We start from the raw sequence: 57,671 nt of genomic DNA on the forward strand, positions 1-57,671 counted from the left end.
GAAGATCTACGTCCAGGATCGCCTGCGCCAACAGGCCGAACGCCTCAAGCAATGGCTGGCCGACGGCGCCTCGATCTACATCTGCGGCAGCCTGCAAGGCATGGCCTCGGGAGTGGATCAGGTGCTCAACGAGGTGCTGGGCGCCGAGGTCGTCGAGCGCCTGATCGAGCAAGGCCGCTATCGCCGCGACGTCTACTGACCCACTGATGCTTCTGTAGGAGCGAGGCTTGCCCGCGATGAACGATAACGCGGTGTTTCAGACACACCGCGTCGCGCCCATCGCGGGCAAGCCTCGCTCCTACAGATGCAGTCGTATCAAACCGGCTGCAACTTGCGCTCGAACACCGCCACCCCGTCCAGGTCCCGCAGGATCACCTTCAACTCCCCGCTCTGCCCTTCGATCTGCACTTCGCCGAAGAACTGGAAGCCGGCGAACGGCGAGGTGTTCTGCGCCGGTGGCGCCTTCTGGAACACCACCTCCGGGCCGAAGGTCTTGTCCAGCGCGTTGGGCCCGAAACTGCCGGCATTCAAAGGCCCGGCGACGAATTCCCAGAACGGCTCGAAATCCTGGAACGCCGCGCGGTCCGGGTGATAGTGGTGCGCCGCGCAGTAATGCACGTCCGCCGTCAGCCACACATGGTTGCGCACCTTGTGCTTGCGCAGGAACGCCAGCAGCTCGGCGATCTCCAGCTCGCGGCCCTGGGCCGGGCCCGGGTCGCCGTTGGCGATTGCCTCCCAGCGCGGCACGCCGGGGCTGACCTCGCCGTCCGGCACGCCGAGGCCGATAGGCATGTCGGCCGCCACCACCTTCCACTGCGCCTTGGAGTGCTTGAGCCCTTGCTTGAGCCAATCCAACTGTTCGCGGCCGAGGAACGGCTTGGCCGCGCCGAGATTGTCGTCGTTGCCGCCGCGATAGCTGCGCATGTCCAGCACGAACACATCCAGCAGCGGCCCGTAGCTCAGCTTGCGATAGATCCGCCCGCCCTGGTCGGCGCTCTGCAAGCGCATCGGCGCGTATTCCAGCCAGGCCTGCCGCGCACGGCCCACCAGGGTGTGGATATCTTTAGTGGTGTAACGCTCATCCAGCACCTTGCTCGGCGACCAGTTGTTGACCACCTCATGGTCGTCCCACTGCCAGATCTGCGGCACCTCGGCGTTGAAGCGCCGCACATTCTCGTCCAGCAGGTTGTAGCGGTAGTTGCCGCGGTATTCGTCGAGGGTCTCGGCGACCTTGCTCTTGGCCTCGGTGGTGATATTGCGCCACACCCGGCCGTTCTCGGTGGTCAGCTGCGCCGGCACCGGGCCATCGGCGTAAATGGTGTCGCCGCTGTGGATAAAAAAGTCCGGCAGGCGCCGGCGCATGGCCTCGTAGATGCGCATGCCGCCGATGTCCGGGTTGATGCCGAAGCCCTGGCCGACGGTGTCGCCGCTCCACACAAAGCGGATATCGCGACGGGTCTGCGGCACGCTGCGCAAATGGCCGAACCAGGGCTTGCTGCGCACGCCGGTCTGGGCGTCCTCGAAATACACCCGATAAAAAATCGCCTGGTCGGTGGGCAGCCCGCCCAACTCGACCCGCGCCGTGAAGTCGGTGCGGGCATCGACCAGGGGTGAGACAAACTTGCGCGGGTTGCTGAACAGGCTGCGGGTATCCCACTCCACCACCATCCGCGCCGGCCGGTCGGTACGGCTCCAGACCATCGCCCGATCGCCGAGCAGATCCCCGGACTGCACGCCATCGACCATCTTCGGCCGGTCCTTGCCCGAGGCAATCACCGCCGGCGCCAACCCCGGCAGCAACAGCCCTGCCCCCGCCACCTGAATCAAACGCCGCCGACCGAGAGTGAAATCGCTCATGGTTGCTCCCTGACCTAATGTCAAAAGCAAACCTTAGCCAGTGTGGATGAACTGCGTATGACAAACCCCACACCCCGCCTCTACTGTAGGAGCGAGCTTGCTCGCGATGGCCGTCAACGATAACGCCACCTGTCTGATGAACTGCGGTGTTACAGCCGAGCATTGCGAGTCATGGAATAACTAAACGATTGAGGATGGCAGCTGGACGCGGGTTAGCAGACCGGGGCTCAGGAGCCCGGCGCACCCGAGGGTGCCCCACGTTCAGCCGCCAGAACAGAATCCGACTAAAGCCAATCACTGAAAAACCAGAGACAAACCCGAGGCTAGACAGCACCTTTCCCAGGCGCAAGTGGCCCAGCGTTTCTCGGAAAGGCCTTACACAAGAAAGTGAAGAGCCGCACTTTCAAACAGCGTCCTACAAGGTCCAACGCGTCATCCGAACGATCTGCTCGCGAGCAAGCTCGCTCCTACAAAAGGCCCCGATATACCCACGGTCCCTGTAGCCGCTGCCGAGCCCGCGAGGCTGCGATAGGACCGAAGGTCCTCCTGCAATCTCAAGATCCCGCGCCCTCTTCAAAATCGATCGCAGCCTGCGGCAGTCATTTTAGATCAAAGACGATTGCCATCGAGCAAGGCATCCACCACACCACGCGCCATCTCCACGGAATGCACCAGCGACCAGATCAGGCCACGCTCGATACCGCTGGCGTGCTCGGTGATCTCGTCGGAAACCTCCTCGGCGGACTTGAGCAGCATGGAAACGTGAAGCAACGCCTCTTCGGCGCTGATGCCGGGGCGGACGGTGAAGGGAGAATCGCCAATGGTAGCGCTGGCTGTTTCTTTAAGCGCTTTAAGCACCGAGCGGTTGGCTTCATCGTATTTGAAATCGCCCAATCGACGAGCGCGAGAAACATGGGGGATGGAACTTGGACTTTTCATGGTGCTCCTCCTAATAAATGGAGTCGCCATGACTCATCAGAACAACTGAAATACCGACTGATGAACACGGGACCGAAATCCCCTGACCCGGGCTGCTAGACCCGATCACCGAAAAAGTCGGTGACGAACCCGAGGCTAGACAGCGCCCTTCCCAGACGCAAGCGGCCCGGAGTTTCTCGGAAAAGCCTTACAAAGGAAAGCGAAGTGCCTCACTTTCAGACAGCGTCTTACACGACAAAACTGTCATCCGCAGAACCTGATACACACGATCCCTGTAGCCGCTGCCGCAGGTTGCGATAGGACCGAAGGTCCTCCAGCGGTCTCAAGATCCTGCGCCCCCTTCGGGGTCGATCGCAGCCTCGCAAGCTCGGCAGCGGCTACAGGGTTTCGCGCCGACCGGCAGGTCGCGCCCAGCTTTGGCTTTTGATCTTGATCTACCCGCCCCATCGGGAGGCCGAGTGGAGGTGTTCATCAGGGGGATGGCGCGCAGCGCCCCTCGACGCAGTCGAGGACATCGAATGGAGGTCGAAGCGAAGCCGACCGGAGTCGATGCCCCCTGATGGACGCCGGAGCGAGGGAACCTGAGCGCAGCGAAGGCCGTACGCAGGGGCAAGCGTTTTTTGGTTACTTTTTGCTGGGCCGGCATTCCGGCGTTTGAAAAAAAGTGACCCGCCGTAAGGGCGGAACCATAAGCGGCCGTGACCGCAGGAATGGATATGTACCCCGTCCAAAAAATGCAGCGCCAGTACGGACGCTATCGCGGGCAAGCCTCGCTCCTACAGGGTCAGCGATCAGCAGAAACAACGATGGCGCCACTGAGGGCGCCATCGAGGTAAACCGCAAACACAAAGGTCAGGCCTTGACCGGCTCCAGCGCCAGCTCGGTCGCCTCCGGCCGCTTCACCACCGCATACACCACCGCCGTCAACAAACTCCCCGCCACAATCGCCAGCAAATACAACAACGCATGGTTGATCGCATTCGGAATCAGCATCACAAACAACCCACCATGGGGCGCCATCAGTTTGCAGCCGAAATACATCGACAGCGCCCCGGTCAGCGCGCCGCCGGCGATGCTCGCCGGGATCACCCGCAACGGGTCCTTGGCGGCGAACGGAATCGCCCCTTCGGAGATAAAGCACAGCCCCAGCACCAGCGCCGCCTTGCCCGCTTCCCGCTCGCTCTGGGCAAATTTGCGCCGGGCGATAAAGGTCGCGATGCCCAGGCCGATCGGCGGCACCATGCCGGCGGCCATGGTCGCCGCCATCGGGGCATAACTCTGCGACGCCAGCAGCCCCACGGAGAAGGCATAGGCCGCCTTGTTGATCGGCCCGCCGAGGTCGACGCACATCATGCCGCCGAGCAACACCCCCAGCAGGATCGCGTTGGTGGTGCCCATGCTGTCGAGGAAATGGGTCAGGCCAGCGAGCATCCCGGCCACCGGCTTGCCCACCACATAAATCATCACCAGGCCGGTGAACAGGCTGGCCAGCAACGGAATGATCAGGATCGGCTTCAAGGCCTCCAGGCTCTGCGGCAAGCGCGCGTATTTGCTGATGGCTTTGGCCGCATAACCGGCGATGAAACCGGCAATGATCCCGCCGATAAACCCTGCCCCCAACGTGCTGGCAAGCATGCCGCCGATCATCCCCGGCGCCAGGCCCGGCCGGTCGGCGATGGAGTAGGCGATATAGCCGGCCAGCAGCGGCACCATCAGCTTGAACGCGGTGTCGCCGCCGATCTGCATCAGCGCGGCGGCCAGGGTGCCTTCCTCCTTGAACGCGGTGATACCGAAGACGAAGGACAAGGCAATCATCAAACCGCCCGCCACCACCATCGGCAGCATGAACGACACACCGGTCAGCAGGTGCTTGTAGACCCCGGTTTTCTCCTGCTTGGCCGGGGCCGCGGCGGCGCCTGCCGCTGCCGACTCCACCTGCCCCTCGGCCAGGGCCTTGTTCAGGGTTGCCTCGGATTGCTTGAGGGCGATGCCGGTGCCGCAGCGGTAGATCTTCTTGCCGGCGAAGCGCTCGGTGGGCACTTCGATGTCCGCCGCCAGCAGCACCACGTCCGCCGCGGCGATGGCCTCGGCGCTCAACGGGTTGCGCGCACCGACCGAGCCCTGGGTTTCCACTTGCAGCTCATACCCCAAGCGTTTGGCGGTCTGCTGCAAGGCTTCGGCCGCCATAAAGGTGTGGGCCACGCCGGTCGGGCACGCGGTGACCGCCACCAGCCGGGGCGCGCTTTTGCTGGCCGGCGCCGGCTCGGCCACGGCTGCGGCCGCGACATACACCTGGGCCTCCTCGGCGCCGCGCCGCAGCACTCCGTCGACGTCCTGCAGGGCCACGGAGGGCGAGCTCTGGAACACCCGCTTGCCGACAAACCGCGACATGTCCAAGGGCCCGGTGCTGACCACCAGCACCCATTCGGCCGCTTCAAGGGTGGCGGACGACAACTGCCGTTCCGGGTGCGCCTCGTCATGCACTTCGACGCTGGTGCTCCAGCCCTGGCGCTGGGCCGCGGCGTCCAGCAACCGGGCGCACAGCACACTGGTGACCATGCCGTTCGGGCAGGCGGTAACAATGGCTAACTTCATGACCAACCCTCTTATTGTTCTATGAGGGGATGAACGCGCACCCCCTGTTCAAGCTGTGCCAACTGCGCGGCATCGGTGATGCCGAAACCGATCTGGGTCACGGCCATGGCGGCGATGGCCGTGGCGGTGCGCAGGGTCTGTTCGAAAGCGTGGGCGCTGAGCAGGCCGTGGAGCATGCCGGCCAGCAACGAGTCGCCGGCACCGACGGTGCTAGCCACGCTGACCTTGGGCGGCAGCGCCTGCAGGGCCGGCGCGGCACTGAACCAGTTCACGCCTTCGGCGCCATGGGAAATCACCACATGCTCGACGCCCTGGGCGTGCAGGCGCCTGGCGGCTTCGGCCTGGGTCGCCAGCGACAGCACCGGGCTGTCCAGGGCCTCGGCCAGCTCCTCGGTATTGGGCTTGACCAGCCAGGGCCCGGCGGCCAGGCCAGCACGCAGGGCTTCGCCGCTGGTGTCCAGCGCCACTTTCAGCCCCAGCGCCTTGAGGCGGGTCAGCAAGGTGTGCAGCCATTGCGGGCTGACGCCGCGCGGCAGGCTGCCGGCCACCACCACCGCGTCATGCCCCGGGGCGATCTGTTCCAGACGTGCGAGCAAGGCCTGTTGCGCCGCTTCGTCGACCTCCGGGCCGGGGCCGTTGAGATCGGTGATGCGCCCGTCCTGCTCGGCCAGCTTGATGTTGCTGCGGGTCTCCCCAGGCACACGGATAAAGGCGTCGACAAAACCGCGGCGGGCGAACAACGCCTCGAACGCCTGGGGATTGTCTTCACCGAGGAAGCCGCTGACGGTCAGTTGATGGCCAAGGTCGGCCAGCACCTGGGCCACGTTCACGCCCTTGCCGGCGGCGTGGGTGTGCATGGCTTCGCTGCGGTTGACCTGCCCCGGTTCCAGGCGCGCCAGCTGGACGGTGAGGTCCAGCGCCGGGTTCAGGGTCAGGGTAAGAATCTTTGCCATTACATGGCCTCCACAAGGGCGCGTACATCGTTCGCGCTGCCGACGGCCAGGGCCTGCTCCGCAAGGGTTTGTGCCTGGGTCAGGCTGAGCTCGCGAATGCGTGCCTTGACCTCGGCGATGCTGCGTCCGGAGACGCTCAGTTCGTCCACACCCAGGCCGACCAGCACCGGCACCGCCAGCGGATCGGCCGCCAGCTCACCGCACACACCGACCCACTTGCCGTGGGCATGGGCCGCTCGCACGGTGATGTCGATCAGTTGCAGCACCGCCGGGTGCAGGCCGTCGGCCTGGGCCGACAGGGTCGGGTGACCACGGTCGATGGCCAGGGTGTATTGGGTCAGGTCGTTGGTGCCGACGCTGAAGAAGTCCACTTCCTTGGCCAGCACCGGCGCCAGCAAGGCGGCGGACGGCACTTCGATCATGATCCCCAGTTGCAGGTCGGCTACCGGGATTTCCTGGCGCAGGCGCTCGGTCATGTCGCGGGCGGCACGCCATTCATCGACGCTGCCGACCATGGGGAACATGATCCGCAGCGGGCGGTTGTCCGCCGAGCGCAGCAAGGCGCGCAGCTGGGCTTCCATGATCTGCGGGCGTTGCAGGGTCAGGCGAATGCCGCGCACGCCGAGGAAGGGGTTTTCTTCCTTGGCGATCGGCCAGTACGGCAGCGGCTTGTCGCCGCCGACATCCAGGGTACGCACCACCAGCGGCCGCCCGGCCAGGCCATCGAGCACGCGGCGGTATTCGGCTTCCTGGGTGGCTTCGTCCGGCGCTTGCGGATGGGCCATGAAAATCAGTTCGGTGCGCAGCAGGCCGATGCCTTCGGCGCCGTTTTCCACGGCGCTGGCCACCCCGGCGCTTTCGCCGATGTTGGCGAAGACTTCGACGTGATGGCCGTCGGTGGTGTGCGCCAGTTGATGGCGTTGTTCGGCGGCGGCCTTGAGCCGTTGTTCGCGGGTGTCGCGCTCTTCGGTGGCCCGTTGCAGGGTGCCGGCATCGGCATCCACATGCAGGCGACCGCGCTGGCCATCGAGCAGCAGCGGCGTGCCCGGCTTGAGCAGTAACACGCCGGCACCGGCACCGACCAGCGCCGGAATCCCCAGGGCGCGGGCGACGATCGCGCTGTGGGCGGTGGCGCCACCACGGGCGGTGAGAATGCCGGCGACCCGCGCCGGATCGAGGCGCGCCACGTCCGACGGGCCGACTTCATCCATCACCAGGATGTAGGGTTCATCTGGCTCAGTCGGAGTTTCAATGCCACACAACTGCGCCAGCACCCGCCGGCCGATGTCCCGCAGGTCGGCGGCGCGCTCGGCCAGCAGCGCGTCGTGCAAGGCTTCCTGCTGCCGGGCGGCGGCTTCGATCACGGTCATCCAGGCCGCTTCGGCGCTTTCGCCCTGCTTGAGGCGGGTGTCGACTTCGTCGGTCAGTTCCGGGTCGTCGAGCATTTCCTGGTGGGTCACGAAGATCTCGCGAATGGCCTTGGCCTTGCTGCGCTGGATCAGGCCGTCGATGTCATGCCGGACCTCGGCCAGGGCTCCTTGCAGGCGCTCGCGCTCGATGGCGGTGGATTCGCCGCGCAGCGGGTAATCGAACGGCTGGATCACCTGGATATGCGCCGGGCCGATGGCGATGCCGGGAGCCGCCGGGATGGCCTGGACCAGGCTGCCGGAAGCCGGTGCGCTGATGGGCACCTCGACTTCTTCCGGCACTTCCTGGGGCGCGCTGGCTTCCGGAACCGGCTCGACTTCTTCCCCCAGCCCTTCGGCGATGGCCGCCAGCAGGGCTGGCAGGGCGTCGGCGGCGATGTTCGGCTCGGCAATCAGCTCCAGGGTCTGGCCACGACGGGCGCCGAGGCTCAGCAACTTGCTCAGGCTCTTCACCGAGACGGCGGAACCCGGCGCGTCGAGGATGCGCACACGGACCTCGCCCTCGAAGCTTTTCGCCAGCTGCGCGAGGATCTTCGCCGGGCGTGCATGCAAGCCGTGGGCGTTGGCCAGGACGATGCGCGCGCTCGGCCAGTCGGCCGGCAGTTCGCCGCCCAGCACTTCCAATACCGCGCGGCTGCTGGTAGCCCGGCCCAGTTCATGGCCGCGGCCTTCGATCAGCAGTGCGCACAGGCGTTCCAGCAGGGCCTGATGGGCCTCGCCCAGGCTGGCCAGGCAGAACAGCCCGGCCAATGGCTGGCCGAGGTAGCGAATCGGTTTGTCCGGGGTGACGAAGGCCAGGCCCGGGCGCTTGACGGTCTGCTCGCTGTGCAGCCACCACAGGCCATCGCCCAGGGGCAGCGCTTCGACCTGTTGCAGCACGGCGGCAAAACCGTTGCTGACGCAGTCGGCCTGGCGCAGCAGACGGGCGCCGCGCCACACCAGTTCTTCGAAATCCTCAGCCGCCACGCCCAGGCCGATCATCTGCGCATCCAGCGCCAGTTCCTGCGGCGCGCCTTGCAGCAGTTTCAGCAGGGCTTCCGGCGAGCTGGCGCGGCGCAGGGCCTGGCCCAGGTCGGTCTCGCCGAGGGCGCGGGTCAAGAGTTGCAGCAGGCGCAGGTGTTCGTCGGATTTGGCGGCGATGCCGATCGCCAGGTAGACGATCTGGCCATCGCCCCAGTCCACGCCCTCGGGGAACTGCAACAGACGCACGCCGGTGGCGAACACCTGGTCGCGGGTTTCCGGGGTGCCGTGGGGGATGGCAATACCTTGACCGAGAAAGGTCGAGCCCTGGGCTTCGCGGGCCTGCAGGCCGGCCAGGTAACCTTCGGCGACCAGGCCGTCGGCCACCAGTTTGTCGGCGAGCAGGTGCAGTGCAGCGGACTTATCCACAGCCGACTGGCCCATGGATATCTGCTCAATAGTGAGCTCGAGCATGCTTTCTCCTATTTAGCGCCGGGGCGCTAGGTATTGTTTTGAGTGAATCAGTCAGGCGGCTTTAATGCCACAAACGGGACCGCCGGCTTGGCAAGGCCCTGTTCCCGTCTGCCCATACCCCTAGAAAATACGCGTGCTGAAACGTTTAATCTAGAATATTGGGCACGTTACTCGATAATCTTCCATCCTTGAAGCCCTACCTGTCGGCTGCATGTTCCGACATTGGTCGCCTGCCTATATCGGTTAGGATTGGCGAAAATGTCGGGGCAAGCTCCAGAAAACAAGGAAAACCCGGGTTGAAACTCAGTGATATCGCCAGACTGGCCGGTGTGTCCGTCACCACCGCCAGCTACGTCATCAACGGCAAGGCCGAACAGCAACGTATCAGCAACGCGACCGTCGAACGGGTCCGGGCGGTGGTCGAGGAACATGGCTTCACGCCCAACCCTCAGGCCGCCGGGCTGCGCAGCCGGCGGACCCGGACCCTGGGTTTCATCCTGCCAGACCTGGAAAACCCCAGTTACGCGCGCATTGCCAAGCTGCTTGAGCAAGGCGCCCGCGCCCGTGGCTACCAGCTGCTGATCGCCAGCTCCGACGATGCCCCGGACAGCGAGCGGCAGCTGCTGCAACTGTTCCGCGCGCGCCGCTGCGACGCGCTGTTCGTCGCCAGCTGCCTGCCGCCCGAGGATGACACCTATCGCCTGTTGCAGGCCCAGGGCCTGCCGATCATCGCCATCGACCGGGTGATGGAGCCGGAGTTTTTCTGCTCGGTGATCAGCGACGATCAACAAGCCAGCCTGCACCTGACCCGCAGCCTGTTGCAGCCCCAGCCGCGGCAGATCGCCCTGATCGGCGCCCGCCCCGAGCTGGGCATCAGCCAGAAACGCGCCGCCGGCTTCAAGCAGGCGCTGGAAGGTTTCGACGGCCAGGTGCTGATCGAACAGGGCGAAGCCTTCAGCCGCGACTGCGGTCGCCAGCTGATGGAAGCGTTGCTGGAGCGCCTGGGCCACCTGCCGGATGCCCTGGTGACCACCTCCTATGTGCTGCTGCAAGGGGTATTCGACGCGCTGCACGACTTCCCGCTCAAGTCGCGCCCGCTGCGCCTGGGCACCTTCGGCGATACCCAGTTGCTGGACTTCCTGCCGCTGCCGGTGAACGCCATGGCCCAGCAGCACCAGCTGATTGCCGACAAGGCCCTGCAACTGGCCCTGGCCGCCATTGAAGAAGCCCATTACCAACCCGGCGTGAACGCCATCGCCCGGACCTTCAAGCAGCGCATTCACGAGGCTTGACCGTGGAGCTGATCGACAGCCACACCCATCTGGATTTTCCGGATTTCGACGCGGATCGCCAGGCGCTGCTGGCGGCCAGCCGCGCCCGCGGCGTGCGGCGGATGGTGGTGCTGGGAGTCTATCAGCGCAATTGGCAGCGACTGTGGGAATTGGTGCAGAGCGATGCCGACCTGCATGCCGCCTTCGGCCTGCACCCAGTCTATCTCGACGAGCACAGCCCGGCCGACCTGCGTGAACTGGGCGACTGGCTGACCCGCCTGGCGGGCCATCCGCAGTTGTGCGCGGTGGGTGAGTTCGGCCTGGATTATTTTCTCGAACAGCTGGATCGCCAGCGCCAGCAGCAGTTGTTCGAAGCGCAACTGCAACTGGCCGCGGACTTCCAGCTACCGGCCTTGCTCCATGTACGGCGCAGCCATGCCGCGGTGATTGCCACCCTCAAGCGCTTCAAGCTCAAGCGCGCCGGCATCATCCACGCCTTCGCCGGCAGCCGCGAAGAAGCCCGCGAATACCTCAAGCTGGGGTTCAAGCTGGGCTTGGGGGGCGCCGCGACCTGGCCCCAGGCGCTGCGCCTGCGCAAGGTCATCGCCGACTTGCCGCTGGACGCGGTGGTGCTGGAAACCGACTCGCCGGACATGGCGCCCGCCATGTACCCCAACCAGCGCAACAGCCCGCAACACCTGCCGGAGATCTGTGCGGCCCTGGCCGAGATCATGGCCGTCAACCCCGAACAGCTGGCGGCGGCCAGTACCGCCAACGCCTGCGCGCTGTTCGGCTGGCCCCACAACGCCTGAATCAGACCCTGAATGCGCTGATCAACTGCTTCAACTGCACCACCTGCGCCGACAGCTGGCGGCTGGCGTTTTCGGTCTGGTACGCGCCTTCGGCGGTGCGCTCGCCGGCGCGGTTGATCTCGACGATGTTCTGATCGATGTCGTGGGCCACCGCGGTCTGCTGCTCTACCGCCGCGGCGATCTGCTGGTTCTGGTCGACGATCATGCCCACCGCGCCGAGGATGTTCTCCAGCGCCTGCTGGACCTTTTCCGATTGCCCGACCGTGCCATTGGCCATCTGATGGCTGATGCCCATGGCCTTGACCGCCGCCCCCACGCCGCCGTGGAGCTTGACGATCATCTGCTCGATTTCCTCGGTCGATTGCTGGGTGCGCTTGGCCAGGGTCCGCACTTCGTCGGCCACCACCGCGAAGCCCCGCCCCTGCTCGCCAGCGCGGGCCGCTTCGATGGCGGCGTTGAGCGCCAGCAGGTTGGTCTGTTCGGCGATGCTCTTGATCACCTCCAGCACCCGGCTGATGGCCTGGCTGTCGCTGGCCAGTTGATTGATCACCAGCACCGACTGGTCGATCTCGCTGGCCAGTTGGGCAATGCTGCCTTGCTGGGATTCCACCAGCCCGCGCCCGCTGATGGTCTCGTCGTTGACGCTGTGGGCGCTGCTGACCGCCGCGGCGGCGCTACGCGCGACTTCCTGGGACGTGGCGGACATCTGGTTCATCGCCGTCGCCACCTGTTCGATCTGGCTGCGCTGCCCGGCGACCGCCTGGTTGCTCTGGGCCGACACGGCTTCCACCTGCCCGGCCTGGCGTTCGACCTCGCCGACGGTCTTGCCCACCAGCTCGATCAGGTCGTGGATCTTCGCCACGGTGCCGTTGAACACCGTGCCCAACTCTCCCAGCTCGTCGCGGCTCTGGGCATTGAAGGTGACGGTCATGTCACCGGCCGCCACCTTGTCCATCATCGCGCCCAGACGCTTGAGGGTGGTGCGGGTCGAGACGTAGAACGCGCCATAGAGATAGAAGATCAGCAGGAACACCGCCGCCAGCGCCACCACCAGCAGCACCATCTGCGTACGGTTCTGCCCCAGCCGCTGCTGCAGCTCCTCGCCGAGAAACTTCAGGGTCGCCTCGTTGAGCTGGTAGGTCTGCGCCATCAGCCCGCTGACCTGGTCATAAAAGCCCTGCCAGGGCGCGTCCAGGGTATCGGCCATCACCACCTGTTCTTCGAACAGCTCGCTGGCTTGCTTGAGGCTGCCTTTGCTGGCGCTGGCCAGGGCGTCCAGCGCGCCTTGGGCGGCCTTGCTCGAGCCCAGCGCATCCTGCAGTTTCAGGCCGTATTCGGCCTGGAGTTTCTCAATCTGCACCAGCAACTCGTCGAAGCGGGTGCTGGCGGATGAGTTGAGAAAGCCCTGGCCCAGGGAATACGCGCCCATCGCCCGCCCTTCGCCAAGAATCTGCGTGACCTGCGGCGTGACGCTGGTCACCAGCTCGCTCAACTGCCGCACATCGCTCTGGGTATCGCGGCTCAGGCCGGACTGGCTGGCGATGATCTGGCTGAAAATCTGCGCACTGCCCAAGAGCTTGCCGATCAGCGCGCTTTTGCTTTGCAGCGAGCTTTCCGCCTGCTGCGCCTTGAAGGCGGCGATCATTTCATCGCGCTTGCCGTCGAACACGCCGATCTGCTCAGGGTCCACGGTGACGGCGGCCAGGCCCTGCAAGCGTTCGAGCACGGACTTTTCCAGGGCGACTATCTTGCTCTCGATATCCCCGGCCTTGCCGGACTGCCCCAGGGTCGCGTTGATCTGCACCAGGTTGTTCAGGGTTTCCAGGTCGCGGCGCAGGGTCAGGCTGCTGCCCAGCAGGTCCAGGCTTTGCAGCTCGACCTGGGTGCCCTGGAATTCACGGTAGGAATCGCGCACCAGATAGAAGTTGGTGACCAGCATCGGCAGAAAAAACAGCACGCTGATCAGGCTGAACTTCATGCCGAAGCTCAGGCGGTTCATCAGGGCAATGGCGGGATAGAGCAAGCTCTTCACAAGAAGTCTCCCTTTTTGCTTTTATTTTTATTGGCAGGTACGCGAAGACGGCAGATAGCCACTATTTGGCGCTGCTTCTGTATAGCTCAAATCGGCAAAAGGGTTTGTAACTTAAGGTTAACCGCGGGGACGGCGGACAGAAGGAAGGCTTTATCTGCGCTGGCAAGACCGGAGAGGCTCGCCAGCGCTCACTCGCGGCTCGCCGTCAGGGCAGCACGGTCCACAGGGCGAAAGCGGCGTACCAGAGCACCGCGGCCCGCAGCAACAACTCCCAGATCCGGTCCAGGCTGAGAATGCCGTCCGGCCCGGTGATCGGTGCGGGGATTTCCGCGGCGACCAGGCCGACCTTTTCCACCAGCTGCGCGGCGCTGATGTTCCAGTTCAGCAGTTCGTGGAGCATCACGCGGCTGACCGCGACGAAGTTGCCCACCAGGGCGAAGCTGGCCGCCAGCAGGCGTACCGGCAACCAGTCGAAGGCATGCCGCAGCTGCCCGGCGCGCTCGGCGACCGCCGGGTTCTTGCTGTGCTCGGCGGCCAGCGCCAGCAGGCGATAACTCAATGCGGCCACCGGGCCCAGCAGGAAGTACCAGAAGATCACCGCGAAAAAGCTCTGGTAGGCCTGCCACAGCAGGTGCCCCTGAACCTGCCCGAGCAACTGCTCGCCACTGTCGGCGCAGATGTCCAGGTCGCGCTTGGCGACGTGCGCCGCGGCTTGCAGGTCCTCGCGGCGCCAGGCATCGCGAAACGGCCCGAGTTCGCCCAGCAGGTCGCCCCGCCCCAGGCTGTAGATCACCACCAGCAGATGCACCGGCAACGCCAGCAGGCCGTAGGCCAGCGGCTCCAGGACCAGCAACAGCAACCCCAGCACCATTGCCGGCAACAGCACCAGCAGGGCCAGCACCCACCAGGGACGCTTGGCCAGACGCGGGCTGGCCTCTTGCCGGAACAGCTGGCGCAACCACGGCTCGTCATGCTGAACGCGCTGGCGCAAGGCCGAGAACTTCTCGATCCAGACCGCCAGCAACAACACCAGAAAACTCATTGTCCTTCCCCTTCGTTCAGGGCCGCGCGATAGCGTACCCAGTCGAATCCGGGCCCCGGATCGGTCTTGCGCCCCGGAGCGATATCGCTGTGCCCACAAATCCGCTGTGGGGTGATGGCCTTGAAGGCCTGCTGCAACTGCCGGGTCAAGGCAATCAGCGCGTCGTACTGGGCATCGGTGAACGGCAACTCGTCGGTACCTTCCAGTTCGATCCCCAGGGAGAAATCATTGCAGCTTTCGCGCCCGTCGAACCACGACACGCCGGCGTGCCAGGCGCGGTCCAGACAGGAGACAAACTGAGTGACGGTTCCGTCACGTTCGATCAGGAAATGCGCGGACACGCGCAGGTCGGCGATCCCGGCAAAATAGGGATGCTCTGTGACATCAAGACGGTTCTGGAAGAATTCCTGCACCTTGCCCGTCGCGAACTGGGCCGGCGGCAGGCTGATGTTATGGATCACCAGCAGGGAGATTTCATCCGCGGGGCGTGCGTTGAAATTGGGTGACGGGCAATGGCGAACGCCGTGACACCAGCCGCTTGCGGGGTCCAACTGCATACCGATTCCTTCAACGAAGCCTGTGACGGCTCAGTATGCCGCGTTCCGCGCCCAGGTTGCGATCACTTGCCGCGATTGAGTCGCTGCAAACTGCCAATCACCGACTCCAGCGCCCGGTCGAACAGCAAGGTGTCGTCCAGCTGACGCACGGCCCCGCGCTGAAACTCCAGGGCCAGGCCGACCCGGGTGCGCTCCAGCACCTTCATGCCGGTGCGGTTGACGAAGATGTACTTGTCGCCGGGTTGCACGATGGCCGCCAGCTTGCAGCGCACGCTGTTGTCCTCGTCCTCGAGGAATTCGACCCAGGCCCCCAGCCGCAGCTGTTCGACCCGTAGCAACCCGGGATCGTTGGGCGCCAGCGCCAGGGGCGCGGCCTCCAGCGGGCCCTCTTCAGCGCTGGGCAGGACGATGTGTTCCTCGACCGCGACCATCGCCGGCTGCTCGTCCGCCACGCCCGGCCGATGCTGCCCGGCGCTCTCGCCGAAGCCCTCGAATACCTGCAAGTGCAGGGCTTCCAGCTGGCTGAAGAACTCGCTGGTGGCGAATGGATCGAACGCCGCGCTGTTCAAGCCATCGCGCAGCGCCTTGAGCAGGTCGGGCACCAGCGCCAGCAACTGCATGGCCGCATCCGGGTCGGTGTGGCGCTGCACGCTCCAGATCAGTTGCTCCATGGTCTGCAACCCCTCGCGCCATTCGCTGGAGTGCTCGCCATGCTTGAGACAGGTCAGCAGCAGGACCTTGCTCCAGGCCTGTTGCACGAACTCGACAACCGTCAGGGGCAGGACCTTGCCCAGCAGCCCCTCGTTCAACGCCTGCTCGACGCGACGCCGCGCCAGTTCGGCCTTGGCCCGCCCCTCTTCGGCGTCACGGGTGCGCTGCTCCAGCAGCTCGCTGCGGCGCCGCTCGTCGCTGGTGAAGGCGAGAAACTCGGCGAGCAGCTCGGAAAAGATCGCTGGGTCGTCGACAAAATCGCTCAACAGCCGCTGCACCACCTGTTCGATGCGCAGGTACAGGCTGTCGCGCTGATAATCGTCGCAGCTGCCCCAGCCCATGGCCGCCGCGGCGATTTCGTTGAGCAGGCGGCGGGCGGGATGGCTGCTGCGGCTGAAGAAACTCTTGTCCAGCACCGCGACCTTGAGCATGGGGATCTGCAAGCGGCCGATCAGGGTCTTCAAGGATTCCGGCAGGTTGCGATCGGCCAGGATGAACTCGAAGAGCATGGCCACCAGGTTGATCACATCCTCGTCGGCCACTCCGACCACCCGCGACTTGCCGCTTTTCACGCTGACCCGGGTCAGCAACTGTTCCAAGTGGTTGCGCAGGTCGAAATCGTCCTGGGTGCCAGCCGGCACGTAGTGCTGCAGGTGAGACAGCAGGCGCAGCAGGTCGCGGGTGGAAATGGGCTGGGTTTCGGCGCTCGCCTCCAGGGTCGGCACCACGCTGCCGCGGACATGCAACAGCAGCTCCTGCAAGGCGGCGAACACTTCCTGAACGCTCTCGTCCATCTGCGCCACGCCGGGCTCGGGCGTGGCCTGGATACTCGCGGCCGCCTGGTCGAGGGCCCGGCGCGCCGGCGCCGGCTTGAGCTCCGGCAACACCCCAGTGGCGGCCAACAGCTGATTGGCTTCGGCGTACAGCTGGTCGGCCTCGCTGAGCACATAACGCTCGAACAGCTTGAGAATGATCAGCTTGACCTTGATCTCCACCCCCAGGCTGCGCCCGGATTCGAGGAAGTACTCGCAGAGCATGGCCGGGCCCAGGGGGTTGCTGCGGTCATCCAGGTGCTTGCCCAGCAGCACGTTCAGGCGCGCGGTGAGCTGGCCAAGGGCAAAACCGTCACGGTTGCCCGCCTTGGCGACCATCGCCTCGAGGGCCACGGTGCGCTCCAGGTCGTCACGGCAGGTATCGGCGGGTGGAACGTAGGCGACGGCCTGGGCGATCGCCGGCGCGGGGTCGTACTGGACCAGTCCGACAAAGGCCTCGAAGAGTTTTTCCAGGAAGCCGCGCTCGATGCTTTTGCGTTTCAGGCGCAGGTCGCGCATGGCTTCGAAAAAGGTGTTCTGGTCGACATTGTTCTGGGCCCGGTCGGCCATTTCGAACAAGGTGTCGTCGGCGTTATCGAACAGTTCCTGCAGGCCATGGCGCAGTTGCTGGGCGGCCTTGTCACGGACCTGAAGCAGAATCACAGGCAGGCGGGCGAGCGGCGAGGCGTTCGCCTGATCCGTAGCGGCCTTGTGCAAAGGCACTACATTCCCGTCGTTGTGCATCCAAGCCTCCTGAAAGGTGTTTCTCTGCCGCGCAATGAAAGGTCGGTCGACGCTCACAGTCGAGTCCCAGCGGGCATCGATACGCACCGCTGCATTTCAAATAGTGGGGAGCCAAACAGACGTCAAAGCTATGACGTCAATTAGAAGTCGGATTATCTGGCAAAAGCCCCTTCTTGTGCCAGCAGACTCTGCGCGGGCTTTGAAATAGCGCTCATATAGCGACCGCCCTTTCCGGCAAACGGCTCATGCCAGGCGACCAAATGCAGCCACGGGAAGGCGCTCGCCTTGGGTTCGCTTGCGCCATGGCCCTATAATCGGGCCACTTTGTTTGTGGAGCCCGTTATGCCGAATCTACGCCTCGCCGACCTGACCGCCGAAATCGAAGCCAACGTGCGCCGTGCGTTGCTGGAAGACATCGGCAGCGGCGATATCACCGCGCAACTGATCCCGGCCGAACGCCTGGCCAAAGCCACCATCATCACCCGCGAAGCGGCGATCATCAGTGGCACGGCCTGGGTCGACGCGGTGTTCCGCCAGCTCGACCCACGGGTCGCCGTGCATTGGCAGGTGCGTGACGGCGAGCGCGTCAGCCCCAACCAGGCCCTGTTCCACCTCGAAGGTCCGGCCCGTTCGCTGCTCAGCGGCGAACGCTGCGCCCTGAACTTCCTGCAGTTGCTGTCCGGCGTGGCCACCCGCGCGCAGTACTACGCCGATTTCGTCGCCGATACCCAGGTCAAGTTGCTGGATACCCGCAAGACCCTGCCAGGCCTGCGCCTGGCGCAGAAGTACGCGGTGACCTGCGGTGGCTGCCACAACCACCGCATCGGCCTGTACGACGCCTTCCTGATCAAGGAAAACCATATTGCCGCGTGCGGCGGCATCGCCCAGGCGATCAGCGCCGCCCACAAGATCGCCCCGGGCAAGCCGGTGGAAGTCGAAGTGGAAAGCCTGGAAGAACTCAAGGAAGCCCTGGCGGCGGGCGCGGACATCATCATGCTCGACGAGTTGAGCCTGGACGACATGCGCGAGGCGGTTCGCCTGAATGCCGGCAAGGCCAAGCTGGAAGCCAGCGGCGGGATCAATGAAAGCACCTTGCGCCCGATCGCCGAGACCGGCGTCGATTACATTTCGATCGGGGCGATGACCAAGGATGTGAAGGCGGTCGATTTGTCGATGCGCTTGAGCCTCTGACTCTTTGCGCGATACCCCAAAGAAAAACGCCAGCCCCTGAAAGGCTGGCGTTTTTGCATCAGTCGTCGATTTCGTTGAGTTCCAGGTAGTCCTTAAGGTCCATGCCCAGGGCCTCGGCCACTTCCTGATGGACCTCCAGGCGCATGGCCTTGAGTTCATCGCGCGACTCGGCCACCAACTCCAGCACAAGCTCCCACGGTTCGATGCCGCGCGACTCCGCTTCATCCTCGAACGCCCACTGGGCCTGCTGCTTCTGCTCTTGCGGGCTCAGGTCGCTGATTTCTTCCTGCAAGGAAGGCGTGGCAGCCAGGTATTTTTCAAGGGCTACGTCAATTCTGGCTTCTTTAGGAATCATCTCGTTCTCTCTGATCATGGGAATGGAAGATGGATCTGGATCGTTGGGATCTCTTTGCCGCAAAAAAGCGCTGTGAAAGCCGATTTATCTGGCCGTGAACCATTCGGGATCATCTGAAAACCATTCAGACAGGCTGCGAATATAGGGCCTTTGTCTGCGGATGCCTACGAATCCTTACAGCGCACCGACAAAAAACCTGTCCGTTCGCTCAAGGCACTTTCATGAAAAATACGTTGTTACATTCCTCCCCCCGAACCGGCTTCTCACTCCAGGAACAAGAAGGCAGGAACGCAGTCATAGCGATGTGCCATATCGGCACTTCACAAGGAAACCCAGTGATGTTCAGCCGCACTCAGCGTTCGTCCGTCTTCCTCGCCACCAGCCTCTCCACCCTGATCCTCAGCAGCCTGTCACTCCCCGCCCAGGCCGTCGAATTCAACTCCAGCAGCGCCTCGTACTCGGACAGGATCTCGGCCCTGCACCAGGAAGTGGACCTCAAGTTCACCGTGCGCCCCAGCGGCTTCACCGTGGACGACCTGCAAAAGCTGCAGGACGGCCTCAAGAGCAGCGCCGCCGAGCTGGAAAAGCTCAAGGACCTGGTCAACAGCCAGGCGCGCCTGATCGAAGAGCTCAAGCGCAACACCGGCAGCAGCTCCAGCGCCAATGCCAGTGAGATGAGCAACCTCAAGAAAACCACCGGCGAGCAAGCCAACCAGCTGAAAAAACTGGAAACCCAGCTTGAAGAGTTCAAGCGCAACAGCGGCTCCAACTCCAGTTCGAGCGCCAGTGAAGTGAACAACCTCAAGCGCGTTACCAGCGACCAGGCCAGCGAACTGGACAAGCTCGGCAAACAGATCGAGGAGCTCAAGCGCGGCAATAGCTCGAGCTCCAATTCGAACTCCAGCGAACTGAGCAACCTCAAGAGTACGGTCGGAAGCCAGGCCGGTGAACTGGACAAGCTCGGCAAGCAGATCGAGGAACTCAAGCGTGGCAACAGCTCTAGCTCTAGCTCCAGTTCGAGCTCCAGCGAGCTGTCCAACCTCAAGAGCACGGTCAGCAGCCAAGCCAGCACCCTGGATAAGCTGGCAAGTCAGATCGATGATCTCAAACGTGGCAACAGCTCTAGCTCCAGTTCGAGCTCCAGCGAACTGTCTAGCCTGAAGAGCACGGTCAGCAGTCAGGCCAGCACCCTGGATAAGCTGGCCAGTCAGATCGATGACCTCAAGCGTGGCAGCAGCTCAAGCTCCAGTTCGAACTCCAGCGAGCTGTCCAGCCTCAAGAGCGAGGTCAGCAATCAGGGCCAGAACCTGGACCAACTCAAACGCAGCCTCGAGGACCTGAGAAGCAAAGTGAAGTGATTCAAGGCCAGTAAGAACGACAAAGCCCGCGCGATGCGGGCTTTGTTGTTTGTACGACTTGAGCTTGCCAATTGGTGCCCGAGACAGGAATCGAACCTGCGACCTTCGCGTTACGAGTGCGCTGCTCTACCGGCTGAGCTACACGGGCGCTGGGCTAAACCTAGCACCGAGGCCGGGGTTTTGCCATATCGCCTGCCCGGCAGGGAGCAAGGTACAAACGGCAGATAGCAAAACGCCCCGAACCAGTCGGGGCGTTTGCTTGTTCAGCTTAGTGCGTCGGGAGTCTTAAACGCCCGAAGCCTTGGCTGCTGCCACGTCTTTGATGGACAGCTTGATACGGCCGCGGTTGTCCACGTCCAGTACCAGCACTTCCACTTCCTGACCTTCTTTCAGGATGTCGGTCACTTTCTCGACGCGAGCATCGCTCAGCATGGAGATGTGAACCAGACCGTCTTTGCCAGGCAGGATGTTGACGAATGCGCCGAAGTCGACGATGCGCTCAACCTTACCAACGTAGATCTTGCCGATCTCGGCTTCCGCGGTGATGCCCAGAACGCGCTGACGCGCGGCTTCTGCGGCTTCCTTGGTTTCGCCGAAGATCTTGATCGAGCCGTCGTCTTCGATGTCGATCGAAGCCTTGGTCTCTTCGCAGATCGCACGGATGGTCGCGCCGCCTTTACCGATGACATCACGGATTTTGTCGGTGTCGATCTTCATCGCGATCATGGTCGGAGCGTTGGCCGACAGCTCGGTACGCGACTGGCCAATGATCTGGTTCATCTGGCCGAGAATGTTCAGGCGAGCTTCCAGGGCCTGGCCCAGGGCGATCTCCATGATTTCTTCGGTGATGCCTTTGATCTTGATGTCCATCTGCAGCGCGGTGACGCCTTTGGCGGTACCGGCTACCTTGAAGTCCATGTCGCCCAGGTGGTCTTCGTCACCCAGGATGTCGGTCAGAACGGCGAATTTCTCGCCTTCTTTAACCAGGCCCATGGCGATACCGGCAACCGGCGCCTTCATCGGCACACCAGCGTCCATCAACGCCAGGGAAGCACCGCAAACGGAAGCCATGGAGCTGGAACCGTTGGACTCGGTGATTTCCGATACTACGCGGATGGTGTAAGGGAACACGTCGGCGGCTGGCAGCATGGCCTGAACCGAACGACGGGCCAGACGGCCGTGACCGATTTCACGACGACCAGCGCCACCCATGCGACCACACTCGCCCACCGAGAACGGAGGGAAGTTGTAGTGCAGCATGAAGGGGTCTTTTTTCTCGCCTTCCAGGGTGTCCAGCAGCTGTGCGTCACGGGCGGTACCCAGGGTCGCGACGACCAGGGCCTGAGTCTCGCCACGGGTGAACAGCGCCGAACCGTGGGTCTTCGGCAGAACGCCGACTTCGATGTTCAGCGGACGTACGGTGCGGGTGTCGCGACCGTCGATACGTGGCTTGCCGTTGACGATGTTTTCGCGAACGGTGCGGTATTCGATTTCACCGAAAGCGGCTTTGACGTCGGCAGCGGAAGGCTGGCCTTCTTCGCCGGACAGCTTGGCGACGACCTGATCTTTCAACTCGCCCAGGCGAGCATAACGGTCGGCCTTGACGGTGATGGTGTAGGCCTGGGAGATCGCTTCGCCGAACTCGGAGCGGATAGCGCCCAGCAGGTCGGTGGCTTCTGGAGCAGGAGCCCAGTCCCAGGTTGGCTTGGCGGCTTCGGCAGCCAGCTCTTTGACGGCCTGGATAACAGCCTGGAATTCGTCGTGGGCGAACAGTACGGCGCCCAGCATCTGGTCTTCGGTCAGCTCTTTGGCTTCCGATTCAACCATCAGTACCGCTTCTTCGGTACCGGCTACGACCATGTCCAGACTAGATGCCTGAAGCTGCTCGTAAGTCGGGTTCAGCAGGTAGCCGGTGCTTTCGTGGAACGCAACGCGGGCAGCGCCGATCGGACCGTCGAAAGGAATGCCGGAGATGGCCAGCGCAGCCGAGGTACCGATCATCGCAGCGATGTCCGGATCGGTCTTCTTGCTGGTGGAAACCACGGTGCAGACAACCTGCACTTCGTTCATGAAGCCTTCTGGGAACAGAGGGCGGATCGGACGGTCGATCAGACGCGAGGTCAGGGTCTCTTTCTCGGAAGGACGGCCTTCACGCTTGAAGAAACCGCCAGGGATCTTACCGGCAGCGTAAGTCTTTTCCTGGTAGTGAACAGACAGAGGGAAGAAACCCTTGCCTGGATCGGCTTGCTTGGCGCCAACCACGGTCACCAATACGCTGACGTCGTCGTCAACGGTGACCAATACTGCGCCGGAGGCCTGACGGGCGATACGGCCAGTCTCGAGGGTAACGGTCGACTGACCGAACTGGAATTTTTTGATTACCGGGTTCACGGTGTCCTACCTTCTTTGTGGCTCTTGGGGGAACTGGTTTCTTGCGAAATTCTTGGGCAATCCCGGGAATCGGCCCGGCCTTTATTGTCCAGGTAAAACTACTGTCCAGATAAAACTTGAGGCTGGGAGCCTGCCATGCGCCTGCGGGAAACCCACTGACGCACGGCAAACAACCAACCTCTAGCGCAATCGCTGATTAGCGACGCAGACCCAGGCGACCGATCAGAGCGCTGTAACGGCTCAGGTCTTTGCCTTTCAGGTAGTCCAGCAGCTTACGACGCTGGTTAACCATGCGGATCAGACCACGACGGGAGTGGTGGTCTTTACCGTTGGCCTTGAAGTGACCTTGCAGTTTGTTGATGTTGGCGGTCAGCAGTGCAACTTGCACTTCTGGCGAACCAGTGTCACCAACAGCTTGCTGGTAGTCGGTTACGATTTGAGCTTTTTCTTCAACGCTGAGTGCCATTTGGCTTTCCTCTCAAAAGGCAACGTTCCAAGGAACGCCACCAACAGGCCAGGGACAAATCCCTGTATCTATAAATGAGCTGTGACCGTGCCTGTTAACAGCCACCCTCTCCAGCCTGCTGTTAAACAGGCTGGTTTCCGGTCATTCCGACCGAATCAGTCGACGCGGCGCGATGCGCCCGTCTTCGCTCACTTCACCGATACCGATAAAGCGACCGTTGTGATCCTGTACCCGCACCATGCCGAACTTCGGTGCATCGGGAGCGCGTACCGGCTGGCCGTTGAGCCAGTAGAACGCGCTGTGCTCGGAGAACTGCAGCAGTGGCCAATCCAACAGGCCGCTGTCCGATGGCATCAGGAAGCGATCCACCGCTTCGTTGCCGCCTTCGGCATGTACCGCCTCAAGCTCTTCCAGCGTGACGGTCTGGGCCAGACTGAAAGGACCGGCCTGGGTGCGACGCAGTTCCGCGACGTAAGCACCACAACCCAGCTTCTCACCGATATCTTCCACCAGGGTCCGGATATAGGTGCCTTTGCTGCAGTCCACCGCTAGCCGCGCAGTATCGCCTTCAAAGGCCAGCAATTCCAAGCGCGCAATAGTAACAGAACGCGCCTCGCGCTCCACCACTTCGCCTGCACGGGCCAGCTTGTAAAGTGGCTGGCCATCACGCTTGAGGGCCGAGTACATCGGCGGTATCTGGCTGATTTGCCCGCGAAATTCCGGCAACACCGCTTCAATATCGGCGCGACCAACGGTCACTTCGCGAGTCTGCAGGACTTCACCCTCGGCATCGGCCGTGGTGGTGGTCTTGCCCAACTGCATCAGGGTTTCGTACCCCTTGTCGGAATCGAGCAGGTATTGCGAGAACTTGGTCGCCTCGCCAAAGCACAACGGCAACACGCCGGTGGCCAGGGGATCGAGGCTGCCGGTGTGCCCGGCCTTTTCGGCATTGAGCAACCAGCGGACTTTCTGCAGCGCCGCGTTGGAGGTGAACCCCAGCGGCTTGTCGAGCAGGATGATACCGCTGACGTTACGACGGATACGCTTGACCTGAGCCACCGCTTACTCCTTGGCGTCTTCGGGTTCAGCGGCGTGCTGGCTGTCTTCGGCCACGGCGCGCTCGATCAGGGCCGACAGATGCGCGCCACGCACGACGCTTTCGTCGTAGTGGAAGTGCAGCTGTGGAACGCTGCGCAACTTCATCTCGCGAGCCAGCTGCATGCGCAGGAAGCCGGCGGCCGAGTTGAGCACCTTGATGCTCTGGGCGATATCGTCAGCGTTGTCCTGGCCCATCACGGTGATGAAGATCTTGGCGTGACCGACGTCACGGCTGACTTCAACGGCGGTGATGGTGACCAGACCGACGCGCGGATCTTTGACTTCACGACGGATCAGCTGAGCGAGCTCACGCTGCATCTGGTCGCCGATACGTTGGGTACGGCTGTATTCTTTTGCCATGTCTTGTTACCTGTTGCTGCCTGGCGGTGAAACCCGCAAGGTCTGAAAGCGGCAAACGCCCGGCCTGACAGAAGCCAGACCGGGCGTTGCGTTTAGAGTCCGGACGATGCGCCGTGCATTTGCATGCGGCTGGCCATCATGGCTCTTGAAGTGCGCGAGTTAGAGGCTGCGAGCAACCTGAACCTTCTCGAAGACTTCGATCTTGTCGCCGACTTTGACGTCGTTGTAGCTCTTCACGCCGATACCGCATTCCATGCCGGCACGTACTTCGGAAGCGTCGTCCTTGAAGCGGCGCAGGGATTCCAGCTCGCCTTCGAAGATAACGATGTCTTCACGCAGTACACGGATTGGACGGTTACGGTGAACGACACCCTCGATCACCATGCAACCGGCGATCGCGCCAAACTTCGGCGAACGGAATACGTCACGAACCTCGGCAACACCCAGGATGTTCTCCCGAACGTCGCTGCCCAACATACCGGTCAGGGCTTTCTTGACGTCTTCGATGATGTCGTAGATCACGTTGTAGTAACGCATATCCAGACCTTCCTGCTCGACGATCTTGCGAGCGCCGGCATCGGCACGCACGTTGAAGCCGAACAGTACAGCGTTGGAAGCCAGGGCCAGGTTGGCGTCGCTTTCGGTAATACCACCGACGCCGCCGCCGACTACGCGCACTTGCACTTCGTCGTTGCCCAGGCCGTTCAGAGCGCCTTGCAGAGCTTCCAGCGAACCACGGACGTCGGATTTGAGGACGATGTTGAGCGTCTTCTTCTCTTCCTGGCCCATGCTTTCGAAGATGTTTTCCAGCTTGCCGGCGTGAGCGCGAGCCAGTTTGACTTCGCGGAACTTGCCTTGACGGAACAGAGCCACTTCACGGGCTTTCTTCTCGTCGGCAACCACGCTCATCTCGTCGCCAGCGTCCGGGGTACCGTCCAGGCCGAGGATCTCGACCGGAATGGCCGGACCTGCTTCCTTGATCGGCTTGCCGTTCTCGTCGAGCATGGCGCGCACGCGGCCATAGTTCGAGCCGACCAGCACCATGTCGCCTTGACGCAGGGTACCGTCCTGAACCAGTACGGTCGCCACCGGGCCACGGCCCTTGTCGAGACGCGATTCAACCACGACGCCACGGCCAGGAGCCGAAGGCGTGGCGGTCAGTTCGAGCACTTCGGCCTGCAGCAGTACGGCTTCGAGCAATTCGTCGACGCCGGTACCCATCTTCGCGGAAACCGGAACGAATGGAGTGTCGCCACCCCAGTCTTCGGAAGTCACGCCGTGAACCGACAGTTCGCTACGGATGCGATCGAGGTCGGCACCCGGCTTGTCGATCTTGTTCACCGCGACTACCAGAGGTACGCCAGCCGCCTGGGCGTGCTGAACGGCTTCAACGGTCTGCGGCATCACGCCGTCGTCCGCTGCAACCACCAGGATCACGATGTCGGTCGCCTTGGCACCACGAGCACGCATGGCGGTAAACGCGGCGTGACCCGGGGTGTCGAGGAAGGTGACCATGCCGCGTTCGGTTTCAACGTGGTACGCACCGATGTGCTGGGTGATGCCGCCGGCTTCGCCAGCTGCGACCTTGGCACGACGGATGTAATCGAGCAGCGAGGTCTTACCGTGGTCAACGTGACCCATTACGGTCACTACCGGCGCACGAGGAACCGCTTCACCTTCGAACTTCAGGGACTCGGCCAGGGAATCTTCCAGGGCGGTGTCGCTGATCAGGGTCACTTTGTGGCCCAGCTCTTCAGCAACCAGCTGGGCAGTTTCCTGGTCCAGTACCTGGTTGATGGTGGCTGGGGTGCCCAACTTGAACATGAACTTGATGATTTCGGCAGCCTTGACCGACATCTGCTGGGCGAGATCGCCAACAGTGATGGTTTCGCCGATCTTCACTTCACGAATGACAGGGCCAGTCGGGCTCTGGAAGCCGTGAGCGTTACGCTTCTTCAGCTTGGCCTTGCCGCGACCACCACGACGGAAGCCATCGCTTTCTTCGTCGGTAGTACGTGGGGCAACGCGTGGAGCCGGAGCCTTTTCCTTGACGGAAGCACGATGCGGAGCGTTTTTACGCTCGCCATCGCCACCACGACGGTTGTCGTCGTTACGGCTCTTGTCCGGACGACGCTGCTCGTCCTTCTTGCGTACTTCAGCGACCGGCGCTGGAGCGACAACAGGGACGTCTTCAACAATCGGCTCGGCAACCACTGCAGGTGCGGCGACCGCTTCAACGGCAGCAGGTTGCGCAGCAGCAGGCTGGCGACGCGCTTCTTCTTCGGCGCGACGCTTGGCTTCTTCTTCAGCCTTCTGACGTGCAGCATTTTCTACTGCGCGACGTTCTTCCAGTTCACGCTGGCGCTCGGCTTCAATTTCTTCCGGGCTGCGTTGTACGAAGACTTTCTTCTTGCGTACTTCAACGCTGATACTTTTGCTGCCGGCAACACGCAGGGTGCTGGTGGTTTTACGCTGCAAAGTGATCTTGCGCGGTTCTTCCACTTTCGCCTTGTGGCTGCTCTTCAAGTGAGTCAGCAACGATTGCTTCTCACTGTCGGTCACATGTTCCTCGGCGGCGGTGTGCGGCAGACCTGCCTCACGCATCTGCTGCAACAGGCGCTCTACCGGTGTTTTGACCTCATCGGCCAGTTGTTTCACCGTGACTTGCGTCATGCACTTCTCTCCTCAGGCCGCGCCTATTACTCGAACCAATGGGCTCGGGCGGCCATGATCAACTTGCCGGCACGATCATCGTCAATGCCGTCGATGTCGAGCAGGTCGTCAATAGACTGCTCGGCCAGGTCTTCGCGGGTAATTACGCCGCGCACCGCCAGTTCCATCGCCAAATCCTTGTCCATACCCTCAAGCGAGAGCAGGTCTTCGGCCGGATGGGCGTCTGCCAGCTTTTCCTCAGTAGCGATGGCTTTAGTCAACAAGCGATCCTTGGCACGAGCGCGAAGCTCGTTGACGATGTCTTCGTCAAAGCCGTCGATGTTGAGCATTTCTTCCAACGGTACGTAGGCAATCTCTTCCAGGCTGGTGAAGCCTTCATCAACCAGCACCTGTGCCAGCTCTTCATCGACTTCCAACTCTTCGATGAAGTTGCGCAGGATGTCGCCGGTTTCAGCTTGCTGCTTAGCCTGGATGTCCGATTCGGTCATCACGTTCAGGGTCCAGCCAGTCAACTGGCTAGCCAGACGCACGTTCTGACCACCGCGACCGATGGCCTGAGCCAGATTGTCTGCGCCAACGGCGATGTCCATGGCATGGGCATCTTCGTCGACGATAATTGCCGCGACTTCGGCCGGCGACATGGCGTTGATCACGAACTGCGCCGGGTTGTCGTCCCACAGGACGATATCCACACGCTCACCGCCCAACTCACCGGAAACGGCCTGGACGCGCGAACCGCGCATACCAATGCACGCACCCTGAGGGTCAATGCGCTTGTCTTTGGAACGGACCGCGATCTTGGCGCGCGAACCCGGATCACGGGAAGCGGCCATGACTTCGATCAGGCCTTCGGCGATTTCCGGCACTTCGATACGGAACAGCTCGATCAGCATTTCCGGCGCGGTACGCGACAGGATCAGCTGCGGGCCGCGGTTCTCGGTGCGGATTTCCTTGAGCAGCGCGCGAAGACGCACGCCAACCCGGAAAGTCTCGCGGGAGATGATGTCTTCACGGGCCAACAGCGCTTCGGCGTTGTTACCCAGGTCGACGATCACGTTGTCGCGGGTCACTTTTTTCACGGTGCCGGAGATGATTTCACCCAGGCGCTCGCGGTAAGCGTCAACGACTTGAGAGCGCTCGGCTTCGCGGACTTTCTGCACGATGACCTGTTTGGCGGTCTGCGCAGCAATGCGGCCGAACTCGATCGATTCGATCTTTTCTTCGACGACATCACCGACTTTGGCGCCCGGATGGGTTTCCTGGACCTTGCTCGGCCAGGTTTCCACGGCCGGATCGTCCAGGTCGGCTTCCTCGACTACCGTCCAGCGACGGAAAGTCTCGTAAGCACCGGTGTGGCGATTGATTTCCACACGCAGATCGACTTCGTCCTCGAAACGCTTTTTGGTAGCAGTGGCCAGAGCCAGCTCCAGCGCTTCAAAAATTACGCTTGCCGGTACACCCTTTTCATTGGATACCGACTCAACAACCAGCAGTACTTCTTTGCTCATCGTACGCCTCGCCTTTCGCAAGCCATTGGATCCGCGGGATCCGCGTCTCAGTCAAAACTGGGAATTATGTGGGCCTTGTCGATCATGTCGATCGGCAACAGAAACTCATGATCTTCCACCTGCACCACGACGTCCTGCTCCTCCACCCCGCGGAGAAGGCCCTGAAAATTACGCCGACCTTCAAAAGGCGAGCGCAGCTTGATCTTCACTTGTTCACCGACATACTTGGCAAACTGTTCAAGGGTGAACAGCGGGCGTTCCATGCCAGGAGAGGAAACTTCAAGGGTGTATTCAACGGAGATCGGATCTTCGACATCCAGAACGCCGCTGATCTGACGGCTGACGATGGCACAGTCGTCCACCAGCACACCGCCTTCTTTATCGATATAAACGCGCAACAGTGAGTGGCGACCTTGAGCCGAAAACTCGATACCCCAGCATTCATAGCCAAGGGCCACGACCACCGGGGCCAACAAGGCCTGCAACTGTTCTAGCTTGCTCGACACCTGAACCCCCTCGTGCATGCTTGTGCAAATAAAAAATGGGCGAAGCGCCCATCCCGGAAACGCCGTTGAATAGCGGCGTTATAAAGTGTCCAGCTAACAAAAAGCCCCTGAAAAGGGGCTCCGCTAAAACTGGTTGCGGGGGCCGGATTTGAACCGACGACCTTCGGGTTATGAGCCCGACGAGCTACCAGACTGCTCCACCCCGCGACAAAGCTGGGGCGGAAGTATACGACCGATCCCTTTTTGGGTCAATGTAACCTTCCACCTACAAGAAAGCCCGCAACAGCGGGCTCTCCTGATAATTGGTACCGAGAAGGGGACTCGAACCCCTACACCCTATGGGCACAACCACCTCAAGGTTGCGTGTCTACCAATTCCACCACCTCGGCATAGACTACGTTACTGCGTGAAACTCTTCTTACTTCTGCTCTTGAGCTGGAGGTACGTCAGTCGCATTGGTTGCCGACTTTTGCTCTTGGAGCACCGGGACATCATCAGAAGCCGGTTTTTGCTTTGGCGCTTCAAGTACCGCTGGATCTGGCAAACCTACTTGAGTCAGCTCGTGAGCTTTCTCTTTAGCAAAGTAACCTAACCCTAAGCTGGTTATGAAAAAACCTGCGGCAAGTATAGCAGTAAACTTACTAAGAAAGGTAGAGGAACCTTGGCTTCCGAACACAGTATTTGAAGCACCTGCTCCGAAAGACGCGCCAGCGTCCGCACCTTTACCCTGCTGCAGCAATACCAGAGCTACTACGCCCAGCGCACCCAGCAGATGAAAAACGACTACGACTGTTTCCAGCATTTTTTCAGTTTCCCGCGGCGCGACAGATCGCACCGAACTCATCTGCATTCAGGGAAGCTCCACCAATGAGCCCCCCATCGATATCCGGCATGCCGAACAGTTCGACCGCATTGGCCGCCTTCACGCTGCCGCCGTATAGAAGCCGCACACCTCGTGCCACTTCAGAATTCTCTGCCGCCAACTGCGCCCGAATGGCTGCGTGCACATCCTGAGCCTGTTGCGGCGAAGCAGTCAGCCCGGTACCAATGGCCCAGACCGGCTCGTAAGCGATAACGGCATTGGCAAACGCACCAACACCCAACTCTTCGATGATGCTGCCCAGTTGACGCCCGACAACCTCAAGAGTCTTCCCGGCCTCGCGCTGCTCGAGGGTCTCCCCTACGCACAAGACCGGTGTCAAACCACAAGCCTGTGCCGCTGCGAATTTGCGATTCAGCGTACCGTCACGCTCACCCATCATCAGGCGACGCTCGGAGTGCCCAACCAGCACCAGGGAACAACCTGCATCCACCAGCTGACTCGGAGCAATTTCTCCTGTCAGCGCACCTTGCATGGGCTCCACCGCAGAGTTCTGCGCGCCGACCGAAATCGACTTGCCTTTCAAGCCATCAATCACTTGATTGATATACAAGCAAGGCGGGAATACCGCGACATCAACACCGCCAGGCAAGGCCAGATGACGCAGGCCATTGATCAGCTCAGCGACGCTGGCGCGGGTACCGTGCATTTTCCAGTTACCAGCTACCATAGGGCGACGCATGCTGTACCTCGTCGGTCAAAGTGGGCGCAGATGTTACCCAACCGCATCAACACTGGCAAGCCGAAATCAGGCAGAAACTTCCGCAACCAGTTTTGCCAGCTCGTCAGCATAGCCACGGACCTGGGCTTCATCGTCGCCCTCAACCATGACGCGAACCAAAGGCTCGGTGCCCGACTTGCGTAGCAACACCCGGCCACGCCCAGCCATCGCGGTAGTGACGCGCGCGCAGGCCTCTTTCACTGCCGGATGCTCGACGGGATTGGTTCCGCCACCAAAACGCACATTGACCAGGATCTGCGGACACTTGCGCAGCGCCTGACGCGACTGCGCCAGCCCTTCATCACGTCGTTTCAGCGCCATCAACACCTGTAGGGCGGCAATGATCGCATCGCCCGTGGTGGTATGTTGGAAGCACACGATATGGCCGGAGTTTTCACCACCTACCAGCCATTGGCGCTCAAGCAGCTCGGCAATGACATAGCGGTCACCAACGTTGGCACGCACGAATGGGATCCCCAGGTCAGCCAAGGCCAGCTCGAGACCCAGATTGCTCATCAAGGTACCGACCACGCCACCCTGCAGCTTGTTACGCGCGTGCAGGTCCCGAGCGATGATAAACAACAGTTCGTCGCCGTCGACGATGGCACCTGTATGGTCGACCATCAGTACCCGGTCGCCATCACCATCAAAGGCGATACCCAGATCGGCGTGCTCGGCCAATACCGCAGCCTGCAATTGCCCCATATGAGTGGAGCCGCAATTGTCGTTGATGTTCAGGCCGTTAGGCTGCGCAGAGAGCACCACCACCTCGGCACCCAATTCACGGAAAACGCTTGGCGCTACCTTGTAGGTTGCGCCATGAGCACAATCGACCACGATCTTCAGCCCAGCAAAGCTGGTACTGGATGGAACGCTGCTCTTACAAAACTCGATATAACGGCCCGAGGCGTCATTGATGCGGGAGACCTTGCCCAGCTTGCTCGAATCCACCACAGCCATCGGCGTGTCCAACAACTCTTCAATCATCAACTCGACTTCATCCGGGAGCTTAGTACCTTCACCCGAAAAGAACTTGATGCCGTTGTCGTCGTGAGGATTATGTGACGCACTGATCACGATCCCTGCCTCGGCATGGAAAGTACGGGTCAGATAGGCGATGGCAGGAGTAGGCATCGGGCCCAACAACATTACATCCGCCCCTGCAGCAGACAGGCCCGCCTCAAGCGCGGACTCAAACATATAGCCGGAAATACGCGTGTCCTTACCCACCAGCACGCGACAGGCACCCATACTGCGGAAGGCCATTCCTGCAGCCCAACCCAGTTTGAGCATGAAATCGGGGGTAATAGGGTACACACCCACACGACCGCGAATGCCGTCGGTGCCAAAGTATTTCTTGCTCATAAGTGCTCCATCATTCTTATTCGGCTGATTCCACAGCTGTAATCATCCGCACGACATCCAGCGTCTCGGCCACATCATGGACCCGCAGGATCTTTGCGCCTTTAGACATTGCCAGAGCGGCAAGAGCCAACCCGCCATACAGGCGTTCTCCGACAGGACGGTTCAATGCCTGACCTATCATGCTCTTTCGTGAAACTCCGACCAGCAGAGGTCGACCAAGGGCATGCAGGGCGTCCATATGCTTGAACAGGCTCAAGTTGTGCTGCAGGGTCTTCGCGAAACCAAAACCTGGATCCAGAATGATCCGTTCCGGCCCAATACCCACTGCAGCGCACTGAACCATACGCTCAGCCAGGAACTCACCCACTTCCTTGGTTACATCCCGATACTGCGGATTGTCCTGCATATCGCCCGGCTCACCGAGCATATGCATGAGGCAAACCGGTAAGCCTGTGGCCGCCGCCGCATCCAGCGCGCCATCCCGTCGCAACGAACGGACATCATTGATCAACCCCGCCCCTAGGCGCGCAGTTTCGCGCATGACCGCAGGCGTGGAGGTATCGACCGAAATAATGACATCCAGTTCACGATGGATGCGCTCGACGATAGGCGCTACGCGCTCCAGCTCTTCAAGCGGCGATACCGCCCGCGCACCAGGACGAGTGGACTCGCCCCCCACATCGATGAGCGTCGCGCCCGCCTGCATCATGCCCTCGGCATGGCGCAAGGCAGCATCCAGCTGGCTGAAGCAGCCACCATCGGAAAAGGAATCGGGAGTTACATTCAGAATGCCCATGACATGCGTATGGGCCAAATCAAGAACCCGGTTGCCGCAAGGCAACCGGGTCGAGGACGACATAGAAGTCATTTCAAACCTTAGTGGTCAGCAGCCGGGCCGCCGATCGGTGTTTCTGGACGTTCATTCTGCACCACCGGAGGTGTGGTACCCGAACCGCCCTCCCAATCGCGAGGCTCGCGAGGGGTACGACCAGCCATGATGTCGTCGATCTGCTCGGCATCGATGGTTTCATACTTCATCAAGGCATCGGCCATCGCATCCAGCTTGTCGCGGTTATCCGTGAGGATCTGCTTAGCAGTGCCATAGCACTGGTCGATGATGCTACGAACTTCGGAGTCGATCAGCTTGGCGGTTTCCGCAGACAGGCTTGCATGCTGGCTGCCAGCACTGCGCCCCAGAAAGACCTCGCCCTCCTCTTCGGCGTACATCAACGGGCCCAGCTTTTCGGACAGTCCCCATTTGGTCACCATGTTCCGTGCAATCTGACTGGCGCGCATGATGTCGTTGGAAGCACCGGTAGTTACACCGTCAAAGCCCAATGTCATTTCTTCAGCGATACGACCGCCGTACAGCGAGCAGATCTGACTGATCAGCGCTCGCTTGGACAGGCTGTAGCGATCCTCTTCCGGCAGGAACATGGTCACGCCCAGAGCCCGACCGCGCGGGATGATCGAAACCTTGTAGACCGGATCGTGCTCAGGCACTACGCGACCGACGATGGCATGGCCAGCTTCGTGATAAGCAGTGTTCTGCTTTTCCTTCTCGGACATGACCATGGACTTGCGCTCCGCGCCCATCATGATCTTGTCTTTTGCCAGCTCGAACTCTTTCATCTCGACGATGCGCTTGCCGCTACGGGCAGCGAAGAGCGACGCCTCGTTCACCAGGTTGGCCAGGTCAGCACCAGAGAAGCCAGGTGTACCACGAGCGATCACCGCCGGGGCGACATCCTCACCCATTGGCACTTTACGCATGTGAACTTTCAGGATCTGCTCACGACCACGAATATCCGGCAGACCGACCACGACCTGACGGTCGAAGCGGCCTGGACGCAGCAACGCCGGGTCCAGTACATCAGGACGGTTGGTGGCGGCAATGACAATGATGCCGTCGTTCATTTCAAAGCCATCCATCTCGACCAGCAACTGGTTGAGAGTCTGTTCGCGCTCGTCATGACCACCACCCATGCCGGCACCACGATGGCGACCGACAGCATCGATTTCGTCGATGAAGATGATGCACGGAGCATGTTTCTTGGCCTGCTCGAACATATCGCGAACGCGGCTGGCACCTACACCAACGAACATTTCGACGAAGTCGGAACCGGAAATGGTGAAGAATGGAACCTTGGCTTCACCAGCAATGGCCTTGGCCAGCAAGGTCTTACCGGTACCCGGCGGGCCAACCATCAGCACGCCACGAGGAATACGGCCACCCAGACGCTGGAACTTGCCTGGATCGCGGAGGAATTCAACCAGCTCGCCCACTTCTTCCTTGGCCTCGTCGCAACCCGCGACATCCGCCAGGGTAGTTTTCACCTGGTCTTCGGACAACAGGCGCGCCTTGCTCTTGCCAAAGCTCATCGGCCCGCCCTTGCCACCGGCACCGCCCTGCATCTGCCGCATGAAGAACATGAAGACGGCGATGATCACCAGAATCGGGAAGCTGGCGACCAGCAATTGGGTCCAGATGCTTTGCTGCTCAGGCTGCTTGCCTTCGACGACCACATGGTTATCCACCAGGTCACCGATCAGGCCGTTGTCCTGAATCGCGGGACGAATAGTCTTGAAGCTATCGCCATCGTTGCGCTTGCCGGTAATCACATAACCATCAACGGCTACGCGCTCGACCTTGCCATCCTTAACTTGCTGGATAAAGTCGGAATAGTTGAGGGTCTGCGGCTCGTTAGGGCTGGAGAAGTTGTTCATCACCGTCACCAGGACAGCCGCGATGATCAACCACAGGATCAGATTCTTTGCCATATCGTTCAATTAACTACCCTCTGAAGCAAGCTCCGCTGCTGGCGCGCGCTTCGCATGATATTCACCGACCTAACTTACTACATTACCTACAGCTCTGGCAGGCGCTGTCTGTAACCCTTTGTGAAACCCAGATTACACAATATTCGCTTAAGCCCCCGGGGCGAAATACGAAAAAACTATCAACCCGGTCAAAACCAACCTTTACTCGATACGCCCGCGAAAGCCACGTCCCAGCAGATATTGCTCGCGAGAACGATCACGGGAAGAACTCGGTTTGCGCATCACTACCTTGTCGAACATCTTGCGAACGTTCTTGTGGTATTCGTCGAAACCTTCTCCCTGGAAAATCTTTATCAGGAAGTCACCACCGGGACGAAGAACCCGCCCCGCCAAATCAAGTGCCAACTCGCACAGAAACATCGCCCGCGGCATATCTACGGCAGGCGTACCACTCATATTGGGGGCCATATCGGAAATCACAAGGTCCACCTGGGAATTTCCGACTGCCTCGAGGATTTGAGCCAACACTGCGTCTTCGGTGAAGTCGCCCTGAATAAAGGTGACATCAGGGATGCTGTCCATTTCCAGGATGTCGGAAGCGATCAGCCTCCCCTGTCCACCGATCAGACGACTGGTCACCTGCGACCAGCCTCCTGGCGCCGCGCCCAGGTCGATTACGCTCATGCCCGGCCGAATCAAACGATCCTTTTCCTGGATTTCCAGCAATTTGTAGCTGGCACGCGAACGGTACCCATCTTTTTGCGCCATTTTGACGAATGGGTCGTTGAAGTGCTCTTTCAGCCAGTTATGGCTTGTTTTGGAACGGGCCACGGGCCACCTCAAAAAATAAAACGGGTCGTGATTAACTGGGCGGTCCCGGACGCGCTCGGGTAAACTGGCCGCCGCTTTTTACAAGATCAGACGCAGGGGTCAGATTATGCCGCTCACTCAAGAGCAGAAGAAACAGTACAAATCCATTGGCCACCATCTGAAACCAGTATTGACTGTGGCTGACAACGGTTTGACCGAAGGTGTGTTGGCCGAACTTGAACGTGCCTTGAGCGATCATGAGCTGATCAAGATCAAGCTCAACATCCTCGAACGCGAGTCCCGCCTGGAAGCCATTGCAGAACTGTGCAAGGCCGGCAAAGCGGATCTGGTGCAGGTCATCGGCAAAATGGCGTTGATTTATCGCAAGAACGCCAAGGTAAACAAGCAACTGTCCAACGTCCATCGCTTCCACTGACGTCGACAGGGGTCAAGGGCGTGCTTCGCGCGCCCTGCCACTCCATCCAGGCACCGGTTGCAATACCAGCACCAGGCCGGAAAAACCCAAGACAAGATAGCTGAACAGTTGCCAGCGCTCGACATCCGACAGCCCGAAGCGCACCACGAAATACATCGTGCACGCACATAGCGCCATCAACAGCAACTGCCCTCGCATATCCCGCCATAGGCTCGCCAGCCCTTCAGCACGTACCAATACCAGCATCTGAAGAACGATGCATACCGCTGAAAAACCAACCAGCAGCGCACTCAGCACATTGCCGATCTCTTCGATCAGCAGCGGCGCCAGGCCAATCTGGCCCAGCACCGGCAATAAGCCGACATGCAATAACCACACACCACCAACCCACAACATCTGGGTCAGTTGCCAAAGCATGGCGCCTGCATTCAGCAGGCGCCCTCGTTCAGATGTGGCGGACTTCGACAATCTCGTACTCGATCACGCCGCTAGGCGTTTTAACGGCAACCACATCACCCTCTTCCTTGGCGATCAAGGCACGGGCAATGGGCGAACCTACAGAGATCTTTCCGAGCTTGATATCAGCCTCATCCTCACCAACGATCTGGTAAGTGACGCTTTCATCGGTTTCGACGTTGGCGATTTCGACGGTAGTGCCGAAAATCACCTTGCCTGTATGGGGAATGCTCGTCACATCGATGACAACCGAGTTTTGCAGGCGGCCTTCAATGTCACGGATCCGCGCCTCAACCATTCCCTGCTCCTCGCGGGCAGCATGGTATTCAGCGTTTTCCTTGAGGTCACCGAGTTCACGAGCCTCACCGATGGCCTGGCTCAAGCGTGGCCGCTCGACCTTGCTGAGGAACGTCAACTCTTCTTCCAGGGCCTTGGAGCCCTGGACGGTCATTGGGTATTTATTCATGCCTTCAATCCTGCATGTAGATCCTGCAAGCGGCGCACGGTCTTTTCCGGGCCGAACTTGAGCGCTTCACAGATGGCCTCGCCCGCAGCAATGGTAGTGGTGCAGTAGATCTTGTGCTGCAAGGCGTTACGACGAATGGAGTAAGAGTCGGCGATCGACTGACGACCTTCGGTGGTGTTGATGATCAGCGTGACTTCGTCATTCTTGATCATGTCGACCACGTGCGGACGACCCTCGGTCACCTTGTTCACGCGACGCACCTTCAGGCCTGCCGCCTCGATCAGCTTGGCAGTACCGGCAGTGGCGACCACTTCGAAGCCCAAGTTGATCAGATCGCGAGCCACGCCTGCAACCAGTGGCTTGTCATCGTCGCGCACGCTGATGAATGCGGTACCGCCGGTCGGCAGCACTTCGCTGGCGCCCATCTGGGCCTTGGCGAAGGCTTCGCCGAAGGTGTCACCGACGCCCATCACTTCGCCGGTCGACTTCATCTCTGGGCCGAGGATCGGGTCGACGCCCGGGAACTTGGCGAACGGGAACACCGCTTCCTTGACGCTGTAGAAGTTAGGAATGATTTCCTTGGTGAAGCCCAGCTCTTTCAGGGTCTTACCCGCCATGACACGCGCGGCGATCATTGCCAGGGAGACACCGATGCACTTGGAAACGAACGGCACGGTACGGGAAGCACGCGGGTTCACCTCGATGACGTAGATCTGCTCGCCCTGCAGGGCCAGCTGTACGTTCATCAGGCCGACCACGCCCAGCTCCAGCGCCATCTTCTTGACCTGCTCACGCATCTCGTCCTGGATGTGCGCCGGCAGCGAGTACGGCGGCAGCGAGCAAGCGGAGTCACCGGAGTGCACGCCAGCCTGCTCGATGTGCTGCATGATCGCGCCGATCACCACATCCTTGCCGTCGCAGACCGCATCCACATCCATCTCGATGGCGCAGTTGAGGAAGTGGTCCAGCAGCACCGGGCTGTCGTTAGACACTTGTACCGCTTCACGCAGGTAGCGCTTGAGCTCTTCTTCTTCGTAAACGATTTCCATCGCCCGGCCGCCCAGTACATAGGACGGACGCACCACCAGCGGGTAGCCGATCTTGGCCGCGGCACGAATCGCTTCGTCTTCGCTACGCACAGTGGCGTTTGGTGGCTGACGCAGGTTCAGGCGCTCGACCATCTGCTGGAAGCGCTCACGGTCTTCGGCACGGTCGATGGCGTCAGGGCTGGTACCGATGATCGGCACGCCGGCCGCTTCCAGGGCACGCGCCAGTTTCAATGGAGTCTGGCCACCGTACTGGACGATCACGCCTTTTGGCTTTTCGACGCGGACGATTTCCAGCACGTCTTCCAGGGTCACCGGCTCGAAGTACAGGCGATCGGAAGTGTCGTAGTCGGTGGAAACGGTTTCCGGGTTGCAGTTGACCATGATGGTTTCATAACCATCGTCACGCAGCGCCAGTGCCGCGTGCACGCAGCAGTAGTCGAACTCGATGCCCTGGCCGATGCGGTTCGGACCGCCGCCCAGGATCATGATCTTGTCGCGCCCCGAAGGCGCTGCCTCGCACTCTTCCTCGTAGGTCGAGTACAGGTAGGCGGTATCGGTGGCGAACTCGGCGGCGCAGGTGTCGACGCGCTTGTAGACCGGGAACACTTCCAGCTTGTGGCGGTGGGTACGCAGGTTCTTCTCGGTCACGCCCAGCAGCTTGGCCAGACGCTGGTCGGAGAAGCCTTTGCGCTTGAGGCGGAACATCAGGTCGCGGTCGATGGCCGACAGGCCCAGAGTCTTGACCTTCTCCTCTTCCTTGATCAGATCTTCGATCTGCACCAGGAACCAAGGGTCGATCATGTTCATGCCGAAGATCTGCTCGACGGTCATGCCGGCACGGAAGGCGTCAGCCACGTACCAGATGCGCTCGGCGCCCGGCACGGTCAGTTCGCGCTTGAGCACGTTCATGCTTTCCGGATTGCTCAGGTCGAGCTTCGGATCCAGACCGCAGACCCCCACTTCCAGGCCGCGCAGTGCTTTCTGCAGGGACTCCTGGAAGGTCCGGCCAATGGCCATTACTTCACCCACCGACTTCATCTGAGTGGTCAGGCGAGCGTCAGCCTTAGCGAACTTCTCGAAGGCGAAGCGTGGCAGCTTGGTCACGACGTAGTCGATGGACGGCTCGAAGGACGCCGGGGTCTTGCCGCCGGTGATGTCGTTCGACAGTTCGTCCAGGGTATAACCCACAGCCAACTTGGCCGCGACCTTGGCAATCGGGAAGCCGGTGGCTTTCGAAGCCAGGGCCGAAGAACGGGATACCCGCGGGTTCATCTCGATCACTACCATGCGGCCAGTGTTCGGGCAGATGCCGAACTGGACGTTGGAGCCGCCGGTTTCCACGCCGATCTCGCGCAGTACCGCCAGGGAGGCGTTACGCAGGATCTGGTATTCCTTGTCGGTCAGGGTCTGTGCTGGAGCCACGGTGATCGAGTCACCGGTGTGCACGCCCATCGGGTCGAAGTTCTCGATCGAGCAAACGATGATGCAGTTGTCCTTTTTATCGCGGACCACCTCCATCTCGTACTCTTTCCAGCCGATCAGCGATTCGTCGATCAGCAGTTCCTTGGTCGGCGACAGGTCCAGGCCGCGGGCGCAGATCTCTTCGAACTCTTCACGGTTGTAGGCGATACCGCCACCGGTGCCGCCCATGGTGAAGGACGGACGGATGATGCACGGGAAGCCCAGCTTTTCGAGAACCGCATTGGCCTCGTCCATGCTGTGGGCGATACCGGAGCGCGGGCACTCCAGGCCGATCGCCTTCATCGCGGTGTCGAAGCGCGAACGGTCTTCAGCCTTGTCGATGGTGTCGGCATTGGCGCCGATCATTTCCACGCCGAACTTCTCCAGAACGCCTTCGCGCTCCAGGTCCAGGGCGCAGTTCAGCGCAGTCTGGCCACCCATGGTCGGCAGCAGAGCGTCCGGACGCTCTTTCTCGATGATCTTGGCAACGGTCTGCCACTTGATCGGCTCGATGTAGGTGGCGTCGGCCATGGCCGGGTCGGTCATGATGGTCGCCGGGTTGGAGTTCACCAGGATGACCCGGTAACCCTCTTCGCGCAGGGCCTTGCAGGCCTGGGCGCCGGAGTAGTCGAATTCGCAGGCCTGGCCGATCACGATCGGGCCAGCGCCGAGAATCAGGATGCTTTTAATGTCTGTACGTTTTGGCATGGGTTGTCACTCAAATCCGCAGGTCAGTCGGCAAGCCGTCTTGATCAAATCTCTGAAGCGCTGAAGGGGCCGCCGAGGCCGGGGCCACCTTCAGGGGCGAGCACTCAGCGTCGCTTGGCCATCTCGTTGATGAAACGATCGAACAGCGGCGCCACATCGTTCGGGCCCGGGCTCGCTTCAGGGTGGCCCTGGAAGCTGAATGCGCTCTTGTCGGTCAGCTCGATGCCTTGCAGGGTGCCGTCGAACAGCGACTTGTGGATCGCCCGCACGTTGCCCGGCAGGGTGGCTTCGTCCACCGCAAAACCGTGGTTCTGGCTGGTGATCATCACCACACCGCTGTCCAGGTCCTGGACCGGGTGGTTGGCGCCGTGGTGGCCGTGGCCCATCTTCACTGTCTTGGCGCCGGCGGCCAGTGCCAGCAGTTGGTGGCCCAGACAGATACCGAAGACCGGAATCTCGGTCTCCAGCACGTCCTTGATCGCCTGGATGGCGTAATCGCAAGGCTCGGGGTCGCCAGGGCCGTTGGACAGGAACACACCGTCAGGCTTGAGCGCCAGCGCTTCGCTGGCCGGGGTTTGCGCAGGCACCACGGTCACGCGGCAACCGCGTTCGACCAGCATGCGCAGGATGTTCAGCTTGACGCCGTAGTCGTAGGCAACCACGTGGTAAGGCAGCTCGGAAGCTTCGATGGTCGGATGACTGTCGGTCTTCAGGTTCCAGACACTGGAGCGCCACTCGTAGCTTTCCTTGGTACTGACGACCTTCGCCAGATCCATGCCTTTCAGGCCCGGGAAGCCGCGTGCAGCGGCAATCGCCGCTTCGTCGGAGATATTGTCGCCGGCCATGATGCAGCCGTTCTGCGCACCTTTCTCGCGCAGGATGCGCGTCAGGCGACGGGTGTCGATACCGGCGATTGCCACGACATTGTTGGCTTTCAGGTAGTCGGACAGGGACAGGGTGTTACGCCAGTTGCTCGCAACCAGAGGCAGGTCGCGAATCACCAGACCGGCCGACCAGACACGATCGGACTCGGCGTCTTCCGGCGTGGTGCCGGTATTGCCGATATGCGGGTAAGTCAGGGTAACGATCTGTTGGGCGTAGGAAGGATCGGTAAGGATTTCCTGATAGCCGGTCATTGCGGTGTTAAACACCACCTCACCAACGGTTTGACCGTCGGCTCCAATGGCTTCGCCGCGAAAAATGCTGCCATCAGCAAGGGCGAGTATGGCTGGCTTAGTCAAGAAGACCTCCCGTAAATAAAGCCTGAAAGGGCGATCGCAGGTTGTAAAAAAGCGGAGTGACGTATGGACACGTCACCCCGCTTCTTCACCGAATTATTCTGCGCGCTTTTAGTGGACACACTAAAGCTGTAGCTTACAGAAAAAGGCTTTTTTGGTCCACCGCTAAAGAGCCTTAAAGGCAGAGGAATGCGACAGAACATCGCTTAGCGGGTAAAAAACAGGGCTCAAGCGCGAAGCCTGGCCCTGTTTTGGATGCATCTCAACGCAGATCCAGCACATCCTGCATGTCATAAAGACCCGCCGGACGACCGTCCAGCCACAACGCAGCACGTACCGCACCCTTGGCGAAAGTCATGCGACTGGAGGCCTTGTGGGTGATCTCCAGGCGCTCGCCCTCGGCGGCGAACAACACGGTGTGATCGCCAACCACATCACCACCACGAACCGTGGCGAAACCAATGGTTTCACGCTCACGCGCACCGGTATGACCTTCACGGCCATACACTGCGACCTTCTGCAGGTCACGCCCCAGCGCATCGGCAATCACCTCACCCATGCGCAAGGCCGTACCTGAAGGCGCGTCGATCTTGTGCCGGTGATGCGCCTCGATGATTTCGATGTCCGCATCATCGCCCAGCACGCGGGCCGCCATGTCGAGCAACTTCAGCGAGAGGTTGACGCCAACACTGAAGTTGGCGGCGAACACGATCGGAATATCCTTGCCCGCCTCGGCCAGCATCTGCTTTTCCTTGGCGCCCAGCCCCGTGGTACCGATCACCATGGCCTTGCCCGCCTTACGGCAGAACGCCAGGTTTTTCAGCATCACTTCCGGAAGCGTGAAATCGATCAACACATCGAATTCATCGGCGACCTTTTCCAGACTGTCGGACATCGGCACACCAATGCGCCCCAGCGACGCCAGCTCACCAGCATCGGCACCGACCAACGAACTGCCAGGCCGTACGATGGCTGCGGTAAGCCCGGAGAGCGGCGAGCGTTGCTGCACAGCCTCCACCAGGTTCTTGCCCATGCGCCCTGCGGCGCCCATTACAGCTATACGTCGCATGCCGCGCTCCTTACAGGTCGCCAAAGAAGCGCTTCACGCCTTCGAACCAACCAGTGGTTTTCGGCGAGTGGGTATTGTCGTCCGCCAGGGAACCACGCAGCTCTTCGAGCAGCTCACGCTGACGACGACTCAGGTTTACCGGCGTTTCTACCGCGACACGACACATCAAGTCGCCAGCGCCGCCGCCACGAACCGGAGCCACGCCCTTGCCACGCACGCGGAACTGCTTGCCAGTCTGGGTCCCCTCAGGGATCTTCAGCTTGACTCGGCCATCCAGCGTCGGGATCTCCAGCTCGCCGCCCAGCGCCGCGTCAACGAAGCTGATAGGCACTTCACAGAACAGGTGCTTGCCGTCGCGCTGGAAGATCGCGTGCTCACGCACATTGATCACCACATACAGGTCGCCCGTAGGGCCGCCCTGGGTACCCGCCTCCCCTTCGCCGGACAGACGAATGCGGTCGCCGGTATCGACACCCGCCGGCACCTTCACCGACAGCGTCTTGTACTCTTCGACGCGGCCTTCGCCGTGGCAGGAGTCGCACGGGTCGGAAATGATCTTGCCCTGGCCATGGCAACGCGGGCAGGTCTGCTGCACCGAGAAGAAGCCCTGCTGCATGCGCACCTGGCCGATACCGCCACAGGTCGGGCAGGTCACCGGCGAAGAGCCTTTCTTGGCACCCGAGCCATCGCAAGGCTTGCAGTTGACCAGCGTCGGAACGCGGATATTCACGGTGGTACCGCGCACCGCCTCTTCCAGGTTCAGCTCCAGGGTGTAGCGCAAGTCACTGCCACGCTGAGCGCCGCCACGGGAGCCGCCGCGACCGCCACCAAAGAAATCACTGAAGACATCGCCAAAGATGTCGGAGAAGTTCTGGCCACCAAAACCGGCGCCACCGCCACCCATACTCGGATCGACACCGGCATGACCATATTGGTCATAAGCCGCGCGCTTGCTCGAGTCAGACAATACTTCGTAGGCCTCGTTGGCCTCCTTGAACATATCTTCCGACGCTTTGTCGCCGGGATTACGGTCCGGGTGATGCTTCATCGCCAGACGGCGGTAAGCCTTTTTCAGGTCGGCTTCGCTCGAGCCTCGCTCCACACCCAATACTTCGTAATAGTCACGCTTTGCCATAAGTCTTCGCACTCTTAAGGACGTTCGACAACACTCTCCTGAGCCTCGTCAAACTCGTTGAGCCCCAATACAGGCCCGGACCCAACTCACGTCAATTCAACGATCCTGGTCTTGGATAGACGACCAACAGACTGGCCGACAATTGCGGTAATCCCGAACGGAAAGCAGGAGCATTTCCGACCGTACCGCCAGCGCGCGAAAAGAGCCGCACGCCGTAAAAAATTCGCTTGCTCCAGACACGCCAACGCGGGAGCAAGCTCCCGCGCGGCGACATCCTACCAGTCACCGCACAAAGGCAGTCAACCGGCCGACCGACAAGCAGTCTTACTTGTGGTCTTTTACTTCTTCGAACTCGGCGTCGACGACGTCATCGGCTTTCTCGGCCGACTCAGCCTGCGAAGCTGCGCCTTCTGCCGGCTGAGCCTGCTCGGCGTACATCTTCTGAGCGACCGGAGCCGACACTTTCGACAGTTCTTCGACCTTGGCGTCGATGGCAGCCTTGTCGTCGCCTTTGATAGCGGCTTCAAGGGCAACCACGGCAGCTTCGATCGCAGTCTTCTCTTCAGCGGTCACTTTGTCGCCCGCATCAGCGATCATCTTGCGAGTCGAGTGAACCAGGGCATCGCCTTGGTTACGCGCGCTGGCCAGCTCTTCGAACTTGCGGTCTTCTTCGGCGTTGACTTCAGCATCACGAACCATCTGCTGAATTTCTTCCTCGGACAGACCGGAGTTGGCCTTGATCACGATCGACTGGGTCTTGCCGGTCGCCTTGTCTTTCGCACCTACGTGCAGGATGCCGTTGGCGTCGATGTCGAAGGTCACTTCGATTTGCGGCACGCCACGTGGAGCCGGTGGAATCTCGGCCAGGTCGAACTTGCCCAGGGACTTGTTCTGCGCGGCTTGCTTACGCTCGCCCTGCAGTACGTGAATGGTCACTGCGCCCTGGTTATCGTCGGCAGTCGAGAACACTTGCGATTTCTTGGTAGGAATCGTGGTGTTTTTCTCGATCAGCGCGGTCATCACGCCACCCATGGTTTCGATACCCAGAGTCAGCGGGCTGACGTCCAGCAGCAGTACGTCTTTCACGTCACCGGCCAGTACCGCGCCCTGGATGGCAGCACCCATGGCAACAGCTTCGTCCGGGTTCACGTCCTTGCGTGCTTCCTTACCGAAGAAATCGGTAACGGTCTTCTGAACCAGTGGCATACGGGTCTGGCCGCCGACCAGGATCACGTCGTTGATCTTGCTGACGTCGATACCGGCGTCTTTCATGGCGATGCGGCAAGGCTCGATGGTGCGCTGAACCAGGTCTTCGACCAGCGATTCCAGCTTGGCGCGGGAGATCTTCACGTTCAGGTGCTTAGGACCGGTGGCGTCTGCAGTGATGTACGGCAGGTTGACGTCGGTCTGCTGGCTCGAGGACAGCTCGATCTTGGCCTTTTCAGCAGCTTCTTTCAGACGCTGCATGGCCAGCGGGTCACCCTTGAGGTTCATGCCGCTTTCTTTCTTGAACTCGTCCACGAGGTAGTCGATCAGACGGATGTCGAAGTCTTCACCACCGAGGAAGGTGTCACCGTTGGTTGCCAGTACTTCGAACTGGTGCTCGCCATCGACTTCAGCGATTTCGATCACGGAAACGTCGAAGGTACCGCCACCCAGGTCATAAACGATCACAGTGTGATCGCCCTTGGCCTTGTCCATGCCGTAAGCCAGAGCGGCCGCGGTTGGTTCGTTGATGATGCGTTTTACGTCCAGGCCCGCGATGCGGCCGGCGTCTTTGGTCGCCTGGCGCTGGCTGTCGTTGAAGTAGGCCGGAACGGTGATCACCGCTTCGGTCACAGCTTCGCCGAGGTAGTCTTCGGCGGTCTTCTTCATTTTCTTGAGGATTTCAGCCGAGATCTGTGGCGGAGCCATTTTCTGGCCGTTCACTTCAACCCAGGCGTCGTTGTTGTCAGCCTTGACGATCTTGTAAGGGACCATCTGGATGTCTTTCTGTACGACTTCTTCGTCGAAACGACGACCGATCAGACGCTTCACCGCGTACAGGGTGTTGTGCGGGTTGGTCACTGCCTGACGCTTGGCCGACTGGCCAACCAGGATTTCGCCATCGTTGGCGTAAGCGATGATGGACGGCGTGGTACGCGCGCCTTCAGCGTTTTCGATAACTTTTACGTTGCCGTTTTCAAGAATGGAGACGCAGGAGTTGGTAGTCCCCAGGTCGATACCGATAATTTTGCCCATGTTAACTCTCCCGAAACTTTAGATTTTGTTGCCGCAGCAGTGGTGGCCGACTGCGGTAGCACTTAAACGCTTGGCCTATAAATGGGGGCCCTGCGCGCGATTTCAAGCCTTCTCGTCAATCGAAGGCGAAACCGGTGCGGGTGCCTTGCTGACCACGACCATGGCCGGGCGCAGCAGGCGACCGTTGAGCTGATAGCCCTTCTGGAACACCTTGAGAACGCTGTTCGGTTCGACGTCGGCACTTTCCTGCATGGCCATCGCCTGGTGCTGTTCAGCGTTGAACGGTTCGCCATGCGGATCGATCGCTTCCAGCTGATAACGCTTCAGGGTGTCCTGGAACATCTTCAGGGTCAGTTCGATACCTTCACGCATCGGACGAATGCTCTCGTCGTCCGGGCTGGACAACTCAAGACCGCGCTCGAGGCTGTCGATCACCGGCAGCAGGTCGCCAGCAAAACGCTCGAGGGCGAATTTGTGAGCTTTTTCTACATCCTGCTCGGCACGGCGGCGGACGTTCTGCAGATCGGCCGCAACACGCAATGCCTGATCCTGAGCGCCAGCCAACTGCTCTTCGAGCACTTGCACACGAGCCGCCAGATCTTCGCCCGAAGCCTCAGGGGCCTGATTGGCGTCGAGATTTTGCGTATCCAGCGTCTGTTCGTCAGCCATACAATTCTCCTTTCAATATCGTCCGTGAGCTCAACTCACGCTTCTGCCCCGGTATATGGGGTCGCATTTTTCAGGTTCAAGGGCCGCGCCCTCGGCAAAAATCATCGCGCGAAGCAAAACGCCTCTCCCCAACCATTCCCACACGCGATAAAAAAACCTGCCAAGCAAGCGAATCGAGCTAAGGCCGGGCATTGTCAGTCGAAAACAAAACACTGTATAAATAACCAGACCTAAAGCTTGGGAGCGGCCTTTATGCTGGTGCACCTGTCCGTACACAACTACGCCATCGTTGAACATCTCGATCTGGAACTGGATCGCGGGATGAGCGTCATCACGGGTGAAACCGGCGCCGGCAAGTCGATCATGCTCGACGCCCTGGGGCTGACCCTGGGTGATCGCGCCGACAGCGGCGTGGTGCGCCCTGGCGCCGACAAGGCCGACATTCTCGCCACCTTCGACCTGGAAGACATTCCCGAGGCCCGCACCTGGCTCGCCGAACGCGACCTGGACAACGACAGCCCGTGCATCCTGCGCCGGGTCATCACCGCCGAAGGCCGTTCCCGCGGCTACATCAATGGCTCCCCCTGCCCGCTAGGCGACCTCAAGGCCCTCGGCGAGCTGCTGATCGATATCCACAGCCAGCATGAACACCAGTCGCTACTGAAAACCGACACCCACCGCCGCCTGCTCGACGAGTACGCCGGCGCCACCGACCTGGCCCGCCAGGTATCGCTGGCCGCCCAGCGCTGGCGCCAGACCCGCCAGGAGCTGGAGCGCCTGTCCAACTCCGGGGACGAGCAGCGGGCTCGCCACCAGCTCCTCAGCTATCAGCTGGAGGAACTGGAGAACCTTGCCCTGGGCGAAAACGAACTTGAGCAACTGGAGCTCGAACATAAAAACCTGACCAATGCCGAAAGCCTGCTGGGCATCTGCCGGCAGGTCGTCGAGCATTGCAGCGAAAGTGATTCGGGTAACGTTCTCAGCGCCCTGACAGTGAGCCTCAATCGCCTGTCGAGCATCGGCAACACCTCCGGCGCCCTGGCGGAAGCCACCAACCTGCTGGCCAGCGCGCAAATCCAGGTCGAAGAGGCTGTCGGCGAACTGAATCGCTTCGTCGACCATTTCGATGCGGACCCGGCGCGCCTGCAACAACTGGAGGAGCGGCTGGACGCCATCTATACCCTGGCTCGCAAACACCGGATCCAGCCCACCGAGGTGTCGGCCATGCAGCAGAAACTGCTGGAGGAAATCGAGACCCTGGATGCCAACGATGAGTCCATCGAGCGCCTGGGCGACGAACTGAAATCCTTTGCCCGGCATTATCACGAAAAGGCCAGGGAGCTGAGCGAGCTGCGCCAGCAGGCGGCAACCAGCCTGGCCAGTGCCGTCGAACAGGAAATCCAGCGCCTGGGCATGCCCGGGGGCCGATTCACCATTGAACTGCACGCCAACAGCAGCGACGAGTTGCAGCCCAATGGCCTCGAACAGGTCGAGCTGCTGGTCAGCGCCAACCCCGGCCAGCCGCTCAAGGCCCTGGCCAAAGTGGCATCCGGGGGCGAGCTGTCGCGGATCAGCCTGGCGATCCAGGTGATTACCGCGCAAACCTCCCGCGTCCCGACCCTGGTATTCGACGAAGTGGACGTCGGCATCGGCGGCCCGACCGCGGAAATCGTCGGCCAGCTGTTACGCCGCCTCGGCGAGCGCGGCCAGGTCTTGACGGTCACCCACTTGCCGCAGGTGGCAGCCCAGGGCCATCAACATCTTTTTGTGCACAAGGTGCGCGGCAGCGATGCGACTCATACTGCGGTGTCCAAACTGGGCAAGACCGAGCGGATCGAAGAAGTGGCACGCATGCTGGGCGGCATCGACCTGACCAAGGAGTCGCTGGCCCACGCGAAAAAAATGGTGGTGACCGCCAAGGCCTGAGTCACTGCCACTTTAATAAAGAGCAGAAAGCACGAAGGCGACCCTTGGGTCGCCTTCGATCGTTTCGCGGACAACATCCGCGCGACATGCTTATTTCTTCGTGCGTACGTACAGCACCAAGTTGTGATCCACCAACTCGAAGCCATGCTTCTCGACAATCGCCTTCTGAAGCTTCTCGATTTCTTCGTCGAAGAATTCGATCACTTCACCGGAATCCACGTTGACCATGTGGTCGTGGTGACCGCCGTCAGCCAGTTCGAATACAGCATGACCACCATCAAAATTGTGGCGTACCACAAGGCCTGCTGCTTCAAACTGGGTCAGAACACGGTAAACCGTGGCCAGACCGACATCCTCGCCAGCTTCCATCAGCGCCTTGTAAACATCCTCGGCACTCATGTGTCGCTGCTCGGCGGAATCGAGCATTTGTAGAATTTTGACCCGTGGCAGAGTCACTTTAAGGCCGGCTTTACGTAGTTCGCTATTTTCAACCATGGTCAGCTTTCTCGCGGATGCTGCTTCGCAGCTCCTCTTAATGCGGGTATGATCGGGGTTTACGTTGTCCCAGCCAAGATAGTGGAAGTCGCCCACCGATGCAAAACACCAAGCTCTTGCTAACCAGTTTCACCTTCGTGGGACTGCTCGCACTCGCCGGTTGTTCATTCCCCGGGGTTTACAAAATCGACATCCAGCAGGGCAATGTCGTCACGCAGGACATGATAGACCAGTTACGCCCGGGAATGACCCGCCGGCAAGTACGGTTTATCATGGGCAACCCTCTGTTGACCGACACGTTCCACGCCGATCGCTGGGATTATCTGTACAGCCTGCAGCCAGGTGGCGGTGAACGCCAGCAGGAGCGCGTCAGCGTTATCTTCAACGGTAACGACCAACTGGTCAGCCTTTCCGGTGACTTCATGCCTGGCGTAAGCCGTGACGAAGCCATCCTGGGCAAGGACAGCGGCACTACCGTGACCGCCCCGGGCGAAAACGCCGAGCAGCCAAAACCGGAAAAGCCGGCCAAGCCTGGCTCTCTGCTCGATCAGATCCAGAAGGACGTCGACAACGTCGAAACCGTTCCGGTGCCGACACCAGAACCTCTGGACACCTCGCCGCAATAATTTGTGGTGGAATAAAAAAGCCCGGCGAGTCCGGGCTTTTTGTTGTCTGTCGATTCGTTCAGGACTCTGAAGTACGAGCCCGGGCCTGCGCCGCCTTTGCCGCGCGCAGACGTCGAACTTCTTTAGGATCGGCCAGCAACGGACGGTAGATTTCGATGCGATCGTCCGCCCGAACCGGCTGAGTTCCAGGGTCCGCAACCGCTTTGCCAAAGATCCCCAGCGGGCAACTGTCCAGGTCCAGCTCTGGAAATTGCGCACCTATCCCGGAGCTTTTCACTGCCGCACGGACAGTAGTCCCCGTCGGCACCGCAACACTGAGCAATACCTGCCGGTCGACCGCGGCATACACCACCTCGACCTCGATCATTGGCTCAAGCATGCAACTGCTTGGCCCGCTGACAGAACGCATCGACCAGGGTATTGGCCGCCTGGTTGAACAGCGGTCCCAAGGTCGCGCGAACCAGTGGACCGGCGTAGTCGAACGACAAATCCAGGCTGATCTTGCAGGCCTTGTCACCCAACGGCTTGAAAACCCACACGCCGTGCAACTGGTTGAACGGCCCTTCTTCCAGGTTCATCTCGATCGACTGGCCCGGCACCAGGGTATTACGCGTCACGAAATGCTGGCTGAGCCCACCCTTGGCAACCGCCAGGCTGGCGCGCATCTGCACCTCGCTGCTCTCCAGCACCTCGGCCGACGAGCACCAGGGTAGAAACTCCGGGTAGCGCGCCACGTCATTGACCAGGTCGTACAAAAACTGCGCCGGATAAGGCAGCAGGGCCGAGCGTTGAATATGTGTCGTCATGTCAGCGTCATTTCCACAACTGGGCGGCAAACACTATAAGAATGCCGATGGGCGCCACATAGCGCATCAAAAACAGGGTCAGGGCAAAAAGCAGCGGGCTGCGAATCGACAGCTCATCACGAACCGCCTCGCGCCCCATCACCCAACCCGCAAACACCACAAAGCAGAGGCCACCCAAGGGCAACATGATCCGCGAGGTAAAGAAATCGATCACCCCAAAGAAATCCAGACCACCCGCCGCCCCCCATTGGTAGAGGTGGAAAGCCCCGCCTTCGTTCACGAAAAACTTGGCCTGCTGCCAGATATTGAAGGAAAACACCGTTCCCAATCCGACGAACCAGCAGGTAAACGCCAGCCAGAATGTCACCCAGCCGCGGCGGATTCGGGTCCGCTCCACCAGGTAAGCCACCATCGGCTCCAACAGCGAAATCGCCGAGCTCCAGGCTGCAATGGCCACCAGGACAAAAAACACCACGCCCATCAACTGGCCGAACGCCACATTACCAAAGGCAAAAGGCAAACTGACAAACATCAGCCCCGGACCCTCACTCGGATTCAGCCCGGCGGCAAACACAATCGGGAACAGCGCCAGCCCCGCCAGCAGTGAAACGAAGGTATCCAGCAGCGCCACGCCGACAATAGTGCCGGAAATGGACGAATGCTTCGGCATGTAAGCGCCGTAGATCATGATGGAACCGACACCGACGCTCAGGGAAAAGAACGCATGCCCCATGGCCGGCAACAGGCCGTCGAGCAGTTTGTCGGTGCTGAAGTCGAACATGAAATGCACGCCTTCCATGAAATGCCCGGTGGTCATGCTGTAACCCAGCAGGATCACCAGCATCACGAACAGCAGCGGCATCATGATCCGCAGGCTGCGCTCAAGCCCGGCCACCACACCCTTGGCGATGACAGCCGCCGACAACAACATGAACAGCGTGTGCCACAGCGTCAGCCGCCAGGGGTCGGCGATCACATTGCCGAAATAGGCGCCGACCTGATCCGCCGTCACGCCCTGGAAATCGCCACGGCCCATATCGATGATGTAGTCCAGCGACCAACCACCGACCACGCTGTAAAAGGAAAGAATCAACAAGGCAGTGATCATTCCGGCGAACGCGCCCCAGGACCACTTGGCCGAATGCCCGGCTTCCAGGGCCAGCGCCTTCAAGGCATTGGCCGGGCTTTGCCGGGCGCGACGGCCGATCAGGGTTTCCGCCAGCATCACCGGCACGCCGATCAGTGCGATGCAGGCCAGGAATACCAGGACAAAGGCGCCACCACCGTAGACGCCGACCATGTAGGGGAATTTCCAGATACTGCCCAGGCCCACGGCAGAACCAGTCGCAGCGAGTATGAAAACCCAGCGACTGGCCCAGCCGCCGTGGACAGAAACCTTGTCCGTCGACATCAAAAACGCGCCCAACCGAGAAAAAAGAGCGCGCATTGTCCGGGATTCACTCAACCTGCTCAAGCACGCTGCTTCACCGTAGCCGACACGCGTGCAACTGCCTATAATGCCGCCCCTATGGCTAAACAGAAGAAACACCCAACAGGGACCATCGCGCAAAATAAAAAGGCGCGTCACGATTACTTCATCGAACATCGGTTCGAGGCTGGCATGGTCCTGGCCGGCTGGGAAGTAAAGAGTCTGCGTGCAGGCAAGGCACAACTGGTCGACAGTTATGTGCTGCTCAAGGACGGCGAAGCCTGGCTGCTGGGCAGCCACTTCACGCCGCTGACCACCGCCAGCACCCATGTGATCGCCGACCCCGTGCGCTCGCGCAAACTGCTGCTCAACAAGCGCGAGCTGGAGAAGCTGTTCGCTGCCGTGCAGCAGAAGGGTTATGCCTGCGTGTGCCTGTCGCTCTACTGGAGCAAGCACATGGTCAAGTGCGAGATCGCACTCGGCAAGGGCAAGAAGGAATACGACAAGCGTCACACCGAACGCGAGCGCGACTCCGATCGTGAGTTGCATCGCGCGGTGCGCAACAAGGGCAAGGAAGAGTAACGCCCTTCTGCCTTGATGCCATGATCGCGAGCCAGCTCGTTCCTACCAGGAGCGAGCTGGCCGGCGATGAATCCTTCCAGACTAAATCCCCTTGCGCCGCTCGGCCCGGGCCACGCGCTGCACTTCCTGACGCACCTCCTCCAATACTTCCTGCACATACAGAATGTGCCGGCTGGAGACTTCGCGCGCCTGCTCGGCACGCCCTTCGATAATCGCCTGGTACAGATCGCGGTGCTGGCTGATCAGCATGTCGCGGGTTTCGGTGCGCTGCTTGTACATGCCGCCAATGTTGGTCACCACGTTGCGCTTGAGCAGATCGAACAGCCCCCGAATGGTGTGCAGCAATACGGCGTTGTGGCTGGCCTCGGCAATTGCCAGATGAAATTGCGCGTCCGCCGCGCCCTCCTCCGCCCGGCTCGCATCACCTGCCCGGGAATAGCAGTCCTGCAATTCCTCGAAGGCCGCCGTGAGCCGTTCACGGTCCACGTCGGTGGCACGCAACGCGGCGTAATAGGCGCATGAAGCTTCCAGGGTGTGGCGAAACTCCAGCAAGTCACGCTGGGCTTCAGGGTTGCTTTCCAGCAACTGCAGCAGCGGATCGCTGAAGGTCGAGCCCAGTGACTCCACCACATAGTTGCCGCCACCCTGGCGACTGACCAGCAAGCCCTTGGCCGTGAGTTTCTGGATCGCCTCGCGCAACGAAGGCCGCGAGACACCGAACTGCTCCGCCAACGCACGCTCTGCCGGCAGGCGCTCACCGGACTTCAGCGTGCCCTCGAGGATCATCCCCTCGAGCCGCTCGACAATATCGTCAGACAAACGGCGCTGACGAATCTGATCAAACCCCATAACTCACTCTCCACGATCCCGACCGCGCGCCGGGCTCTCTATTCTGGCCTATCGGGGCTGCGCCAGCACCTATCAGAACGCACGTCGGCAAGCGGATCAGAAGTCATCTGCACCGCACCTTCGACAAAAGTTTTAGGGCGGCAAATTGACACACCGCTCACAAGGCTTTTACCCTAGCCAACAGCGATTGTAAATTGGTATTACCAATTAACCAAATACGCTGACCAGTGCCTGACCAACAACAATTAGGGGCCACCCCATATGCAAACCTGGCAACAGCTCTACAGCCCGCTCGGCAGCCTCGGCCTGTCCGCCCTCGCCGCCGTCATCCCGATCGTCTTCTTCTTCCTGGCTCTGGCCGTGTTCCGTCTCAAAGGACACGTCGCCGGCAGCATCACCCTGGCGTTGTCGATCCTGGTGGCGATCTTCGCCTTCCAGATGCCTGCCGACATGGCCCTCGCCGCCGCTGGCTATGGATTTGCCTACGGTCTGTGGCCCATCGCCTGGATCATCGTCGCCGCCGTCTTCCTCTACAAACTGACGGTCAAAAGTGGCCAGTTCGAGGTCATCCGCAGCTCGGTGCTGTCGATCACCGACGACCAGCGCCTGCAGGTGCTGCTGATCGGTTTCTGCTTCGGCGCCTTCCTCGAAGGCGCCGCCGGTTTCGGCGCGCCGGTGGCCATTACCGCCGCGCTGCTGGTGGGGCTGGGGTTCAACCCGCTGTACGCCGCCGGCCTGTGCCTGATCGCCAACACCGCCCCGGTGGCCTTTGGCGCCCTGGGTATTCCGATCATCGTGGCGGGCCAGGTGACCGGCATCGACGCGTTCAAGATCGGCGCCATGACCGGTCGCCAATTACCGCTGCTGTCGCTGTTCGTGCCGTTCTGGCTGGTGTTCATGATGGACGGCCTGCGCGGTGTCAAAGAGACCTGGCCCGCGGCCCTGGTGGCCGGCCTGAGCTTTGCCGTGACCCAGTACTTCACCTCGAACTTCATCGGCCCGGAGCTGCCGGACATCACCTCGGCCCTGGCCAGCCTGATTGCCCTGACCCTGTTCCTCAAGGTCTGGCAACCCAAGCGTTCGTTCGCCGCGGCCACCGCCAGCGTCGGTGCCGCTGCCGTGCGCAACGGCGGTTTCGGCCAGCCGCGCACTACCCAGCCTTCGCCGTACAGCTTCGGTGAAATCTTCAAGGCCTGGTCGCCGTTCCTGATCCTCACCGTGCTGGTCACTATCTGGACCCTCAAGCCGTTCAAGGCGATGTTCGCTGCCGGCGGCTCGATGTACAGCTGGGTATTCAACTTCGCGATTCCGCACCTGGATCAACTGGTGATCAAGAGCGCGCCGATCGTCGCCACCCCAACGGCGATTCCAGCGGTGTTCAAGCTCGACCCGATTTCCGCGACCGGCACGGCGATTTTCTTCTCCGCGCTGATCTCGATGCTGGTGCTGAAGATCAATTTAAAAACTGGTCTGACCACTTTGAAAGAGACCTTCTACGAACTGCGCTGGCCGATCCTCTCCATCGGCATGGTGCTGGCCTTCGCCTTTGTCACCAACTACTCCGGCATGTCCTCGACCATGGCCCTGGTGCTGGCCGGTACCGGCGCGGCGTTCCCGTTCTTCTCGCCATTCCTCGGCTGGCTGGGGGTGTTCCTGACCGGTTCGGACACTTCGTCCAACGCCCTGTTCAGCTCGCTGCAAGCCACCACCGCGCACCAGATCGGCGTCAACGACACCCTGCTGGTGGCGGCCAACACCAGCGGCGGCGTGACCGGCAAGATGATCTCGCCACAATCGATCGCCGTGGCCTGCGCCGCCACCGGCCTGGTGGGCAAGGAATCGGACCTGTTCCGCTTTACCCTCAAGCACAGCCTATTCTTTGCCACCATCGTCGGCCTGATCACCCTGGCCCAGGCCTACTGGTTCACCGGCATGCTGGTGCACTAAGCAAGCAACACCGAAAAAACCGACGCCGGAGTCCGACTGCGGCGTCTGCAACTCACAACCCGGTCTGCAAGGCTGCTGAAAGCTTGGCTCTCTATATTCAGCAGCCGCGGCAGACGGATAACCGGGATCACCCGGAGACACGCCTGATGAGCGAGCTTTTTTACAACGCCGTGCCTAACGCGACCCGTGTCGCACCGCCCTTGGCCGAACCGCGCCAGTACCCCAGCGAGAAGCCGTCGCGGGTCTACCTGTTCGGCACCTGTGTGGTCGACCTGTTCTACCCCGAAGCGGGGATGGATGCGATTCACCTGCTCGAGCGCGAAGGCATTCGCGTGGAGTACCCGCAAGGGCAAAGCTGCTGCGGACAGCCGGCCTACACCTCGGGTTACACCGAGCAGGCGCGCACCGTGGCCCGCTCGCAACTGGCGCTGTTCGCCGGCGACTATCCGGTGGTGGTGCCGTCGGGTTCCTGCGCGGGGATGATTCGCGAGCACTATGCGGACTTGTTCAAGGATGAGCCGCAGACCTTGAAGCAGGTGCAGGCCCTGGCCGAACGTACCTACGAGCTGGCCGAGTTCCTGTTGCACGTGTGCAAGGTGCAGCTCAAGGACAGTGGCGAGCCGATCAAGGTGGCGCTGCACACCTCCTGCTCGGCACGGCGCGAGATGAACACCCACCTGCACGGTCGTGAGCTGCTGGCACAACTGGGCAACGTGGAGCGGGTAGAACACGACCACGAAAGCGAATGCTGTGGCTTTGGCGGGACTTTCAGCGTCCGAATGCCGGACATCTCCGGCGCGATGGTCGCGGACAAGACCCGCGCGCTGAAGGAATCCGGCGCCCACCAGGTACTGAGCGCCGACTGCGGCTGCTTGATGAACATTAACGGCTCGCTGGAGAAACAACGGGAAGCGCTGCGCGGCCAACACCTGGCCAGCTTCCTCTGGCAGCGTACCGGAGGTGCCGCATGAGCGCCCCGGAGCTGATTCCGACCCTGACCGTGTCGGACGATTTTCGCACCCGGGCCCACCAGGCCCTCGGTGACCGACAACTGCGAAACAACTTTCGCAGTGCCATGGATTCCCTCATGGCCAAACGTGCGGCGTCGTTCAGCGATGCCCACGAACGCGAACACCTGCGGGCCCTGGGCAATGCGATCAAGGCCCGTGCGTTATCCAAGCTGCCCGACCTGCTCGAGCAGCTTGAACAGAACCTGACCCGCAACGGTGTGACAGTGCACTGGGCGGAAACGGTGGACGAGGCCAATGGCATCGTCCTCTCGATCATCCGGGCTCACGAGGCGCGGCAAGTGATCAAGGGCAAATCGATGGTCAGCGAAGAGATGGAGATGAACCATGTCCTCGCTGAACAAGGCATTGAATGCCTTGAGTCGGACATGGGCGAGTTCATCGTCCAGCTCGACTTTGAGAAGCCTTCACACATAATCATGCCGGCGATCCACAAGAACGCCGGTCAGGTCGCGTCCTTGTTCCACGACAAACTTGGCGTGGAGTACACCAAGGACGTTGACCACCTCATTCAGATCGGTCGCAGGGTCCTGCGGCAGAAGTTCTTCGAAGCAGACATCGGCGTCTCCGGCGTCAACTTCGCCGTGGCCGAGACCGGCACCCTGCTGCTGGTGGAAAACGAAGGCAACGGCCGCATGTCCACCACCGTGCCGCCCGTGCACATCGCCGTCACCGGCATCGAGAAAGTCGTCGAGAACCTGCGCGACGTGGTGCCGCTGCTGTCGCTGCTGACCCGCTCGGCGCTGGGCCAGCCGATCACCACCTACGTCAACATGATCTCCGGCCCGCGCCAGGAGCATGAACTCGACGGCCCGCAGCAAGTGCACCTGGTGCTGCTCGACAACGGCCGCAGCCAGGCCTTCGCCGACAGCGAATTGCGCCAGACCCTGAACTGCATCCGCTGCGGCGCCTGCATGAACCATTGCCCGGTCTACACCCGTATCGGCGGCCACGCCTACGGCGAGGTCTACCCCGGCCCCATCGGCAAGATCATTACCCCGCACATGGTCGGCCTGGCCAAGGTGCCGGACCATCCGAGCGCGTCTTCGCTGTGCGGCGCCTGCGGCGAAGTGTGCCCGGTGAAGATCCCGATCCCGAGCCTGCTGCGCCGCCTGCGCGAAGAGAACGTCAAGGCCCCGGACAGCCCGCATCAGGTGATGCGCGGCCAGGGCAGCAAGTACTCGCGCAAGGAACGTTTCATCTGGAACGCCTGGGCCAGGCTCAACAGTTCGCCGACCCTGTATCGCCTGTTCAGCCTGGCGGCCACCCGCCTGCGCGCGCTGACCCCGAGCAACGTCGGCCCCTGGACGCAAAACCACAGCGCACCGAAACCCGCCGCCCGGTCCTTGCACGACCTGGCCCGCGAGCATCTGGCCAAACAGGGAGAACGTCGATGAGCGCCAAAC

General features: G+C 61.1%; 49 protein-coding genes, 3 tRNA genes and 1 pseudogene (2 of these 53 cut by a window edge). 13 read left to right on the forward strand and 40 right to left on the reverse strand.

Annotated features, from left to right (window positions below; all coding sequences use genetic code 11):
- Nucleotides 1-199 carry the end of a sulfite reductase flavoprotein subunit alpha gene (locus NRG23_RS14850; protein WP_257374948.1) on the forward strand. It extends 2,330 nt beyond the left edge of the window, so only the last 199 of its 2,529 coding nucleotides appear in the window; the start codon falls outside the window, past its left edge; its stop codon occupies nt 197-199.
- 116 nt (nt 200-315) lie between these two features.
- Here NRG23_RS14850 and NRG23_RS14855 read toward each other — a convergent pair whose 3' ends face one another.
- The 5 genes from NRG23_RS14855 to ptsP form a co-directional block, all read right to left on the reverse strand.
- Complete coding sequence (locus tag NRG23_RS14855) at nt 316-1,857, reverse strand: alkaline phosphatase (RefSeq protein ID WP_016701677.1); 1,542 nt, start codon at nt 1,855-1,857, stop codon at nt 316-318.
- 609 nt (nt 1,858-2,466) lie between these two features.
- Entirely contained in the window at nt 2,467-2,796 is a 330-nt protein-coding gene (locus NRG23_RS14860; protein ID WP_029525918.1) for a DUF6124 family protein, read from the reverse strand.
- Nucleotides 2,797-3,648: 852 nt separating this feature from the next.
- Complete coding sequence (locus NRG23_RS14865) at nt 3,649-5,391, reverse strand: PTS fructose-like transporter subunit IIB (protein ID WP_009046948.1); 1,743 nt, start codon at nt 5,389-5,391, stop codon at nt 3,649-3,651.
- A gap of 11 nt (nt 5,392-5,402) precedes the next feature.
- Nucleotides 5,403-6,344: a 1-phosphofructokinase gene (gene pfkB, locus NRG23_RS14870; RefSeq protein WP_124301135.1), complete on the reverse strand. Its 942-nt coding sequence runs from the start codon at nt 6,342-6,344 to the stop codon at nt 5,403-5,405.
- The gene (ptsP, locus tag NRG23_RS14875; protein ID WP_101281801.1) at nt 6,344-9,205 is read right to left on the reverse strand and encodes a phosphoenolpyruvate--protein phosphotransferase; all 2,862 of its coding nucleotides are present in this window, start codon (nt 9,203-9,205) and stop codon (nt 6,344-6,346) included. The genes pfkB and ptsP overlap by 1 nt, the downstream gene beginning before the upstream one ends.
- A 296-nt stretch (nt 9,206-9,501) precedes the next feature.
- Here ptsP and cra point away from each other — a divergent pair, with 296 nt between their 5' ends.
- Complete coding sequence (gene cra / locus NRG23_RS14880) at nt 9,502-10,497, forward strand: catabolite repressor/activator (RefSeq protein ID WP_257374951.1); 996 nt, start codon at nt 9,502-9,504, stop codon at nt 10,495-10,497.
- 2 nt (nt 10,498-10,499) lie between these two features.
- Nucleotides 10,500-11,288, forward strand: a complete 789-nt coding sequence (locus tag NRG23_RS14885) for a TatD family hydrolase (protein ID WP_110176761.1) — start codon at nt 10,500-10,502, stop codon at nt 11,286-11,288.
- Nucleotide 11,289: 1 nt separating this feature from the next.
- Here NRG23_RS14885 and NRG23_RS32830 read toward each other — a convergent pair whose 3' ends face one another.
- The 5 genes and pseudogenes from NRG23_RS32830 to NRG23_RS14905 all read right to left on the reverse strand — a co-directional run bounded on the left by NRG23_RS32830 (nt 11,290) and on the right by NRG23_RS14905 (nt 17,186).
- The gene (locus NRG23_RS32830; RefSeq protein WP_371923114.1) at nt 11,290-12,219 is read right to left on the reverse strand and encodes a methyl-accepting chemotaxis protein; all 930 of its coding nucleotides are present in this window, start codon (nt 12,217-12,219) and stop codon (nt 11,290-11,292) included.
- A pseudogene (locus NRG23_RS32835) lies at nt 12,196-13,287 on the reverse strand (methyl-accepting chemotaxis protein); the annotation flags it as partial. The pseudogene NRG23_RS32835 and the gene NRG23_RS32830, both read right to left, overlap by 24 nt.
- Nucleotides 13,288-13,525: 238 nt before the next feature.
- Nucleotides 13,526-14,362 carry a regulatory signaling modulator protein AmpE gene (gene ampE, locus NRG23_RS14895; RefSeq protein WP_009046942.1) on the reverse strand — a complete coding sequence of 279 codons (837 nt, stop codon included), beginning with the start codon at nt 14,360-14,362 and terminating at the stop codon, nt 13,526-13,528.
- Nucleotides 14,359-14,919 carry a 1,6-anhydro-N-acetylmuramyl-L-alanine amidase AmpD gene (ampD, locus tag NRG23_RS14900; RefSeq protein ID WP_007922273.1) on the reverse strand — a complete coding sequence of 187 codons (561 nt, stop codon included), beginning with the start codon at nt 14,917-14,919 and terminating at the stop codon, nt 14,359-14,361. Before ampD ends, ampE begins: the two co-directional genes overlap by 4 nt.
- Nucleotides 14,920-14,981: 62 nt before the next feature.
- Entirely contained in the window at nt 14,982-17,186 is a 2,205-nt protein-coding gene (locus NRG23_RS14905) for a DUF1631 domain-containing protein (protein ID WP_257374953.1), read from the reverse strand.
- Nucleotides 17,187-17,528: 342 nt separating this feature from the next.
- Here NRG23_RS14905 and nadC point away from each other — a divergent pair, with 342 nt between their 5' ends.
- A complete protein-coding gene (gene nadC, locus NRG23_RS14910; protein WP_009046940.1) occupies nt 17,529-18,377 on the forward strand; it encodes a carboxylating nicotinate-nucleotide diphosphorylase in 849 nt (282 codons plus the stop codon).
- Between the two features lie 58 nt (nt 18,378-18,435).
- Here nadC and NRG23_RS14915 read toward each other — a convergent pair whose 3' ends face one another.
- Nucleotides 18,436-18,732 (reverse strand): DUF6388 family protein, encoded by a 297-nt coding sequence (locus NRG23_RS14915; RefSeq protein ID WP_257374954.1) that lies wholly within the window; start codon nt 18,730-18,732, stop codon nt 18,436-18,438.
- Between the two features lie 338 nt (nt 18,733-19,070).
- Between NRG23_RS14915 and NRG23_RS14920 the strand changes: the two genes are divergently transcribed.
- Nucleotides 19,071-20,090 (forward strand): hypothetical protein, encoded by a 1,020-nt coding sequence (locus tag NRG23_RS14920; RefSeq protein ID WP_257374955.1) that lies wholly within the window; start codon nt 19,071-19,073, stop codon nt 20,088-20,090.
- A gap of 72 nt (nt 20,091-20,162) precedes the next feature.
- On the opposite strand, the gene NRG23_RS14925 is transcribed toward NRG23_RS14920, so the two are convergent.
- The 16 genes from NRG23_RS14925 to rlmE form a co-directional block, all read right to left on the reverse strand.
- A tRNA-Thr gene (locus tag NRG23_RS14925) sits at nt 20,163-20,238 on the reverse strand.
- 137 nt (nt 20,239-20,375) lie between these two features.
- The gene (pnp, locus tag NRG23_RS14930; protein ID WP_016701665.1) at nt 20,376-22,481 is read right to left on the reverse strand and encodes a polyribonucleotide nucleotidyltransferase; all 2,106 of its coding nucleotides are present in this window, start codon (nt 22,479-22,481) and stop codon (nt 20,376-20,378) included.
- A 196-nt stretch (nt 22,482-22,677) separates the two neighbouring features.
- Nucleotides 22,678-22,947: a 30S ribosomal protein S15 gene (gene rpsO / locus NRG23_RS14935; RefSeq protein WP_009042128.1), complete on the reverse strand. Its 270-nt coding sequence runs from the start codon at nt 22,945-22,947 to the stop codon at nt 22,678-22,680.
- Nucleotides 22,948-23,088: 141 nt separating this feature from the next.
- A complete protein-coding gene (truB, locus tag NRG23_RS14940; RefSeq protein ID WP_007920884.1) occupies nt 23,089-24,006 on the reverse strand; it encodes a tRNA pseudouridine(55) synthase TruB in 918 nt (305 codons plus the stop codon).
- A gap of 3 nt (nt 24,007-24,009) precedes the next feature.
- Nucleotides 24,010-24,405 (reverse strand): 30S ribosome-binding factor RbfA, encoded by a 396-nt coding sequence (gene rbfA / locus NRG23_RS14945; RefSeq protein WP_009046936.1) that lies wholly within the window; start codon nt 24,403-24,405, stop codon nt 24,010-24,012.
- 159 nt (nt 24,406-24,564) lie between these two features.
- Nucleotides 24,565-27,078 carry a translation initiation factor IF-2 gene (gene infB, locus NRG23_RS14950; RefSeq protein WP_009046935.1) on the reverse strand — a complete coding sequence of 838 codons (2,514 nt, stop codon included), beginning with the start codon at nt 27,076-27,078 and terminating at the stop codon, nt 24,565-24,567.
- Between the two features lie 26 nt (nt 27,079-27,104).
- Nucleotides 27,105-28,586 (reverse strand): transcription termination factor NusA, encoded by a 1,482-nt coding sequence (gene nusA, locus NRG23_RS14955; RefSeq protein WP_257374958.1) that lies wholly within the window; start codon nt 28,584-28,586, stop codon nt 27,105-27,107.
- 47 nt (nt 28,587-28,633) lie between these two features.
- Nucleotides 28,634-29,092 (reverse strand): ribosome maturation factor RimP, encoded by a 459-nt coding sequence (gene rimP / locus NRG23_RS14960; protein WP_007920877.1) that lies wholly within the window; start codon nt 29,090-29,092, stop codon nt 28,634-28,636.
- A gap of 130 nt (nt 29,093-29,222) precedes the next feature.
- Nucleotides 29,223-29,299 (reverse strand) — tRNA-Met (locus NRG23_RS14965).
- Between the two features lie 96 nt (nt 29,300-29,395).
- Nucleotides 29,396-29,481, reverse strand: a tRNA-Leu gene (locus NRG23_RS14970).
- Nucleotides 29,482-29,510: 29 nt separating this feature from the next.
- A complete protein-coding gene (gene secG, locus NRG23_RS14975; protein ID WP_009042126.1) occupies nt 29,511-29,894 on the reverse strand; it encodes a preprotein translocase subunit SecG in 384 nt (127 codons plus the stop codon).
- Between the two features lie 4 nt (nt 29,895-29,898).
- Complete coding sequence (tpiA, locus tag NRG23_RS14980; RefSeq protein ID WP_009046933.1) at nt 29,899-30,654, reverse strand: triose-phosphate isomerase; 756 nt, start codon at nt 30,652-30,654, stop codon at nt 29,899-29,901.
- 66 nt (nt 30,655-30,720) lie between these two features.
- Nucleotides 30,721-32,058, reverse strand: a complete 1,338-nt coding sequence (gene glmM, locus NRG23_RS14985; protein ID WP_053268195.1) for a phosphoglucosamine mutase — start codon at nt 32,056-32,058, stop codon at nt 30,721-30,723.
- Nucleotides 32,059-32,074: 16 nt separating this feature from the next.
- Nucleotides 32,075-32,926 (reverse strand): dihydropteroate synthase, encoded by an 852-nt coding sequence (gene folP, locus NRG23_RS14990; RefSeq protein WP_053268194.1) that lies wholly within the window; start codon nt 32,924-32,926, stop codon nt 32,075-32,077.
- A gap of 8 nt (nt 32,927-32,934) precedes the next feature.
- Nucleotides 32,935-34,839 carry an ATP-dependent zinc metalloprotease FtsH gene (gene ftsH / locus NRG23_RS14995; protein ID WP_009046930.1) on the reverse strand — a complete coding sequence of 635 codons (1,905 nt, stop codon included), beginning with the start codon at nt 34,837-34,839 and terminating at the stop codon, nt 32,935-32,937.
- A 201-nt stretch (nt 34,840-35,040) separates the two neighbouring features.
- Nucleotides 35,041-35,670 (reverse strand): 23S rRNA (uridine(2552)-2'-O)-methyltransferase RlmE, encoded by a 630-nt coding sequence (rlmE, locus tag NRG23_RS15000; protein ID WP_007920869.1) that lies wholly within the window; start codon nt 35,668-35,670, stop codon nt 35,041-35,043.
- 106 nt (nt 35,671-35,776) lie between these two features.
- Here rlmE and NRG23_RS15005 point away from each other — a divergent pair, with 106 nt between their 5' ends.
- Complete coding sequence (locus NRG23_RS15005; RefSeq protein WP_007920867.1) at nt 35,777-36,085, forward strand: YhbY family RNA-binding protein; 309 nt, start codon at nt 35,777-35,779, stop codon at nt 36,083-36,085.
- Nucleotides 36,086-36,097: 12 nt separating this feature from the next.
- Here NRG23_RS15005 and NRG23_RS15010 read toward each other — a convergent pair whose 3' ends face one another.
- The 8 genes from NRG23_RS15010 to grpE all read right to left on the reverse strand — a co-directional run bounded on the left by NRG23_RS15010 (nt 36,098) and on the right by grpE (nt 46,577).
- A complete protein-coding gene (locus NRG23_RS15010) occupies nt 36,098-36,502 on the reverse strand; it encodes a hypothetical protein (protein WP_016701662.1) in 405 nt (134 codons plus the stop codon).
- 28 nt (nt 36,503-36,530) lie between these two features.
- Complete coding sequence (gene greA, locus NRG23_RS15015; RefSeq protein WP_009042122.1) at nt 36,531-37,007, reverse strand: transcription elongation factor GreA; 477 nt, start codon at nt 37,005-37,007, stop codon at nt 36,531-36,533.
- The gene (gene carB / locus NRG23_RS15020) at nt 37,004-40,225 is read right to left on the reverse strand and encodes a carbamoyl-phosphate synthase large subunit (protein WP_007920860.1); all 3,222 of its coding nucleotides are present in this window, start codon (nt 40,223-40,225) and stop codon (nt 37,004-37,006) included. The genes greA and carB overlap by 4 nt, the downstream gene beginning before the upstream one ends.
- A gap of 104 nt (nt 40,226-40,329) precedes the next feature.
- Nucleotides 40,330-41,466, reverse strand: coding sequence for a glutamine-hydrolyzing carbamoyl-phosphate synthase small subunit (gene carA, locus NRG23_RS15025; protein ID WP_009046927.1), 1,137 nt, complete (start codon nt 41,464-41,466; stop codon nt 40,330-40,332).
- Nucleotides 41,467-41,725: 259 nt separating this feature from the next.
- Complete coding sequence (gene dapB, locus NRG23_RS15030; RefSeq protein WP_009046926.1) at nt 41,726-42,532, reverse strand: 4-hydroxy-tetrahydrodipicolinate reductase; 807 nt, start codon at nt 42,530-42,532, stop codon at nt 41,726-41,728.
- Nucleotides 42,533-42,542: 10 nt separating this feature from the next.
- A complete protein-coding gene (dnaJ, locus tag NRG23_RS15035; RefSeq protein ID WP_009042118.1) occupies nt 42,543-43,667 on the reverse strand; it encodes a molecular chaperone DnaJ in 1,125 nt (374 codons plus the stop codon).
- A gap of 324 nt (nt 43,668-43,991) precedes the next feature.
- On the reverse strand, nt 43,992-45,908 hold the full coding sequence (gene dnaK / locus NRG23_RS15040; RefSeq protein ID WP_009046925.1) for a molecular chaperone DnaK: 1,917 nt from the start codon (nt 45,906-45,908) through the stop codon (nt 43,992-43,994).
- A 102-nt stretch (nt 45,909-46,010) separates the two neighbouring features.
- On the reverse strand, nt 46,011-46,577 hold the full coding sequence (gene grpE, locus NRG23_RS15045; protein ID WP_007920848.1) for a nucleotide exchange factor GrpE: 567 nt from the start codon (nt 46,575-46,577) through the stop codon (nt 46,011-46,013).
- A gap of 252 nt (nt 46,578-46,829) precedes the next feature.
- Between grpE and recN the strand changes: the two genes are divergently transcribed.
- A complete protein-coding gene (gene recN, locus NRG23_RS15050) occupies nt 46,830-48,503 on the forward strand; it encodes a DNA repair protein RecN (RefSeq protein WP_038582156.1) in 1,674 nt (557 codons plus the stop codon).
- Nucleotides 48,504-48,593: 90 nt separating this feature from the next.
- Here the strand turns inward: recN and fur are convergent, their stop codons facing one another.
- Nucleotides 48,594-48,998 (reverse strand): ferric iron uptake transcriptional regulator, encoded by a 405-nt coding sequence (fur, locus tag NRG23_RS15055; protein WP_007920840.1) that lies wholly within the window; start codon nt 48,996-48,998, stop codon nt 48,594-48,596.
- Between the two features lie 98 nt (nt 48,999-49,096).
- Here fur and NRG23_RS15060 point away from each other — a divergent pair, with 98 nt between their 5' ends.
- Nucleotides 49,097-49,624, forward strand: a complete 528-nt coding sequence (locus tag NRG23_RS15060; RefSeq protein WP_009046923.1) for an outer membrane protein assembly factor BamE — start codon at nt 49,097-49,099, stop codon at nt 49,622-49,624.
- Between the two features lie 58 nt (nt 49,625-49,682).
- Here the strand turns inward: NRG23_RS15060 and NRG23_RS15065 are convergent, their stop codons facing one another.
- From NRG23_RS15065 to NRG23_RS15075, 3 genes are read right to left on the reverse strand one after another with little or no spacing between them, the layout of a single operon-like run.
- Entirely contained in the window at nt 49,683-50,003 is a 321-nt protein-coding gene (locus NRG23_RS15065) for an RnfH family protein (protein WP_172833384.1), read from the reverse strand.
- Nucleotides 49,996-50,430, reverse strand: coding sequence for a type II toxin-antitoxin system RatA family toxin (locus NRG23_RS15070; RefSeq protein ID WP_009046921.1), 435 nt, complete (start codon nt 50,428-50,430; stop codon nt 49,996-49,998). Before NRG23_RS15070 ends, NRG23_RS15065 begins: the two co-directional genes overlap by 8 nt.
- A gap of 7 nt (nt 50,431-50,437) precedes the next feature.
- Nucleotides 50,438-51,841: a sodium-dependent transporter gene (locus NRG23_RS15075; RefSeq protein ID WP_124304179.1), complete on the reverse strand. Its 1,404-nt coding sequence runs from the start codon at nt 51,839-51,841 to the stop codon at nt 50,438-50,440.
- Nucleotides 51,842-51,958: 117 nt separating this feature from the next.
- Here NRG23_RS15075 and smpB point away from each other — a divergent pair, with 117 nt between their 5' ends.
- A complete protein-coding gene (gene smpB / locus NRG23_RS15080) occupies nt 51,959-52,441 on the forward strand; it encodes an SsrA-binding protein SmpB (protein ID WP_009042112.1) in 483 nt (160 codons plus the stop codon).
- 81 nt (nt 52,442-52,522) lie between these two features.
- Here smpB and NRG23_RS15085 read toward each other — a convergent pair whose 3' ends face one another.
- The gene (locus NRG23_RS15085; RefSeq protein ID WP_009046918.1) at nt 52,523-53,290 is read right to left on the reverse strand and encodes an FCD domain-containing protein; all 768 of its coding nucleotides are present in this window, start codon (nt 53,288-53,290) and stop codon (nt 52,523-52,525) included.
- Nucleotides 53,291-53,551: 261 nt separating this feature from the next.
- Here NRG23_RS15085 and NRG23_RS15090 point away from each other — a divergent pair, with 261 nt between their 5' ends.
- From NRG23_RS15090 to NRG23_RS15105, 4 genes are all read left to right on the forward strand, one after another.
- Nucleotides 53,552-55,237, forward strand: coding sequence for a lactate permease LctP family transporter (locus tag NRG23_RS15090; RefSeq protein WP_103330594.1), 1,686 nt, complete (start codon nt 53,552-53,554; stop codon nt 55,235-55,237).
- A gap of 146 nt (nt 55,238-55,383) precedes the next feature.
- Nucleotides 55,384-56,208, forward strand: a complete 825-nt coding sequence (locus NRG23_RS15095) for a (Fe-S)-binding protein (RefSeq protein ID WP_009046915.1) — start codon at nt 55,384-55,386, stop codon at nt 56,206-56,208.
- Entirely contained in the window at nt 56,205-57,662 is a 1,458-nt protein-coding gene (locus NRG23_RS15100; RefSeq protein WP_101281791.1) for a LutB/LldF family L-lactate oxidation iron-sulfur protein, read from the forward strand. The genes NRG23_RS15095 and NRG23_RS15100 overlap by 4 nt, the downstream gene beginning before the upstream one ends.
- Nucleotides 57,659-57,671, forward strand: the start of a protein-coding gene (locus tag NRG23_RS15105; protein WP_009046913.1) for a lactate utilization protein. The gene runs 659 nt beyond the window's last position; 13 of the gene's 672 nt are visible here — the first part of the coding sequence; it begins with the start codon at nt 57,659-57,661; its stop codon lies off the right edge, out of view. Before NRG23_RS15100 ends, NRG23_RS15105 begins: the two co-directional genes overlap by 4 nt.

Origin of the sequence: Pseudomonas sp. T8, assembly GCF_024610635.1 — a bacterium.
Classification (GTDB): Bacteria; Pseudomonadota; Gammaproteobacteria; order Pseudomonadales; family Pseudomonadaceae; genus Aquipseudomonas; species Aquipseudomonas chlororaphis_I.

Excerpts from the sequence above, each read along its gene's own strand:
- NRG23_RS14920 (WP_257374955.1), top strand. The coding sequence starts at position 19,071 with ATGTTCAGCCGCACTCAGCGTTCGTCCGTCTTCCTCGCCACCAGCCTC.
- rpsO (WP_009042128.1), bottom strand. The coding sequence starts at position 22,947 with ATGGCACTCAGCGTTGAAGAAAAAGCTCAAATCGTAACCGACTACCAG.
- NRG23_RS32830 (WP_371923114.1), bottom strand. The coding sequence starts at position 12,219 with ATGACCGTCACCTTCAATGCCCAGAGCCGCGACGAGCTGGGAGAGTTG.
- nadC (WP_009046940.1), top strand. The coding sequence starts at position 17,529 with ATGCCGAATCTACGCCTCGCCGACCTGACCGCCGAAATCGAAGCCAAC.
- NRG23_RS14905 (WP_257374953.1), bottom strand. The coding sequence starts at position 17,186 with ATGCACAACGACGGGAATGTAGTGCCTTTGCACAAGGCCGCTACGGAT.
- NRG23_RS14860 (WP_029525918.1), bottom strand. The coding sequence starts at position 2,796 with ATGAAAAGTCCAAGTTCCATCCCCCATGTTTCTCGCGCTCGTCGATTG.
- glmM (WP_053268195.1), bottom strand. The coding sequence starts at position 32,058 with ATGAGCAAGAAATACTTTGGCACCGACGGCATTCGCGGTCGTGTGGGT.
- NRG23_RS14855 (WP_016701677.1), bottom strand. The coding sequence starts at position 1,857 with ATGAGCGATTTCACTCTCGGTCGGCGGCGTTTGATTCAGGTGGCGGGG.
- fur (WP_007920840.1), bottom strand. The coding sequence starts at position 48,998 with ATGGTTGAAAATAGCGAACTACGTAAAGCCGGCCTTAAAGTGACTCTG.
- dnaJ (WP_009042118.1), bottom strand. The coding sequence starts at position 43,667 with ATGGCAAAGCGTGACTATTACGAAGTATTGGGTGTGGAGCGAGGCTCG.
- NRG23_RS15085 (WP_009046918.1), bottom strand. The coding sequence starts at position 53,290 with ATGGGGTTTGATCAGATTCGTCAGCGCCGTTTGTCTGACGATATTGTC.
- NRG23_RS15010 (WP_016701662.1), bottom strand. The coding sequence starts at position 36,502 with ATGCTTTGGCAACTGACCCAGATGTTGTGGGTTGGTGGTGTGTGGTTA.
- NRG23_RS15090 (WP_103330594.1), top strand. The coding sequence starts at position 53,552 with ATGCAAACCTGGCAACAGCTCTACAGCCCGCTCGGCAGCCTCGGCCTG.
- ampD (WP_007922273.1), bottom strand. The coding sequence starts at position 14,919 with ATGCAGTTGGACCCCGCAAGCGGCTGGTGTCACGGCGTTCGCCATTGC.
- NRG23_RS15100 (WP_101281791.1), top strand. The coding sequence starts at position 56,205 with ATGAGCGCCCCGGAGCTGATTCCGACCCTGACCGTGTCGGACGATTTT.
- NRG23_RS15005 (WP_007920867.1), top strand. The coding sequence starts at position 35,777 with ATGCCGCTCACTCAAGAGCAGAAGAAACAGTACAAATCCATTGGCCAC.
- greA (WP_009042122.1), bottom strand. The coding sequence starts at position 37,007 with ATGAATAAATACCCAATGACCGTCCAGGGCTCCAAGGCCCTGGAAGAA.
- ftsH (WP_009046930.1), bottom strand. The coding sequence starts at position 34,839 with ATGGCAAAGAATCTGATCCTGTGGTTGATCATCGCGGCTGTCCTGGTG.
- NRG23_RS15075 (WP_124304179.1), bottom strand. The coding sequence starts at position 51,841 with ATGTCGACGGACAAGGTTTCTGTCCACGGCGGCTGGGCCAGTCGCTGG.
- folP (WP_053268194.1), bottom strand. The coding sequence starts at position 32,926 with ATGACTTCTATGTCGTCCTCGACCCGGTTGCCTTGCGGCAACCGGGTT.
- ampE (WP_009046942.1), bottom strand. The coding sequence starts at position 14,362 with ATGAGTTTTCTGGTGTTGTTGCTGGCGGTCTGGATCGAGAAGTTCTCG.
- NRG23_RS14865 (WP_009046948.1), bottom strand. The coding sequence starts at position 5,391 with ATGAAGTTAGCCATTGTTACCGCCTGCCCGAACGGCATGGTCACCAGT.
- ptsP (WP_101281801.1), bottom strand. The coding sequence starts at position 9,205 with ATGCTCGAGCTCACTATTGAGCAGATATCCATGGGCCAGTCGGCTGTG.
- tpiA (WP_009046933.1), bottom strand. The coding sequence starts at position 30,654 with ATGCGTCGCCCTATGGTAGCTGGTAACTGGAAAATGCACGGTACCCGC.
- dnaK (WP_009046925.1), bottom strand. The coding sequence starts at position 45,908 with ATGGGCAAAATTATCGGTATCGACCTGGGGACTACCAACTCCTGCGTC.
- smpB (WP_009042112.1), top strand. The coding sequence starts at position 51,959 with ATGGCTAAACAGAAGAAACACCCAACAGGGACCATCGCGCAAAATAAA.
- secG (WP_009042126.1), bottom strand. The coding sequence starts at position 29,894 with ATGCTGGAAACAGTCGTAGTCGTTTTTCATCTGCTGGGTGCGCTGGGC.
- dapB (WP_009046926.1), bottom strand. The coding sequence starts at position 42,532 with ATGCGACGTATAGCTGTAATGGGCGCCGCAGGGCGCATGGGCAAGAAC.
- pfkB (WP_124301135.1), bottom strand. The coding sequence starts at position 6,344 with ATGGCAAAGATTCTTACCCTGACCCTGAACCCGGCGCTGGACCTCACC.
- rbfA (WP_009046936.1), bottom strand. The coding sequence starts at position 24,405 with ATGGCAAAAGAATACAGCCGTACCCAACGTATCGGCGACCAGATGCAG.
- NRG23_RS15060 (WP_009046923.1), top strand. The coding sequence starts at position 49,097 with ATGCAAAACACCAAGCTCTTGCTAACCAGTTTCACCTTCGTGGGACTG.
- NRG23_RS15095 (WP_009046915.1), top strand. The coding sequence starts at position 55,384 with ATGAGCGAGCTTTTTTACAACGCCGTGCCTAACGCGACCCGTGTCGCA.
- NRG23_RS15070 (WP_009046921.1), bottom strand. The coding sequence starts at position 50,430 with ATGACGACACATATTCAACGCTCGGCCCTGCTGCCTTATCCGGCGCAG.
- nusA (WP_257374958.1), bottom strand. The coding sequence starts at position 28,586 with ATGAGCAAAGAAGTACTGCTGGTTGTTGAGTCGGTATCCAATGAAAAG.
- grpE (WP_007920848.1), bottom strand. The coding sequence starts at position 46,577 with ATGGCTGACGAACAGACGCTGGATACGCAAAATCTCGACGCCAATCAG.
- carB (WP_007920860.1), bottom strand. The coding sequence starts at position 40,225 with ATGCCAAAACGTACAGACATTAAAAGCATCCTGATTCTCGGCGCTGGC.
- infB (WP_009046935.1), bottom strand. The coding sequence starts at position 27,078 with ATGACGCAAGTCACGGTGAAACAACTGGCCGATGAGGTCAAAACACCG.
- NRG23_RS15065 (WP_172833384.1), bottom strand. The coding sequence starts at position 50,003 with ATGCTTGAGCCAATGATCGAGGTCGAGGTGGTGTATGCCGCGGTCGAC.
- recN (WP_038582156.1), top strand. The coding sequence starts at position 46,830 with ATGCTGGTGCACCTGTCCGTACACAACTACGCCATCGTTGAACATCTC.
- NRG23_RS14915 (WP_257374954.1), bottom strand. The coding sequence starts at position 18,732 with ATGATTCCTAAAGAAGCCAGAATTGACGTAGCCCTTGAAAAATACCTG.